Raw genomic sequence first — 56,552 nt, forward strand, 5'->3', positions numbered from 1 at the left:
GTGCCTGGACGCCTCGGGTGGCGTCTGGAACGACGGCACGGCCGTCCACCTGTGGACCTGCCACACCGGCCCCAACCAGAAGTGGACCCTTCCGTAGCCCTTCCGCAGGCCCTACACAGACAAGGAGGCGACCGTCCATGCGCACCCCTCTGAAAGCCGCCCTCGGCCTGTTCGTCGGCGCCGCACTCTTCCTGACCCCCCAGGCGGTGGCCGTGCCCGCGACAGCGGGCCAGCCCGTCACCATGTCCGCCGACGCCCGCGCGGCGGCGGACCCCGCGTACAAGGTTCTCGTCTTCTCCAAGACCGCCGGCTTCCGGCACTCCTCGATCGACGACGGCATCGCGGCCCTGCGCGGCCTGGGCACGGCCAACAACTTCACCGTCGACGCGACCGAGGACGGCCAGGCCTTCACGACCGGCAACCTCGCCCAGTACAAGGCGGTCGTCTTCCTGTCGACGACCGGCGACGTGCTGAACACCGCCCAGCAGACCGCGTTCGAACAGTACGTCCAGGGCGGCGGCGGATACGTCGGCATCCACGCCGCCGCCGACACCGAGTACGACTGGCCCTTCTACGAAGGCCTCGCCGGAGCGCTCTTCCACTCGCACCCGGCCATCCAGTCCGCCACCGTCAAGGTCGAGGACCGGGCGCACGACGCCACCGCCCACCTCGCCGGCACCTGGCAGCGCACCGACGAGTGGTACAACTACCGCACCAACCCGCGCACCACCGCCCGCGTCCTGGCCTCGCTCGACGAGTCCAGCTACTCGGGCGGGAACATGTCGGGCGACCACCCGATCGCCTGGTGCAAGGACTACCGGGGCGGCCGGGCCTTCTACACCGGCGGCGGCCACACCGACGAGTCGTACACCGAGCCGGCCTTCCGCCGGCACCTCCTCGGCGGAATCCGCTGGGCCGCCGGGATGACCGACGCCGACTGCCGTCCCGAGACCGGCTACACGTCCCTGTTCGACGGTTCGTCCACCACCGGATGGAAGCAGGCCGGTCCCGGCGGGTTCGCCCTCGCGGACGGCACGCTCACCTCCCAGGGCGGGCTCGGCATGCTCTGGTACAACGCGAAGGAGTTCACCGGCGACTACTCCCTCAAGCTCGACTGGAAGGCCGCAGGGGACGACAACTCCGGGATCTTCATCGGCTTCCCCGCCTCCGACGACCCGTGGTCCGCGGTCAACAACGGATACGAGATCCAGATCGACGCCACCGACGCCGCCGACCGCACCACCGGCGCCGTCTACGGCTTCAGGTCCGCCGACATCGCCGCGCGCGACGCGGCCCTGAACCCGCCGGGCGAGTGGAACACCTACGAGCTCCGGGTCACCGGCGAACGCCTGGAGGTCTTCCTCAACGGCCGCAAGATCAACGACTTCACCAACACCGACCCGGCGCGGAGCCTGCGCCAGGGCCACATCGGCCTCCAGAACCACGGCGACGGCGACGACGTCGCCTTCCGCAACATCCGCATCAAGGGAAGCGGAGGACAGCAGCCCGGCCCTCGCGAGGGTGAGGTGAAGGGCGTCAACGGCAAGTGCCTGGACGTCGACAACGCGCAGACGGCCGACGGTACGAAGATCCAGGTCTGGACGTGCAACGGTTCGGCCGCCCAGCGGTGGTCGGTGCCCGGTGACGGCACTCTGAAGGCTCTGGGGAAGTGTCTGGACGTCTCGGGCGGTGGCAGCGCGGACGGCACGAGGGTCCAGCTGTGGACGTGCAACGGCTCGGGCGCGCAGAAGTGGGCGCCGCAGGCCGACGGAACGGTCCGCAATCCGCAGTCCGGCAAGTGCCTGGACGCCTCGGGTGGCGTCTGGAACGACGGCACGGCCGTCCACCTGTGGACCTGCCACACCGGCCCCAACCAGAAGTGGACCCTTCCGTAACCCGCGCCACCCCGCGGCCGCAGGCCGGTGCGTCACGAGCGCACCGGCCTCCGGCCGCTACGCGGCAGAGGCGGCCGTCACTTCGGCATCAGGACGGTGTCGACGATGTGGACGGTGGCGTTGGAGGTCGGCACGCCACCGCAGACGATCTTCGCGGTGTCGTTGACGACGAAGGCGTCGCCGGAACCGTCGGTCGTGACCGTGCCGCCCTGCAGCGTCTTGAACGATCCGTCGGCGAGCGCGCCCTTGTCGACCTTCTCCTCCACGACGTGGTAGGTGAGGATCTTGGTGAGGGCGGCCTTGTCGGCGAGGACCTTGTCCAGGTCCGCCTTCGGGATCTTCGCGAAGGCGTCGTTCGTCGGTGCGAACACGGTGATGTCCTTGGCGTTGTTCAGCGTGTCGACCAGGCCGGCCTTCTGGACGGCCGTGACGAGGGTGGAGAGCTCCGGGTTGTTGGACGCGGCCGTCGCCACCGGGTCGTCGGCCATGCCGTCGAAGCTGCCGTCCCCCTCGGTCGGCACCGCGGCACAGCCCGGCCCGAACGGGTCGTGCATGTCCGCGGCGAACGTCTGCGGCGCGAGCACGCCCAGTGATATCGGGAGTGCGACAGCGGCGCCGACGGCCGCGACACGGCGCATCAGGTGCGAGGTGTTCATGATGTTCCTCCTTGGGTCCGGCCCCGGGGCGGGACCGGCCATGGACGGGAATGACGTCCTCAGCAGGTATTCGGTGCGGCGCCCCTTCCGGATGAGTCACGACCGGGAAAAAGACGGCCGTGCCCGGCCCGGCACCCCACGTCACCGCCTCACGTCACCCGTTGGTCCGCAGGCGGGCGTGGCGATAGGACTTTCGCGGGCTGCTGGAGGGGATGTGTGCCGCGGTACCGATCTCCGGCGGGGTGTGGTGTCGAAGGATCTGCGGACTCGCCTCACAGGAGACGCGGGCCGTTGATCGATCGGAGTTCTCTCGTGCGTGTTCGACCCGGTTCCCTCACCAACCCCACCATGCCGCCGATGACCGCTCTCGGTGTCACCGGCGCCGCGTACACGAACAACGACCTCGCCGCGGCCACCGTGACCACGCTGTTCGACATCGACACCACCTGCGACCGGGTCTCGCTGCAGTCGCCGGCCAACGCCGGCATCCTCGCGCCGACCGGCGGCCTGGGGATGGACGCCGGCCCGTCGGCCGGCTTCGACATCTCCTATCGGGCGTCGGACGGGGCGAACCGCGGGTACGCGGCCCTGTTCACCGGTGGTGAGCAGCGCTTCTGCAAGGTCGACGTCCTCACCGGAAAGGCCGTGCTCGTCGGCTCCTTCCCTGCGGCCCGCCAGGTCGTCGACGTCGCGCTCCCGCTGGACCAGCACTGACGGCAACCCCACGGTCGGCAGGTCGCCCGAGCCTGCCGACCGTCCTACCGGGGGATCGGTAGGACCGGATGCACTATCCCGAATCGCGCGGGCACGGGCGGCGGCTGACCGTGGAGCTGTGCTGCGGAAGACCAGCGGACGAGGTGTCAGCTGACGCAGCCTCCGGAAGGAAGCCCCACCATGCGCTCTGCCCGCATCCTCTTCGCCGCGGCGGCCGCCGCGGCCACCCTGACCATCACGGCGCCCGGCGCCTACGCCGCCACCCAGGGCGACTGGGACAAGGACGAAACCTCGCACAGTGCGAAGCACGAGAAGCCCCGTGGCGGCATGCACACCGGCGCCGGCGCCCTCGCCGCGGTGGACGGGGACGACTGGACCAGGCCCGAGCCCAAGCCTGAGCCCAAGCCCGAGCCCGAGAAGGACCACGGCAAGGAGTGGGGCAAGGAGCACGAGAAGGACCAGGGCAAGGAGTGGGACAAGAAGGACCACGGCAAGGAGTGGGACAAGAAGGAGCACGAGAAGCCCCGCGGGGGCATGCACACCGGCGGGGGCGGCCTCGCCGCCGGCACGAACGTGACCGGCGGAGTCCTGCTGGCCGGAGCACTGGCCGCCGTCGTTCTCCACCGTCGCCGCAAGGCCGCCGACGCCGCTTCGTGACGTGCCGAAGCGCTGTGGCCGTCCGGGAAGGGCGGCCACAGCGCTCGGTCGGAAACCCCCTCCACGGATGTCGAAGTACGTCGAAAGCGACAGGTGCTCGGGTGACGAACAGGTCCGGTCCCCCCATCGGGACGAAACCGTCACGGCGTGTCCGGCGATGGATCGTCCCCATCATCTTCTGGACTTCGGTCCTCGCCGTGCTGCTGTTCCTCTTCCCACCCGGTGTGTTCTCGGAGCAGGCCTCGGCACCGGCAGGGCCGACGGCTCCCCGGGCGGGCGGCAGCCCCGCTCCCACGCCGTCGGACTCCAGGCGCACGGCCGGCCCGGCGATGCCACGATCGGCGCCCCTTCGCCTGACGATTCCCGGGATCGGCGTGGACGCGCCTTTCACCGGACTGGAGATCGGGCCCTCCGGCGCCTTGGACCCGCCACCGGCCGACGACACCAATCTGGTCGGATGGCACGCGTCGGGGACCTCCCCCGGCGAACGGGGCACGGCCGTCATCGCGGGCCATGTCGACACGGCCGTCGCCCCGGCGGTCTTCGCCAGGCTCGGTGAGCTCTCCCCGGGCGACCGCTTCCACGTCCGGCGCGAGGACGGCACCACCGCCACCTTCGTCGTGGACGACACGGAGAGCTTCAGCAAGGACGACTTCCCCGACGAACGCGTCTACGCCGACACTCCGCGCGCCGAGGCCCGCCTCATCACCTGCTCCGGTGCCTACGACCGCAAGGCCAAGGACTACACCGAGAACCTCGTCGTCTTCGCCCACCTCGACACCACCGCATGACATCGGCGTGATGCGGTCAGGGCCTCGACGGGTCACCCGGGACGCGACACCACCGAGATCACCCCGCTCCGGGCCGGGCACGAGACGGAGTCGGTGCTGTCGGCGTCCGTCAGAGGTCGTCGGGAGTTCCGTCGACGGCCGGCCCGCAGTCATCGGGCAGATGGGCCACGATGGGTTCGACGGCTTCCTCCACGGTGTCCGGTTCGCCGAGCACCGTCTTGTCGGAGTGCCGGAACACATGGAACATCGTGTTCCAGCGTCACTTGTCCTTCTTGACGGCGACATGCGGGTCGATCTCGGGGATGCCGGGCTTCGGGACCTTGGTCTCCTTGTACCCCTCCTCCGTATCCCCGTCGCGGGTGTACCAGTGGATATCGTCCCACGACCGCCCGTCCGGGTTCGGTTCGTCGTAGATGTTGAGTTCTCCCTCGTACACGACCACGCTCCGCGCGGGCACCAGACCCAAGGGGTCCGGGGAGACGTATCGGCCGGAGCGCGCTCGACCTGGGTGACCGGTTTGGTGCCCTCGTGGTCCCAGGTGAGCGCGACACTCTCCGGCGTGCCCGGTGTGCGGGTCGTCTGCTCGCAGAGGGTGTCGCCGTCCCAGGTGAACAGCGTCTCCTCGACGACCGTGACCCCGTCGTCCGCGAGGCGCCGCTTGGCGACGCGGCGGCCCAGCGCGTCGCACAGGTGCCGCACGGTAGGTGTACGTGCGCTGTTGGACGGTCTGGGTGCCGGCGGCCCGGACGTGCCGGCCGGTGAGACGGCCCCGGGCGTCGTAGGCGGGCCGGGTCGTCGTCCCGTTGGGGCGCGTTCCTGTCATGGGCGTGCCCACCGGCCCGAGGCGTGAGTCGACGACTCCGGCAGTACGCGGACGGGCGAAGCTGCCGAGGTCCGACGGGGAGCGGGGACGAACGACTCCGGCGTGCCTGCCACCACGACCGCCGCAGCCCGCGAGGAACGTCCTCGCCACCGCCGGCCGTGGCGCTCAGCGCATCGAGAGGGGGGAGAGCAGGGCGCCGACGCGTTCGGTCGCGCCGTTGACCACGGTCAGGGGGATGGAGGCGTTGTCGCACGCCTTCTTCGCCCGGGCGACCGCGCTCACGGTGGCCGCCGTGGGAGGGCCGCCGGGCAGCTCCAGTACGACGTCGTCAGCCCGGTGCGCATCGATCAGATCCTGGATCCGAAGGGCGGCCGCGGCCCTGTTCGCGACGTCGAGTTGACGGTGCAGGGTCAAGATCAGCGTGCCGCCATCGAGGTGGTGGCTGAGGAACATCGCGGCCTCCAGAGACAACTTCGGGCGCGCCCCGATGGGCGCCATGCTCCCGGACAAAACGCTCTTTCCCGCCCTATGAGCCGGGAAAACTCCTGGTCAGAGGTCTCCTCTCACCAGTTTCCCCCACCCGCTCCTCACCCCGGCGGGAGGCTTTTCAGTGTCCGAACAGCGACCACAGGCCGAACAGATCGGCGAGCGAGAGCAGCCCGAAGCCCGCGCCGGTGGCCAGCAGGGGAAGGGCGAGGACGAGGAGGACCGCCGAGCCGGCCAGGAACTGGGCCGTGGTGCGGCGCCGGAGCTGGCAGACGGCCGGGTTCCGCGGGTCGTACGTGATCTCCTCCTCGTCGCGGCCGCCGTTCGACCCCCGGTAGCCGCGCGGCACCCCGTCGGCGTCGGTGAACAGGTACACGTACAGGGCGTCCGGATCGCCCGTGTCGACGGAGCCGGAGTTCTTCCGCCGGCCGTCGACCGTGATCCCCCGGGTGACCAGGACCCAGCCCTGCCGGGCGGACGTCCACCCGAGGCCGGCGAGCGAGACACCGGCACCCGCGAGGAGGGGGACGAACACCCAGTACAGCGCCCCTTCCCACGCCCCGGCGAACAACAGCACCGCCATCACCAGGCAGAACCCGACGGCCGCCACGGTCCCGGCCCGGGCCTCGCGCACGCGCGACCACCCGGTTCCCTCCCGCCGCGCCCGCCGCTCCACCGTGACCTGCCGCGAGCCGGGTGTACGGGGCTCGTCCGCGTCCCGTACGGGAAGCGCCTCGTCCAGCAGGGCGACGAAGCGCGCGACGGCGGCAGGACTGCGGGAACCCAGCAGATACGTCTCCGCTTCCCCCGACCCCGACCCCGGCCCGGTCAGGACGACGGCCAGCGTGCGCCCGCCGCGGCCCCGCGCCTCCACGCGCTCGATCGCCGCCACCGGTATGCGCCGCAGTTCCCGCCGCGACTCCAGCAGCAGCTCACCGCTCCGCAGCCGCGCACGCCGACCGAAGCGACCGTGAAGTACGAGGGGCGAAGAGGCCGTTGAGGTCATCCGCCGATCCTAAAGGGGTGTCTCGACGGTCGGGCCCGCACGGAGCGGTCCGCGCCGGGCCGTAGGACTTCCGCCGGGGTGCCGGGTCGCGTGGGATGGTCACGGAAGCGGAAGTACGCGAAGAAGGCGGGGCGTGTCGTGAGGAAGAAGTGGTGGGCCGTGACGGCGGTGCCGACCGTGGCCGTCGTGGCGGCCGGGCTCGTGTGGTTCAGGCCCTGGGCGCTGTGGGTGGACGAGACCGTGAACGAGGCGCTGCCCTCCGTGACCGCGACCGCGATCCCGTCCTCCCGGACGCCGAGCGTGACACCGTCCGCCGTGCCGACGACCGCCCCGGCAGGCCCCACGACCGTGGCGCGGGGCACCTTCACCAGCCACGAGCACACCACCACCGGCACGGTGAAGCTCATCCGGCTGCCCGACGGCTCGCACGTGGTGCGCCTGGAGGACCTGGACACCAGCAGCGGACCCGACCTGCGGGTCTGGCTGACCGACGCCCCGGTCAAGGAGGGGAAGGCGGGCTGGCACGTCTTCGACGACGGGTCGTACGTCAGCCTGGGCAAGCTGAAGGGCAACAAGGGCGACCAGAACTACGCCGTACCGGCGGACGCCGACCTCGCCGGCCTCACCAGCGTCACCGTCTGGTGCGACCGCTTCGACGTCTCCTTCGGCGCCGCCGAGCTCGCCTGACCACGACCGGCCGAACGTGAGGCCGAGGGGCGGGAGGCCGGTGGGCCGTCGTGTCGGTGGGCGGGGTGATCGCCGCGATCCTCGTCGTCGGCGCCACCGGCTTCTCCCTCACCGGCTACGGCGGCTTCAAGGAGCTGGGCATCGCCGACGCGGTCCTCCTGTCGCCTCCTGTCGTCCGTCCTGCTCCGGCTGTACCGCCGCAAGGTGCAGGACAGGAACCCGTGACCGCACAGCAGCCGCCCACCGCGTTCGGCGGGGCCCCGGTCCGGGCGTCGAGCGACGCCGTGGCGACGCTCATAGACGCCCGATAGGGTGGGAAGAACGCGTCAATGCGACGCGCTGGTGTGCCGGGAAGTCTGGTCGGCGTCGAGGGGCCGTGTGCCCATTTCGCAGACCCGCCCCGGAGGCCTTCCCCATGACGCCGTCACGCCCGCGCAAGGTGATCCTCGGCCTGCTGCCCTGGCCCGAACGCCAGGCCGTCGCCGCGGCCCTGCGCACCGAGACCGTCGGCGGACTGGTCCTGCTCGCCGCCGCCGTCACAGCCCTGATCTGGGCGAACAGCCCGTGGAGCGGGGCGTACGAGTCGATACGCGACTTCCACTTCGGCATCCCCGCCCTCGGCCTCGATCTCTCCGTGGCCCACTGGACGGCCGACGGCCTGCTCGCGGTCTTCTTCCTGGTCGCCGGCATCGAGCTGAAACGCGAGTTCGTCGTCGGCGAGCTGCGCACCCCCGCCACCGCCGCCCTGCCCGTCGTCGCCGCCCTCTGCGGCATGGCCGTCCCCGCCGCCCTGTACGCCCTCACCGTCACCCTCGGCGACGGGAGCCTGGAGGGCTGGGCCGTGCCGATGGCCACCGACATCGCCTTCGCGCTCGCGGTCCTCGCCGTCATCAGCACCCATCTGCCCGCGGCCCTGCGCGCGTTCCTGCTGACCCTCGCGGTCGTCGACGACCTCGGCGCCATCCTCATCATCGCCGTCTTCTTCACCTCCGACCTCGACTTCCGGGCCCTGGGCGCAGCCGTCGCCGGCCTCGTCGTCTTCTACGCCCTCCAGCGATTCCGCGTGCGCGGCTGGTGGTGGTACGCGCCCCTGGGGATCGCGGTCTGGGCGCTGATGTACAACTCCGGCGTCCACGCCACCGTCGCCGGTGTCGCCATCGGCCTGATCCTGCGCACCACCCGCGACCAGGGCGAGGAACGGTCCCCGGCCGCCCGCGTCTCCCACCTCGTGCACCCCTTCTCCGCCGGCGTCGCGGTCCCGCTGTTCGCCCTCTTCGCCGCCGGCGTCGGCGTCTCGGGCAGCGCGCTCGGCCACGTCTTCACCGACCCCGAACCCCTCGGCGTCGTCATCGGCCTCGTCGTCGGCAAGGTCCTCGGCATCTTCCTCGGCACCTACCTCGCCGCCCGCTTCACCCGCGCCGAACTCAACCCCGACCTCGCCTGGGCCGACGTCCTCGGCCTCGCCACCCTGGCCGGCATCGGCTTCACCGTCGCCCTCCTGATCGGCGAACTCGCCTTCCCCGCCCCGGCCACCGGCGAACACATCAAGGCCGCCGTCCTGGTCGGCTCCCTCATCGCCGCCGTCCTCGCCGCGCTGCTCCTGCGCCGCCGCAACCGCGTCTACAAGGAGCTGTGGGAAGAGGAGGAGCGCGACGAGGACGCCGACGGCATCCCCGACATCTACCAGACCGGCGGTACCCGGCGCTCCGGTTGAACGAGCAGGGCACGCCCCCCCCGGGAGGGGACGGTCGCCGTGCCGGTCGCTCGCCGCCCTCGCACCGCGCGGCGCGAGGGCCGAAGGGACGCCGCCCCCGTTCGGCTCGGGTCACCGGAAACCGGGGACGCCGGTCACCACGCGTCGATGAACGGCGCCTCGGGTTCGTGCCGCCGCCAGGCATCGTCGAGACGCGCGAGCCGGCCCGCGGCGGCGATGCCGCGCAGGGACGCGACCTTGCCGTCGCTGACCTCGAACGCCACCATGCCCACGACCCGGCCGTCGACCACGGCGAGGACGGCCGGGGAGCCGTTGACCCGCGTGATGTGGATCTCGGGGGAGCCGCCGGCCAGCCGTCGCTTCGCCGGAGTGGGCTTGAAACCGGCCCGTACGTAAGAGGCGACCCGCTCGCGCGTCTCGTACCGAAGCAGCCGCTTGGCCAGTCCGCCGAAGCCGTCCGAGACCATGGTCACGTCGGCGGTGAGCATCTCCACCAGCCGTTCGGTGCGCCCCGACGTGGCGGCGGCGAGGAACTCCTCGACGATCCGGCGCGCGGACGCGGGGTTCACCTCGTCGCCGCCACGGCGTTCGGCGGCGACCCGGCGCCGGGCCCGGTGGACATGCTGCTGGCTCGCGGACTCGGTGATGTCGAGGATCCTGGCGATCTCGGCGTGCGGGTACGAGAAGGCCTCGCGCAGGACATAGGCGGCCCGTTCGACCGGCGAGAGGCGCTCCATGAGGACCAGGACGGCCAAGGACACCGATTCACGCTGCTCGAAGGTGTCGGCAGGACCGAGCATCGGATCGCCGTCGAGGAGCGGCTCGGGCAGCCAGTCCCCGACAGCGCGCTCATGGCGCGCCTGCGCGGACCGGAGCCGGTCGACGCAGAGGTTGGTGACGACCTTGGTCAGCCACGCCTCCGGCACCTCGACCCGCTCGCGGTCCGCGGCGTGCCAGCGCAGGAACGCGTCCTGCACGACGTCCTCGGCGTCGGCGGCCGAGCCGAGCAGACGGTACGCGAGCGAGGCCAGCCGGCTCCGGCCGGCCTCGAAGCGATCGATGGCTGTGTCGTCCATGCGCAGCAGCCTAGGCGGCGACCCCGACGCCGGTCCGGTCGGGCGCGACGGCCAGCCGGCGCCTGCGCTTCGGCATGCCGAAGGTCGGGTGGTCGATGCCCCATCCGGCTCCCTTGAGCACGCCCGCCTTGAGCCGCGCGGCGGTCCGGCCGCCCAGGTGCCAGGGCTTCGACCGGGCGTCCTCGTCCACCATCTGGAAGATGGCGTCGTGCCGTCCGAGGCTGATGTGGTTGCCGTGGTACTTCAGCCCGGTGATCGGGACCTCACCGCCCGTCAGGCGGGCGATGATCGCGGCGGTCGCCTGCATGTTGGTGAAGCCGGCGGAGGCGCAGGACATCGGCAGCGGCCGGCCGTTGTCGCCGATCGCGTAGGCGCAGTCGCCGGCGGCGTAGACGTCCGGGTGGGAGACCGAGCGCATGGTGCGGTCGACGACGATCTGACCGGTCTCGGCGACCTCCAGGCCGGCGGCGGCCGCGAGGGGGTGCACGGCGAACCCGGCCGACCACACGGTCACGTCGGCCGGGATCGACGTACCGTCGGCGGCGACCGCCCGCGCCGGCTCGACGGCCTCGATGCCGGTGTGCTCGTGGACGGTGACGCCAAGCCGGTCGAAGGCGTGGCGCAGGTGTCGGCGGGCCTTGGGTGAGAGCCAGGCGCCCAGCTCGCCGCGGGCGGCGAGGGCGACCGAGAGGTCGGGCCGGGACTCGGCGAACTCGGTGGCGGTCTCGATGCCGGTCAGCCCCTCGCCGACGACCAGTACGGTGCCGCCCTCGCCCAGGCCGGCCAGGCGTTCGCGCAGACGCAGCGCCGAGGACCGGCCGGTCACGTCGAAGGCGTACTCGGCCACGCCGGGGACGCCGTGGTGGGCCGCGGAGCTGCCGAGCGTGTAGAGGAGCGTGTCGTAGGCGAGCTCGTCCTCGCCGTCCTCGCCGGTCACCGCGACGGTCCGGCGTTCGGGGTCGATGCCGGTGACGCGCGCCAGGCGCAGCCGCACCCCGGTGCCCGCGAACACGTCGGCGAGCCCGCGGAACGCGATGTCCTGGCCGGCCGCGAGCTGGTGGAGCCGCATCCGCTCGACGAAGTCGGGTTCGGCGTTGACGACGGTGATCTCGGTGTCGGCGGGGGAGAGCCTGCGCGCCAGGTTCCCGGCGGCGAAGGCCCCGGCGTATCCGGCGCCGAGTACGACGATGCGGTGCTTCATGGCGTTGCTCCTGTCTCGTTCGCGTGCCCTCTGAACGAGACGGCGCCCGGATTGCTGACAGAAGCGCGGTGTGACGCGCGTCACGGGGCGAGCGGGCGGGAGGACCTCCGGGAAGAGGCCCTCGACGTGGTCCACGTGCGGAGAGGACCGCCCGCCGGGAAGGCCGGCGGGGCGGTCGTGCGGGGCGCCGGGGCGGGGTCAGCCCGGGGTCGTGGCCTGCCGGGCTCCCAGGGGGCGGCCGCCCGGGACGGCAGGCGCAGGCGGGCGCAGCGCGCGCCCAGGGCCATGAGGAAGGCCGTGGGCAGGAACACCGCGTCGCACACGATCATCGCCGCCGAGAGGAAGGGAACGCCGAGGACCACCGCGATGCCCAGGTGCTCCGGGATCATCACGGTGAGCAGGACGTTCTTCACCTTGCGGTTGGCCAGAGTGAACGGGAACGCGATCAGCCGACAACGGCCCGTGACCTGCGGGGTCTTCCCGGGTGGCGGAGCGGCCGGGCGCGCGCGGCCCCCGGGGCGCGTCGACCGTTCGGCCCGCCCTCCGGCGGGGGACCCCGGTGCGGAACGGGACTGTCCGGCGCACGCGACGTCGTGACCGTCGGACCGGCTTCCGGGTCGAGCGGCGGCGTCCGGGTGTCGACGCACGGCGACGACACCTACGTGGTGCCCGAGGAGGCGGCCGGGCTGCCGGCCGCCGGCAGACTGGACAAGCGGCTGTTCGACGTGACGCGGCTGGTGGCCCTGGGCTCCCCGACGGGTCGGACGGCGAGGACCCGATGTCGCAGGCCGTGAACGCCCTGCCGGCCGACAGCGGCCCCGCACCGGTGCGGGAGCCTCGAGCCGGCGTCCGCGGGACACCGGAACGCGGCAGTCCGCTCGAATCGCGACAACGCCCCCCGCCCCCGATACTTCACCAGAGGGCCCGGTCGGCCCGTCGGCGGAGGCGGGGCCGTACCAGGGGCAGGGAGACGGCATGGAAGGGAAGAAGCGGCTGGAGCACCTGCGCACCGGTGCCGAGCGGCGCTTCCCCTTCCTCTCCGAACTGACCGGCCGGCTGCTGACCGCGAACCTCCTCGACGCGGGGACCAGGCTCGCGGCACAGGCGTTCCTGGCCTCCGTCCCCCTCCTCTTCGCCGTCGCGGCCTTCGCCCCGCTCGGCGTGCGGGACCAGCTCCGTGAATCCCTGCGCACCATGTTCGGCCTCAGCGGGGAGTCCGACCAGGAACTGCGGAAGGTCCTGTACGGCTCGGCCGACGACGCCCTGCGGGAGACGACCGGCGCCGTCGGGGCGGTGGTGGCGCTGGTGTCGGCCACGAGCTTCAGCCGGGCCATGGCCCGGGTCTGCGAGCGGGCGTGGGGGCTGCCCAGGGCCAAGTCGCGGGTCGCGGCCTGGCGCTGGGTCGTGTGGCTCCTCGCGATGCTGCTGGTGATCGTGTTGCAGGGCCCGATCCGCAACGGCTTCGGCGCCGGTCTCCTCGTCGGGACGCCGCTGTTCTTCCTGCTGGCCACGGGGGTGTGGCTCTGGACCCAGCACCTGTTCCTGCGGACAAGGGCGGGTTCGTCGATCGCGACGACGACGGCCGGCCTGCCCCGGTGGACGACCGGGACGCGCGCGGTCTCCGGCGGACGGCCGCCGCCGAGCGGCGAGGAGGTCCCGGTCCCCGGCGGATACGTCTGGTCGATGACCGTCCGGAGCCGGTCGCCGACCGCGCGGGCGAGACCGCCGCCCGTGACGGCGTGCCGCAGCGAGGCGAGCAGGTGCGGGACGATCACGGAGTCGACCAGGACGAGACCCACCGCGAAGGTCACGCTCGCCCGGGGCACGTCGTCGTCCTGTACGTGGCTCAGGGCCACGAGCGCGTAGAACGCGGTGCGAGCCCCTGTTGCCCCGGGGGGAACGCGCGCGGGAGGGCGCCGCGGGGGAGGACGGTGTCGCGGGGGGAGGACCGCGTCATCGCGGCGGTCGCGGCCGCCGCGCGCCGGGTCCGTGCGGCGACGGCCGGGGTGCGGGCCGGGGTGCGGGGCGGACGTTCATCGGCCGCCTGAACTCGAGGACTCGACCGGACCGGCGCGTACTCTCCGGACGTCCGTCCTGCGACCGGAACGTCCGTCCTGCGACCGAACGGCGGGCACGGCGGGCCGCACCGGGGCCCGACGACCGGTACGGCGGGTCGTACCGGTCGTCGGGTCCCGACCGCGGAGGCGGCTCACGGACCGGCGCCGGCCGTCTCGGACGGAGGCGGGCATCCCCCGGACGGAGTACGCCCGCTCGTACCGGGACCACCTTCGGTGAAGGGTGAACGATGACGTGCCGGCTCACCGGCGGGCGCGGGGAAGCGTGTGCGAGGGAGAGCGAGACATGCCGCAGAACTCTGAGCTCAGGCCCGCGGAACGGAGCATCGCCGAAGGCAACGCCGCGATGCTCCGGCGGTTCCCCTTCGACGACACGCGGGACTTCGACGACGCCCGCCACGGCTTCATGGGCACCGCCGGCGAACCGGTGATCCGCGACGCCGAGGGGCGAACGGTCTGGGACCTCGAGGCGTACGGCTTCCTCGCCCAGGACTGCCCGGAGACGGTCAACCCGAGCCTGTGGCGGCAGAGCCGCCTCGTCGCCGACCACGGCCTGTTCGAAGTGGTCGAGGGCATCTACCAGGTGCGGGGCTTCGACCTGTCCAACATGACGGTCGTCGAGGGCGAGCGGGGCGTCCTGGTGATCGACCCGCTGATCTCGGCGGAGACGGCCGCCGCGGCGCTCGCGCTCTACCGGAGCCACCGAGGGAACCGGCCGGTCACCGGCGTCCTCTACACCCACAGCCACGTCGACCACTTCGGTGGCGTACGCGGGGTGCTGAGCGCCGACGACGTCGCGGCCGGCGTACCGGTCATCGCGCCGAGCGGCTTCATGGCGCACGCGGTGAGCGAGAACGTCTACGCCGGCACCGCGATGGCGCGCCGGGCCGCCTACATGTACGGAGCCGCCCTACCCAAGGGGGAGCGCGGGCAGGTCGGCGCGGGGCTCGGCCAGACCACCTCGACGGGCTCGGTGGGGCTGATCCCGCCGACCCTGGACATCACCCGCACCGGCCAGACGGAGATCGTCGACGGCATCCGCATGGTCTTCCAGATGACCCCCGGCACCGAGGCCCCCGCCGAGCTGAACATCCACTTCCCCGACCACGCCGCGCTGTGCCTGGCGGAGAACGCCACCCACAACCTCCACAACCTGCTCACCCTGCGCGGAGCGGAGGTCCGCGACCCGAGGGAGTGGGCCCGCTACCTCACCGAGGCCGTCGACCTCTTCGGCGACGGCACGGACGTCGCCTTCGCCTCCCACCACTGGCCCGTCCGGGGCCGGACACGCGCCCTGGAGTTCCTCTCCGAGCAGCGCGACGTCTACGCGTACCTGCACGACCAGACCCTGCGCATGCTCAACCAGGGCCTCACCCCGCTGGAGATCGCCGAGACGATCGAGATGCCGCCCGCCCTGGAGAAGGCCTGGCACACCCACGGCTACTACGGCTCGGTGAGCCACAACACCAAGGCGGTCTACCAGCGTTACCTGGGCTGGTTCGACGGCAACCCGGCCCACCTGTGGGAGCACCCGCCCGTAGAGGCGGCCAAGCGGTACGTGGAGTTCATGGGCGGCGCCGACGAGGTGCTGCGCCGGGCCCGGCAGTCCTTCTCCGAGGGAGACTTCCGCTGGGTGGCCCAGGTCGTCAACCACGTCGTGTTCGCCGAACCGGACAACGCCGAGGCCCGCGCGCTGCAGGCCGACGCCCTGGAACAGCTCGGATACGGCAGCGAGAACGGAACCTGGCGCAACTTCTACCTCACCGGAGCACTGGAACTGCGGCAGGGCACCGTGGGAACGCCCACCACCGCCGCCTCCGCCGACTTCATGGCCGCGCTGACCCTCGACCAGATCTTCGACTCCCTCGCCATCCGCGTCGACGGCCCGCGCTGCTGGGACGCCGACATCACCGTGCGCTGGAACCTCAAGAACGCGGACGCCGTCACGCTCCGGCTGCGCAACGGCGTGTTGACGCACGTCACGGGCAGCGGCCCGGCGGCCGCCCTGCCCGACGTCGAGGTGACGATCACCGAGGCCGACCTGCGCGCCCTGCTGCTCGGCCAGGCGGATCCCTCGGAGCTGACGGCGCGGGGCGAGGTGTCCGGCGACCTCGGCAAGGTGACCGAGCTGCTGGGCCACCTCGCCGCCCCGGACCCCGACTTCGCCATCGTCACCCCGTGACCCCCGCGGGCGGGGCGGCCTCCCCGGCCGCTCCACCCGCGGTCGTTCCGGTGCCTGCGGAACAGCCTCACGGGCAGTCTTCCCGTACGGTGCTAAACACCGACACATGTCCCATTTCCGGCGGTACGAAACCGGTCGAGCGCACCTCGGTGGACACCGAGTCGTGGTGACCGCCCGCCGGACGGCCCGTCATGCGACCGGCGTGCCACGTCCCTCGAAAGGGTCACCCTGCTCGCGCACCCGGGCGAAGGAAGGTCGGCTGGGGACGCAGAGCGATCATCGCGAACGAGGAGGCGCCGGTGTCGGACGCAGGATCGACCGCGCGGGACGGTGGGCGATCGGAGCTCCAGGAGCTCCGTGACCGGGTGGCGACGCTCGAAGCCGAACGGACGCGGCCACCGAAGCACCGTATGAAGTCCCTCCTGGCCGCCGTACTGATCATCCTCGGCTGTGTACTCGCCCCCCTCGCCATCGTCTCCGCCTGGGCGGCGGACGAGGTGGGTGACACCGACCGCTACGTGGCGACCGTGGCCCCGCTGGCCTCGGACCCCGACATCCAGGACGCCGTCGCCAACAGGGTCACCGACGCGCTCATGACGCGCATCGACCTGTCGACCCTCCTGTCCGACGCCGCTCCGGAGGAACGACCACGCCTGGAGAAGGCGTTGGGGAAGCTGGGCGACTCCCTGGAAGGGGCGGTCCGCAGCTTCGTCCACGACAAGGCACGGGCCATCGCCGGCTCCGAAGCCTTCGAGACCATCTGGACGGAGGCCAACCGCAAGGTCCACGCCTCCGTGGACAAGGCCCTCACCGGCAGCGGTGGCGGCGCGGTACGGCTGGAGAACGACACGGTCACCCTCGATCTCGGTCCCGTCGTCGAACTCGTGAAGCAGCGTCTGGTGGACGAGGGCATGCAGGTCGCCGGACGGATCCCGGAGATCCACACCGACTTCACGCTCGTACGGTCCGACGACATCGGCAAGGTCAAGACCTACGTACGGCTCCTGCAGATCCTCGGCAACTGGCTGCCGGTCCTCGCCGTCCTCCTGGTGGCCGGCGGCGTCCTCCTCTCGCAGCGGCGACGCAGGGCCCTGGTGACGGGTGCCCTGGCGGTGGCCGTCACGACGGGGCTCCTCGGCATCGGGCTGCGGGTCTTCCGGGCGGTCTACCTCGACGCGCTGCCCGCCGGAGTCTCCCAGCCGGCCGCCGGAGCCGTCTACGACACCATGACCCATCTGCTCCACACCATGATCAGAATGGCCGTCGTCCTGGGAGTCGTCGTCGCCCTCGCGGCCTGGCTCACCGGTCCTGGCCGGCGCGCCGGTCTCGTCAGGGGTCTGTGGACCTCGGGCATCGGTGCGGCCCGCACCACGGCCGACCGCGCGGGCCTGCGCACCGGACCGGTGGGCCCGTTCGTCCGCCGCCACCGCACCTGGATCGTCTGGGCGCTGGTCGTGGCGGCGCTCCTCGGCTACCTCTTCTGGTCCCATCCCACCGGCTGGGTCGTCGTCGGCCTGGCGCTCGCGCTGCTCTTCGCGCTCGCGGTGGTGGAGTTCCTGGGCGCGGGAGCGCCGTCCGACGAGAGGACACGGCCGAAGGACGCGGCGCCGTCGGTCTGAGAGGAGCACCCCTCCCGTCACGGACGCGGCACGGTCCGCCTCACCGGAGAGGCCGAGGGCGAGCGCGAGGACCGTGGTCGCCTCCACCACGAGCAGCTCCTGCCCCGCCTCCTCGGCGCTCGACGCCTCCCGCTCCATGAGCGCGACGACCTCCTCGTGACGGCCCGTCCGCAGCAGCGCCCATCCCCTCGGACAGGCCGCCCGCGGGGTGACGGGTGCGTGGTCGAGGAGTTCAGAGCCTTGTCCGGACGACCGCCGCGCAGTGCGAGCTCCGCCGACGCCAGCCGCACCTCGCCGAGCGCCTGCTGGTCCCCCGTCCGGCCCGCCCACTCCTCGCCGCCCGCGAGGAAGGCCCGCGCCTCCTCCGGGTTCCCGGCCATGCGGCTCCTGGCCAGGGCGGTCAGGGCGTACGGGAGGGTGCGCGGCGCGTGCTCGCGGGCCGTCCGCTCCGCGGTCAGGGGGCGCCGGGCCCTTCGGCGGGCCGGACCGTCACGGGCGGGTGGCCGCGATCTCCCGCTTGAGGATCTTGCCCGTGGCGCCCTTGGGCAGTGCGTCGAGCAGCCAGACCACCCGGGGGTACTTGTACGCGGCGACCTGGCCGCGCACGAACTCCCGCAGCTCCTCGGGGGTCGCCTCGGCGCCCGGGCGCAGCGCGACCACGGCGGCGACCTCCTCGCCGAGCACGTCGTCGGGCAGTCCGATCACGGCGGCCTCGGCGACGGCCGGGTGCTCGTACAGGACCTCCTCGATCTCCCGGGGGTAGACGTTGTAGCCACCGCGGATCACGAGGTCCTTCTTGCGGTCGACGATGGAGTAGTAGCCCTCCTCGTCGACGCGGGCCAGGTCGCCCGTGTGCAGCCAGCCGTCCTTCACCGTCTCGGCGGTGGCCTCCGGGCGGCCCCAGTACCCCTTCATGACGTTGTGTCCGCGCACGCACAGCTCGCCGACACCGTCGACGACGTCCGCGAGGCGCAGCTCGACGCCCTCGATCGGCGTGCCGACCGTCCCGGCCTTGCGCGGGCGGTCCGGGTGGTTGAAGGAGGCGACGGGAGAGGTCTCGGACATGCCGAAGCCCTCCAGGAGCAGGCAGTCGAAGGCCTTCTCGAAGCCGTGCAGGACCTCGACGGGCAGCGAGGCGCCGCCGGAGACGCACATCCGCAGGGTGGAGACGTCGTAGGCGCCGGGCTCCTGGGCGTGCGTGCCGAGCAGGGCCGCGTACATCGTCGGCACACCCGCCAGCATGGTGACCCCGCGCTCCTGGATGGTCCGCAGCGCGAGCACGGGCTCGAAGCGGGGGAGCAGGGTGAGGCGGGAGCCGACGGTGACGGTGGTGTTCATCGCCACGACCAGGCCGAAGGTGTGGAACAGCGGCAGACAGCCCAGCATGTTGTCCGCCGGTGTGAGGCCGAACAGCGACCGGGCGGCTATCTCGGAGTTCCGGCCGAGGTTGGTGTGGGTGAGCTCGGCCCCCTTGGGCAGGCCTGTGGTGCCGGAGGTGTAGAGGATGACGGCGGTGTCCTCGCCCGCGCCGACCGAGGTGGTGACGGGCTCGGTGTGGTCGGCGAGCAGACCGGACAGCGAGCCGGCCCCGATCGGCACCACCGCGGCCCGCGATCCCGCGGCGCCGCGGCCCGCGACCACCTCCTCGGCGAGGGACTCGTGGGCGAACACCAGCACCGCGCCCGAGTCCTTGAGGTAGTGGGCGATCTCGCGGGACTTCAGCAGCGGGTTCATCGGGACGACGACGGCGCCCGCGCGCAGCGCGCCGTAGAAGAGGGCGGGGAACTCCAGCAGGTTGGGCAGCATGAGCCCGATCCGGTCGCCGGGCACGACGCCGCGCGCGGCGAGCAGCGCGGCCGTCCTTCCCGCGAGCTCGTCGAGCGCCGAGTAGGTCAGCGACTCGTCGCCGAGCTCGACCGCGATGTCCGGGCCGTGCTGGGCCGCGCTGCGGCTGAGGAGGTCGGAGAGGTTCACGGGGACGTCCTTCATGAGGGGGGAACGGAGGGCAAGAGTACGGGCGTTGGGCGCGCGTCAACCGCGCAGCGCGGAGGCGAGGATGCCGGGGAGCTTCCCCGGGGACGGTGCCGCGGTGAAGCGGGTGACCCGTTCCAGGGTGGTGACACCGGTGCGGTTGGTGACGAAGTAGGGCGGTCGCGGCGAGAGCGACGGCGAGCCGCTGAACAGGCCGCGCGGGGCGGGCGCGAAGGGCGCGCGCAGCACGGTCTTCTCGATGTCGTCGTCGGCCAGCATGAAGGCGTTGTGGACGAAGCCGACGCCGCTGCCGATGTCCTGGCGGGTGTGGCCGGGGTACGCGCCCCAGGGGGCGTAGCCGAGCAGGAACCCGATCGCGGACCAGCAGTTGACGCCGACGGTGCCGTAGCGCAGTCCGGCGACGGCCGCGTCGACCGAGGCGCGGTGGGCCTTCTCGGTCCTGGGATGCACGAGGAGCGTCGCACCGAGGGTGCCGGGGAGGCGGTCGTTCGCGAACGCGACCGCCTCGCTCAGGAAGGCGTCCGGGGTGGCGCCGGGGAGCCGTACGACGCCCAGCGCGCTGCCGAACACCTCGTCGGTCAGCAACATGTCCTGGTCGTCCGCGTCGGAGACGACAGGGACGTCGGGGACCAGGAGCCGGCAGTCGCCGTCCCCGTGGGCCTCGGCCTCCGGATGCGCCGCTCGTACGGCGGCCAGGCGCCGGTCCGCGCCCGGGTAGTAGTCGGTGCGGGCGGGCAGTTCGCGCAGGACCCGCCGGATCTCCGCGAGCAGCCGCTCGGTGCCGTCCCAGTCGCGGGGGAGCACGAGGATCTGGCTGGCGACGCAGTTGTGGCCGGAGTTGTTCATCTTGCTGGTGACGATGTGCTCGGCCTGGAAGCGGAGGTCCGCCGCGCTCCACGGCCCGGGAGTGACGACGCAGGGGCTGACGCCGCCCAGTTCGCTGCTGAACGGCTTGGTGTTCAGCGGGGTGTCCGCGCGCCGGCGCTCCTCGGCCCGCTCGTCCGTACCCCAGACGATGGCGTCGTGCGTGCGCTCGCTGCCGGTGACGTGGATGCTGTCCACACCCTCGTGCGTGGCGAGATGGGCGCCCTCCGCCGCACCGCCGTCGACGAACCGGACCCAGCCCCGCAGGACGAACTCGCCGAAGACCCGCTCGAAATGGGGGCGGAGGTAGGCGTTGACCGGGTTCATCTTCGCGAGGACGACCTGGCCGTCGACGTACAGCTTGTGGAGGATGTCGAGGGCGGTGATGGCCGCGACGTTGCCGGCGCCCAGGACCAGGGCCACGCCGGTCCCGGCCGACCGGCCGCGGTACGCGCCCGCCGCCCGCCGCCGTATCCCGTCCGGGGTGGTTCCGGGCCGGGTCCACACCTGGGCGGTGAACCCGTTGAGCAGCAGGGAGTCCCAGCCCGTGGCGGGGAAGACGTCGACGACCGTCCGGCCGTCCCGCTCCCGTACGGCCCCGGCCTCGACCGGCTCCTCGCCGGCCGCGATCCGGCGCAGCACCCGCAGATAGGCGCTCGCGGTCTGGGCCAGTGCCCACGGCGCGCCCGCCCAGTCCTCCGCCGCCCAGGGGGAGTCGGGGCCGTAACCCTTGGCGTCGGCGCAGGCCGCGACCATGTCCCCGGCGCCGTCGGCGATCCGCGGCAGCAGCCGTTCGAGGAGCGCGACGCGCTCGGTGAGCTCCGTGGCCGCCCAGGTGCCGGCGCCCTCTCGCAGTTCGGCGACGGCGCTGTCCAGCGCCTCGGTGTCGAGGACGGGTGAGGTCATGGCGGGGCTCCTTGGACGGCGCGGGACTGGGAGATACAGGGCGGGTACGGGGCCGGTGCCGGGCGTCGACCGGACGCGTCAGGCGCCGGTGCGGGCCGCGTCGCGCGCCGGGTCGATCAGGGCGAAGGCGGCGACGGCGCCAAGGAGGAGCAGGACGGCGGACACCACGACGGCGTTCTGGTAGCCGGCGGTTCCCTGGCTGTCGACCATGCGGCCCACGACGGTCGGCGCGATCAGGCCCCCGGTGGTCACCACGGCGTTCATCGTGCCGAGGGCGCCGCCGCGTCGGGCGGCCGGGGCGAGCTCGGCGACGGTGGTGATCGCGACGGTCGCGAAGGAGCCGCCGAGCCCGCAGCCGGCGACGAGCAGCGCCGTCTTCGCTCCGGTGCCGTCGGCCAGGGGAACGGCGAGGAAGCACAGCGCGCCGAGGAACAGCAGACCCGCGCCGACGCGGCCCCGCGCCCAGCGGCTGCCCACGCCACGGCGCATCAGCCGGCCCGTGAGCGCGGCTTGACCGAGCAGCACCACGGCACCGAGGGCCCAGGGCGCCGCCACCAGCGTGCCGGCGGTCGCGGGGGAGTGGCCGAGGCCGTTCTTCAGGTAGGACGGCAGCCACACCAGCATCAGGGCCACGCACCAGTAGCTGGTGAAGTACGCGACGGTGGTGCCGATCCAGGTACGGCTGCCGAAGACGCGCCGGTACGCGGGCCAGGCCCGGGAACCGGCGGACGGGGCGGGTGCGGTGGACGCGGTGGCGGCACTCGCGGGCGCCGCGTCCGGGACGCCGTCGCTCTCGCGGAACCGGCCGTCCGCGCCGAACACGAACCAGACCACGGACCATACGAGACCCACGCCCGCGACCACCCAGAGGGCGGAGCGCCAGCCGTGGTTCTGGATGACCCAGGTCAGCCCGGGGGCGGCGGTGATCACGCCCAGCGTGACGCCGAGGGTGACCAGGGCGCCGGGCAGATTGCGCCGGTCGTCGGGGAACCAGGACAGCGCGGCCTGCTGGGCGACGGGGAACGCCGGTCCCTCGGCGGCGCCGAGCACGATCCGGGTGCCGATCAGGACGGCGAGCCCGCCGCCTAGGGCGGCGGGCACCTGGGCCACCGACCAGAGCAGGGCCATGATCAGCAGGAGCCACTTCAGGGACACCCGGTCGGCCAGCAGGCCCACCACGACGGCGGCCACGGAGAACAGCAGGAAGAACGCGCTGTTCGCCAGCCCGAAATCGGTCGCGGACAGACCCAGATCGGCCCGGATCTCGTCGGCCGCGAGACCGAACACGGCCTTGTCGGCGAAGTTGATCATCATGAAGACCACGAGCATGCCGGTGACGATCCAGGCACGGACGCCGGGGTCGTGAGCTGCCTGCGTGGCCCGTGCGAGCGGTGGTGCGGCCGAGGTGTCGGCGGCGGTCACGGGAACCTCCGGAGAAGAGGGACGGCGAAGTGAGCGGGGGGGGGCGGTCGGTTCCGCGCGCACCCGGCCGCGTGCCCGGGGACCCCGGGGACGCGGCCGGCGCCGGCCGGTCAGGACAGGGGGCCGCCGGCGACGGCGATGCGCTCCATGACACGGCGCTGCGGGTAGTAGTCGCTGATCGCGTAGTGCTGGACGGCGATGTTGTCCCAGACCGCGATGGAGTCCGGCTGCCAGCGGAAGCGCACCTGGTACTCGGGGATGCGGGCCTGGAGCACGAGCGCGTCGAGCAGTTCGCGGTTCTCCTCGTCCGACAGGCCGACGATGTGCGTGGTGAAGGGCTCGTTGACGTAGAGGAGCCTGCGGCCGGTCTGCGGGTGGCGGACGACGACCGGGTGCTCGACGGGCGGCAGGGACTGCCGGAAGTGGGCTATCTGTTCCTCGGTCATGACGGAGCCCCAGCTGGGCACCCAGTCGTGGACGGCGGTGAGGCCCTCGATACGGGCCTTCGTCTCCTCGGAGAGGTTGTCGTACGCGGCGCCCATGTCCGCCCACATCGTGTCGCCGCCCGCGGGGGGCACCTCGACGGCGCGCAGGACGGAGCCCAGGGCGGGGGCGGCCATGAAGGAGTGGTCGCTGTGCCAGATGTTCTCCTGGCCGACGGCCGTCGCGTCCTTGGCCAGCCGGGAGACGCCGACGGTCTCGCCCTTGGGGAAGAAGGGGTTCGCCTCGGGCACGCCCCAGACGCCGGAGAGGGCCAGGTGGTGCTCGGGGGTGAAGTCGCGCTGGTCGCGGAAGAAGATCACCTTCCACTCCAGCAGTGCCTGGCGGAGTTCGGCGGCGAGGGCCTCGTCGATCGGCCGGGTGAGGTCCACCCCGCCGATCTCGGCGCCGATGTGCGGGGTGAGTGGCGAGATCTCGATCTGCCGGTACTCGGACCGGGGCGTGCCCGGGGCCGTGCGTTCCAGGACCCTCCTCCCGTAGTGCAGCAGGGGCTTGTCGAGGACGGGCTGGGGGGTGGTGGCGGGCATGGCCATGGAGTACCTCCGCGGTGACGACGGGGACGACCGGGAATTCGTTACCGGGAGTATCGATATTTGGGCGCAAGGAGGCAAGGGGTTCGCCCGTATCGATTTCGCGGGGCGGCGGGGAGGCGCCTTTCGGTCAGTCCCGTACGGCCACGGCGCGCGAGACGAGGTCGACCACCGTGTCGACCAGCCTTCCGTCGGGCGGCTCCATCTCCCCGACCAGGCGGAACACCAGCGGTGCGGCCACCATCGTGGCCACCGCGCGGACGTCGGTGTCCGGCCGTACGTCGCCGCGGGCGATGCCCCGCTCCAGGATGTTCCGGGTCTCGCCCATGACGCGGGCGGAGTAGTCGCCGTACGCGCTGCGCCCGGCCCCCGCCTCGGCCGCCGCCCCGATGACGCCGGCCATCAGGCGGTCGATCCCCGGCGCCGTGTACGCCTCCAGACGGGCTTCGAGCACGACCCTCAGTTCGGCCCTGAAGTCTCCGAGGTCGGGGACGGACAGCGGGCCGACGCGGGACTCGGCGGCGGCGATCAGCAGGTCCTGCTTGGTGGGCCAGCGCCGGTAGATGGCCGGCTTGCTGACCCCCGCCCGCAGGGCCACCGCGTCCATGGTGACGGCGCCCAGGCCCTTTTCCGCCACCAGGGCGACCACCGCGTCCAGCACCGCGCGGTCGACCCGCTCCTCGCGCGGCCGTCCCGGCCCCCGGCCCTCGTCCCGCACCCTCTTCCCGACCATGCGTCGAGCGTACGGGCTCGCCTCCCGTCCTGGCCGCACGGGGCGGAGGCGCTGTCGCGAACGGGACGGGAGGGCCTGGCGGCAAGTTGTGAATCGTAGTTCACTTCTTCCCGTGGCCCACCGCGCCGTGACCCGCGAGCGGTGGGAGCCCAGGCGCCGCCGCCGCCCCGAGCCGTTCGCCGGGGTGCCGGTCGCGGCCCGCCGCCCGCCCCCGGCGAGGACGCCCCCGCCCTCGCGGGCCTCGACGCCCACCGTTCCCGTCGGCCGGCGGGCCTGTACGTACACCCCGCCCAGTGACGCCCCCGCTCGTACCCGCCCGTGTCGAGCGCCGAGCCCGGAGGACCCGATGACCGCACCCACCGACACCGCCGCCGCGCCGCCGTGCGGCAACCCCACCGCGCGGACCCACGAGGTGACCAACCAGGCGCCGCCCCCCGTCGGCCACGACGTCGCCGCCGACCCCGTACTCCTGGAGGGCGTGGAGCGGGAGGGCGCCGCGTGGCACCTGGACGACCTGCACCGCCTCGGCCGGCTCGCCGGAAGCGAAGAGGCCCAGCGTTGGGGCGAGGAGGCCAACCGCCACGAGCCGGTGCTCCGCACCCACGATTGGTACGGCAACCGGATCGACGAGGTCGACTTCCACCCCTCGTACCACGCGCTCCTCGACATGTCGGTCGGCGCGGGCATCGTTGGCGCGGCCTGGGCCGACGGCCGCCCGGGCGCCCATGTCGCGCGTGCGGCGGACTTCATGATCGCCACCACCGTCGAGCAGGGGCACACCTGCGCGGTCAGCATGACGTACGCCGTCGTCCCGGCCCTGCGCAACACCCCCCGCCTGGCCGCCCGTTACGAGCCGCTGCTGACCAGCCGCGTCTACGACCCGGGCCTGCGCGCACCGGACGGCAAGCGCGGCCTGCTCGCGGGCATGGGCACGACGGAGAAGCAGGGCGGCGCCGACGTGCGCGCCAACACCACCACCGCCACCGAACAGCCCGACGGCAGCTGGCGGCTGCGCGGCCACAAGTGGTTCACCAGCGCCCCCATGAACGACCTCTTCCTCGTCCTGGCGCAGACACCCGGCGGGCTGTCCTGCTTCCTCCTCCCCCGCGTGCTCCCCGACGGCAGCCGCAACACCTTCCGCATCCAGCGGCTCAAGGACAAGCTCGGCAACCGCTCCAACGCCAGCAGCGAACCCGAGTTCGACGACACCGTCGCCTGGCTCGTCGGAGAGGAGGGGCGCGGAGTACGGACCATCATCGACATGGTCACCATGACCCGCCTCGACGCCGCCTGGCACGCTCTGCGCGGGGAACTGGCCGACACCGGGGAAGCCGAACTGCGCGCCCGCGGGCTCGTGGAGCGGATGGCCCTGGTCCTCCAGGGCTCGTTCCTCGTCCGCCACGCCCCGGCCGCCGTCGCCGACGCCTTCTGCGCCTCCCGCCTCGGCGGCGGCCACGGCCTGGCCTTCGGCACCCTCCCGACCGGCCTCGACCTCGCGGGCGTCATCGCCCGCCCCCCCCGGCGCCACCGACTGAGACCGGACGCGGCCCGGCCGACTGCGGCGCTTGGCCCGCCACGTCGCCCGGCCGGGCACCCGGCCGGGACGGCGGGGCCGGATCCGGCGAGCCCGGCCGGGACGGCGGGCCGGGCAGGGCGAGCGGCCGGACGACGGGGTGCCCCATGCCTTGGACACCGCGTTCCGGCCGTTGCTATGTTCGGAGGCATGTCGAGCCCCGAGTCGGAGAGAAGCCGGCCACCGGTGATCCGGTGGCCGATCGCGTAACCCTCTGACGACCCCGCTCTCCTCGGCCCGGTCGCCGAGCAGCACGTCGCGGATCCGCCACGGACCCACCGCATCGCGGGACCACGCCCGGAGCCCCCTCCGGCGCGTCTCCCACGCGACCGCACGACCTTCCGTCCATGCGGCGCGTCTCCCCTCTTCTGCGATGTAGTCGGAGCTTCTTCATGCCATTCGCCGTCTACGTTCTCGGGCTGGCCGTCTTCGCCCAGGGAACGTCGGAGTTCATGCTGTCCGGACTGGTCGAGGACATGGCCGCGGACCTCGGTGTGTCCGTCCCGGCCGTCGGATCGCTCACCTCGGCCTTCGCCGTGGGAATGATCGTCGGCGCGCCGCCGGCCGCCATGCTGAGTCTGCGGTGGCCGCGCCGCCGGGCGCTGCTCGTCCTCCTTGTCACCTTCCTCCTCGCCCATGTCGTGGGTGCCCTCACGCACAGCTTCGAGGTCCTCCTCGTCACACGGGTGGTCGCCGCCCTCGCCGACGCGGGCTTCCTCGCCGTCGGCCTCGCGACCGCGGCCGCCCTGGCCGGCCCCCGCGCCAAGGGCCGGGCCACGTCGGTGCTCCTGAGCGGTGTCACCCTCGCCTGCGTCGCGGGCGTCCCCCTCGGTGCCGTACTCGGCGAGGTCCGGGGCTGGCGCTCGGCGTTCTGGGGCGTCGCCGTCCTCTCCGTTCCCGCGGTCCTCGCGGTCCTGCGGTCCGTTCCCGCGACGCCCGTCGACCCCGCGGCACCCGGCGCCGGCCACGAACTGAGGGCTCTCCGCTCGCCCCGGCCGATCGTGACGCTCGTGCTCGGCGCGCTGGTCAACGGAGCGACGTTCTGCTCGTTCACGTATCTCACGCCCGTCATCACGAACGTCACGGAGCTGAGCACCCCGTGGGTGCCCGCCGTGCTGGCGCTGTTCGGCATCGGGTCCTTCGTCGGGGTCAACCTGGGTGGCCGGCTGGCCGACAGCCGTCCCGGCCAGGTCCTCGCGGTCGGTGGTGCGGCGCTGTCGGCCGGCTGGCTGCTGTTCGCCCTCACGGCCGCGCACCCGGTGGCGGCACCGGTCCTCGTCCTCGTCCAGGGCGTGCTCTCGTTCGGGGTGGGCTCCACGCTGATCGCGCAGGCCCTCTCCGCGGCCTCGGGCGCCCCCACGCTCGCCGGCGGCTTCGCCACCGCCGCGCTGAACGTCGGCGCGGCGGCCGGTCCCGCCCTGGGCGGCCTGGCACTCGGAGCCGGTTTCGGCTTCCGCTCGCCGCTGGTGGTGAGCGCGGTGCTCGTCGCCACCGCGCTGGTGCTCGTCGGCGCGGCCCGGGCGACCGGCCTCGCCGTCGGTGACGCCGACGGCGACGCGATCCGCCGGCCGAAGCGCCCGGTGGAGGAGCGTTCCTGACCCCGTCCGGGCACCGGTTCGCGTTCGGGCCCGCTCACGGCACCGTCGTGACGCCCGAACGCGACGGGGACCTTCGCCGTATCCGCCGTCCGTGGCATCGTCGCACCGGACGGCACCGGAGCTCAGTGCCGGAAGTCGGCAGCCTTCACACTTCCTCGGTGCCGCGGCCGTACCGGCGAGAGGATTTCCTCCGGGCCCGCGCGGACCGTCAGGCGGACGCCCACGCGACGAGACCGGCCAGCGCGCCCGCCAGCGTCCGGAGGCCGGGGCCGGCGGGGCCGCCCGGCTCGTCCATGTAGAGGTCGCGCCGGATCTCTACCATCAGGGCGGTGACCTCCGGCGCCTTCCCGTAGTACCGCAGGGGCACGTAGGTCCCCGCGAACGGGGTGTCGAGCTCCGTGCCGCCGAAGCCGTCGAACGCCCGCCGCGCCGCGTCGAGCAGCGGCGCGGGCGTGTGGAACGGGTCCGTGCCCAGGCAGACCGGCGGGCGGGGCCCGTCGCCGTGGAGCTCGTACGGCAGCGCCTTCGTCGGATACGAGTGGACGTCGATGATCACCGCCCGTCCGACCGTCGCCAGCCGCTCGGCGACGGCGTCCGTCAGGGCCCGCGCGTAGGGCTGGAAGTAGCGCTCGATCAGCGGCTGTCCGTCGAAGTCGTCCGGGCGCAGTTCATCGCGGTGCGTGGTCCGGGTGTAGACCGCGCCCATGCCCGCCGCGAGCATCTCCTCGCGCTCGTCGGGGAACCGCTCGGGGTCGACGACCAGGCGTGAGAGCCCGTTGACGAAACGCCAGGGAGTGAGGGGCGCGGCCTCGGCCGCCCCGGCGGCCAGCTCCGCCGTCCAGGAGTCGGTGATGTGGTCCAACTCCCTTTCCAGAGCGGCGTCGTCGAGCGTGATTCCGGCACGCGCGTCCGGGGGTACGACCCGCGAGGAGTGGGGGACGTGGAGGATCACCGGGGAGTCGGGTGCCCCCGGGTGGAGCAGGAAGCCGCCGGAGGAAACGGCGGAAGGGGAGGAAGGGGAGGCGGACGAAGGAGTGGGGAGAGCGGAGGGGGAGGAGGGGGAGCCGTCGTTCATCTGGTCCTCGCTGCGCGTCGCATACCGGTGGAATGTCACGGACATTGTCGCGGCGCCACGGGGTAGGCGGACGGCACACGGCACACGGCACACACCGAGGAGGAACCATGTCCGGACTGATCGCCCGTGTCAAACAGTTCACCCGCAGTCCGCAGGGACGGCGGACGATCGCTTCGGCCCGACGCGCCGCCGCCGACCCGCGCAAGCGCGACCAGGCGCGCAGGCTGCTCGGGCGGCTGCGCGGCCGGCGGTGACCGGGCGGCCGGGGGGCGGGCGCCCGGCCGGGAAAGGGCTCTCGCGGTGGGAGCGGGCCCTGGAACGCCGGCAGAAGAGTCTGCTCTCCAGGCTTCGCCATCGTGAGGACCGTGAGGACGTCGAGCTGGTCGACGCCCTGTACCACGAGTGCGACGAGCACGCCGTGGTGTGCGGCGGCGGCAGAGTGGTCGTGCCGAACGCCTTCGAGGTCGAACTGGACGCCCGGGTGCACGAGGAACTGGTACGCCACGGCCGGGGCGACGTGGGTGAGGCGCTGACGGACGCCCTGGTCCGCCACGGGGAGCGGAAGGGCTACGAGTGGGCCGGACCGCTGACCGTCCGCGTCACTCCGGTCGCACGGCCGCCCGGTGACCCGTACCGGGTCGGCAGCAGCCCCATGCCCCACGTACGGGCCGACGCCTTCCCGAAGGGCGGCTGAACGGGCTGCCCCGTCCGGTGGCCCCGCCGACACCGGTGGGAACCCTCCAACCCCGGCCGGACATCGTTGTGCCGGTCAAGATCACCATGTCCCTCCGCGTGGGCGCAGACTTGCCGGACGGGGCGGTCGATGCGGCCGCCCCGTCCTTGTCCGTGACGACACCTGAGGGCACCACACCGTGAGCGAACGCGTCATCGCACCCAAGAGCCGGGGCTTCCTGTTTCTCGACTCCCACCCCGGCGGCTGCGACCGGCTGGTGGACGAGATGTGGCAGGCCGTCCCCGCCCCGGCCGCTCCGGCGGGCGAGGGGCCGGTGGCCCTGGTCATCGGCTCGTCCGCCGGGTACGGTCTGGCCGCCACGATCGCGGGCCTGGCCCGTGTCGGTATCCGCGGCATCGGCGTGTGCTTCGAGAAGGCGCCCGCGCGGCGCACCGGCACGGCCGGCTGGTACCGCACCGCCGCCACCGCCCGGCTGGCCCGGCGGCACGGCCGGGACATGGTCTTCCTCAACGGCGACGCGTTCAGCGACACGGTGAAGGAGCAGGTCGCCGACCTCCTCGCCGAACGGTTCGGAGGACGACTCGACTTCCTGGTCTACTCGGTGGCCGCGCCTCGCCGCACCGACCCGGACACCGGCGACGTGTACGCCTCGGTCCTCAGGCCGATCGGCTCGCCGTGCACCACCAGGACCCTCGTCTTCGACGAGAACGGCGCCCCGGAGGTGAAGGAGCTCACCACCGAGCCCGCCGAGGGCGACGACATCGAGCAGACCGTGGCGGTGATGGGCGGCACCGACTGGGAACGGTGGATCACGTTCCTCGCCGACCGCTCCCTGCTCGCCGACGGCTTCACCACCGCCGCCCTGTCCTACATCGGCTCCCCGCTCACCGAGGCGATCTACCGGCAGGGCACCATCGGCGCCGCGAAGTCCCATCTGGAGGCCACCGCACGCACGTTGGACGAGCGGCTCGGCAAGACGCTGGGCGGCCGGGCCGTGACCTCGGTCAACGCCGCCGCCGTCACCCAGTCCTCCACCGCCGTCCCCGGCATCGCGCTGTACGTCGGGCTGCTGCGCGGGGTCCTCGGTGATGACATGGTGGCCCCGATCGGTCAACTGGTGGAGCTGTGGGACCGGTTGACCGGCGTCCGTCCCCTCGACCTCGACGACGAGGGCCGGGTCCGCCTCGACGCCTGGGAGCTCGACCCCGCCGTGCAGGGCGCCGTCGCCGAACGCTGGGCCACCGCCACCAGCGACTCCATCGGCGAACTCGCCGACCTCGACTGGTTCGGCGACGAGGTACGCCGCCTCTACGGTTTCTCCGTCCCCGGCGTCGACTACACCGCCGCCGTCGAGACCGACGTCCCCTGGCCCACCCCCACCGACTGAACGGAACCGATGTGCCGGGACGCGTTCCCGAACGCGTCCCGGCACATCGGCGTCAGGGCGCACCAGTCACCGGATCCGGGCGGCCCCGGATCCGGCGACATCGCCCAGCGGTTCGCGAAGCCGAACTCGCCTGTCCCCGCCCTCCCATGACGTGCCGGTCCCCGGTACGGAACCGCGCGGCCCTTCGGGCGACTCTTCGTCCGTACGCGGGGAATGACGCGAGCTTCCGGTGCGGAGGCGGCGTCAAAACCTCTCGTGGTATGACTATTTGGGTTTGCGAACAGTTTTCACGGGGGAGTGCTTCATGGCGGTCACGGTGCCGGACTGGGCGGACACGCTGCTCGATCTGATCGGAGTGGCCTGGCCCAACGTGGACGAGGACGCGTACCGCGAGATGGCGGACGCGCTCAGGGAGTTCGCGGAGGACCTGGAGGACGACGGCCAGCTCGCGAACAACCACTTCGAGCGGCTGCTGTCCTCGGGGCAGGGCGAGTCGATGGACGCGCTCAACGAGCACTGGGCGAAGGTCAAGACCAAGCACATCAAGGACATCGCCGGCGCCGCCCGCACGATCGCCGGCGCGCTGGACACGGCCGCCGGGGCGATCGAGGGCATGAAGCTCGCGGCGCTCGTACAGCTCGGATACCTGGCCGCGGAGGCCGGGATCGCGATCTCCCTGATCCCGGTGACGGGCGGCCTGTCCGCGCTGATCGGCGCGGCGTCGATGCGGGCCACGCAGGAGGTCATCAAGCGGCTGATCAAGGAGTGCGTGGAGGAGGCCGTCGGTTACGTCGTCGCGGCGATGACCGAGCCCGCGGTGGCGGCCCTCGAGGGGATGGCGGCCGATCTGGTCGTGCAGCTCGGCGCGGTGGCGATCGGGCTGCAGGACGGTGTGGACCTCGACCAGACCAAGGACGCCGGGCAGGACGGTTTCAAGGAGGGGGTGCAGTCCGGCAAGGAGGCCATGAACCTGGCCTCCACCGGAGCCGGCGGAGGCGGTGGCAAGGGGTCCGGCAGCGGGCTGAAGAACCTGCACATCGAGCACCAGGAGCACGACCACGCCTCCACCCAGCTCAACACCGTCAGCGCCGGCATCCACGGCAAAACGGCCGGCAAGCTCACCAAGGCGAAGACCGCGCACGGCCGGACCCGGGGCCGGGACTCGATCGCCGACGCGATCGACCCGGTCGCCGACAAGGCGCTCGAGGCGCTCACCAAGGCCGCCAAAAACATCGGCGACCACGTCGGCCAGACACTGCCCAAGGCCGTCAAGCAGATCTCGGTCGACCACAAGAACACCGACGACACCCTGCGCGACCGCTTCGCCCGCCAGCGCAAGGGCGACCACGACGACACCGGCGGCAAGGGGAACGGCCCGCAACACAAGGACCGCGGCGACGACGTCCGGACGCGGCCCAACTCCGTGAGCGACGCCAAGGACGACCCGCGCACCCACGGCGTCTCCCTCGACAAGACGGTCTGCAAGAACGACCCCGTCGACGTCGCCACCGGCAAGATGCTGCTGCCCCAGACCGACATCACGCTCCCCGGCGTCCTGCCGCTCGTCCTGCGCCGGACCCACGTGTCGACCTACCGCTACGGCCACTGGTTCGGCCGCAGTTGGGCCTCCACCCTCGACGAGAGGATCGAGGTCGACCCGTCGGGCGGCGGCGCCGTCTGGACGCGCGAGGACGGCGCGGTGCTCGTCTTCCCCCGCCTGCCCCGCCCGGACGGCGACCGGGTCCTGCCCCTCGAGGGCGACCGTCTGCCGCTCCTGCACGGCGGCGTGGCCGGCGACGAGACCTCGTACGAGATCCACGACCCGCACAGCGGCGAGGTCCGCGTCTACACCGGCAGCCCCTACCGCAGCTCCACCGCCTACTGGCTGTCCGCGATCGAGGACCGCAACGGCAACCGCGTCGGCTTCGCCCGCCGCTCCGACGGCGCGCCGACCGCCGTCTCGCACTCGGGCGGCTACGTCCTCCAGATCACGGCCGACGCCTCGCGCGTCACCGGCCTCGCCGTCCGGGGGCCCGAGGAGCCGGCGACGGTCGTGGGCTACGCCTACTCCCCGTCGGGCGATCTCGTCCGGCTGACGGGCCCCGAGGGCCCCGAGGGCCCGGCCATGTCCTTCACGTACGACGGCGACAGCCGGATCACGTCGTGGACCGACCGCAACGGGACCGTCTTCCGCTACGTCTACGACGGCGAGGGCCGGGTCGCCGGCACCGTGGGCCCCGACGGCATCCTCTCCTCGCGCTTCGCCTACGAGGTCCACCCCGAGACCGGCCACCGCATCACGCGGTACACCGACTCCACGGGCGCCACCACCACCCTGGTCCTCAACGACCGGCTCCAGGTCGTCGCGGAGACCGACCCCCTCGGCCACACCACCCACCTCACGTGGGACCCGTACGACCGGCCCCTCAGCCGTACCGACCCGCTCGGCCACACCACCGAGCTCACCTGGGACGAGGCGGGGAACCTCGTCGAGGTCCGGCTGCCCGACGGAAGCACGGCGACGGCCCGCTACGACGAGCGCAACCTGCCCCTCGAAGTGATCGCCGCCGACGGCACGCCGTGGCGGCAGACCTTCGACGACCACGGCAACTGCACCTCCACCGAAGGCCCCGACGGAGCCGTCACCCGTTTCACCCACGGCCCCACGGGCGCCGTCGCCTCCGTCAGCGACCCCCTGGGCGCCACCCTCCGCATCCGCTCCGACCGCGCCGGACTCCCGGTGGAGATCACCGGATCCGACGGCGGGGTGGCCACGGTGGAGCGCGACCACCGGGGCCGGCCCCTCGTGATCACCGACCCGTCCGGCGGGCGCGAGGAGTTCGACTGGGACCACGACGACCGGCTGAGGTCCCGGACCGGCTCCGACGGCTCGCGGGAGTCCTGGACCTGGGACCCGGAGGGCAACTGCCTGGCGTACACCGACGCCGCCGGCGGCGTCTGGACCACCGAGTACGGCCCCTTCGACAAGCCCCTCGCCCGCCTCGCACCGGACGGCGCCCGCCACGAACTGCGGTACGACACCGAGTTGCGGTTGCTCCGGGTGACCAACCCCCTCGGACAGGACTGGCACTACCGGTACGACGCGGCCGGACGCCTCGAGGCGGAGACCGACTTCGACGGCCGGTCCCTCACGTACGGCTACGACGCCGCGAACCGGCTGACCGCCCGCACCACGCCCCTCGGCCTGACCGTCACCTACACCTACGACGCCATGGACCGGCTGGTGGCGCGGGACGCCGACGGCGCCGTGACCCGGTACGCCTACGACCGCTCCGGCGCGCTCGTCGAAGCCCGTACCGCCACCTCCCTGCTCACCGTCGAACGGGACGCGCTCGGCCGTCCCCTCGCCGAGACCGTGGACGGACGCACCCTCCGCCACGCCTACGACACGGCGGGACGCCGCGTCACGCGCGTCACCCCGACCGGCGCGATCAGCCAACTCCTGTACGACGCGGCGGGAGACCGGGTCGCCCTGATCACCGGGGGGCACGCGCTCACCTTCACCCACGACCCCCTCGGCCGCGAACTCACCCGCAGCTGGGGCGCCCCGGGGACGGCCACCACGCTCACCACCGACTGGGACCGGATCGGCCGGCCGGTCCGCCAGACCCTGTCCGCGCCCGGATCACCGGAGCCGGTGCGCGCCCGCGACTACGCCTACCGGGCCGACGGGTACCCCGTGACCCTGGGGGAGAGCGCGGGCGGCCGGGCACGCCGGGACAAGCGGATCACCCTCGACCCGGTGGGCCGGCCGCTGACCGTCGAGGCACCCGACTGGGTGGAGCGGTACGCGTACGACGCCGCCGGCAACCAGACCTCCGCCGAGTGGCCCGAGGCCGCCGGACACACCGAGGCCCGCGGCGCGCGCCGGTACGAGGGAGCGCACCTCGTCTCGGCCGGCGGCGTCCACTACGAGCACGACGCCGCCGGCCGGGTCGTCCTGCGCCGCCGCACCCGCCTGTCGCGCAAGCCCGACGTATGGCGGTACGGCTACGACGCCGAGGACCGCCTCGTCTCGTGCACCACGCCCGACGGCACCCTGTGGACCTACGCCTACGACCCGCTGGGCCGCCGCAGCGCCAAACACCGGATGGCCGCAGACGGCACCACGGTCGTCGAGACGACCCGCTTCACCTGGGACGGGCCGCTCCTCGTCGAGCAGTACGACGAGACCGCCGGCACCATCCTCACCTGGGAGTACGAGGGACACCGGCCGCTGGTCCAGTACGAACGCAGGCCGCTGGGCGACGACGAGGTCGACGCGCGCTTCTTCGCCGTCGTCACCGACCTGGTCGGCACGCCCACCGAGCTGGTCTCCTCCGAGGGGGAGACGGCCTGGCGCAGCCGGTCCACGGCCTGGGGCACCACCGGATGGCCCACCACGGCCACGGCGTACACGCCCCTGCGCTTCCCCGGCCAGTACGCCGACCCCGAGACCGGACTCCACTCCAGCTACTTCCGCCACTACGACCCCGACGTCGCCCGCTTCACGAGTCCCGACCCGCTGGGCCTCGCCCCCGCACCCAACCCCTCCACCTACGTGGTCAATCCGTGGGTGTGGACAGACCCGTTGGGGCTGGCGCCCAAGCGGTGCCAGATGGACGCCTACGACTGGGACGGCTCGATCCGCTACGGACGGCTCGACTCCCTCGGCAGGCCCACCGGCGTCTACGCCTGCCTGCGGCCCGAGATCATCGACGCGAAGAAGGGCACGGAGGCGGGCAAGCTCAAGCCGCCGGGCTGGCGCGGCGACGGCACCGCCTTCAACGAGGCCCGGGGCCACCTCCTCGCCGACCGGCTCGGCGGTGCGGGCAAGGGGCGCCTGGCCTGGCACAACCTCGTCACCCAGACCCAGACCCCGACCAACTCGCCCGACCAGCGCGACCAGGTGGAGCAGGTCATCTTCGACCAGGTCACGAAGAACAAGGAAGTCGTGCAGTACCACATCAAGCCGATCTACGAGGGGACCAACCCGATCCCGATCCGGCTGGAGTTCACGGCGTTCGGCAACAAGGGCTTCTCCTTCACCCACAGTCTGGAGAACCCGGCGGCGGGCGTCCGGACCGCCGTGCCCGGCCTATAGCATCGAATCCGAACCGCCCTGGAGGATCCGCGCATGACCCGCACCACGCCCCCGCGCCCCGTCGACATCGAAGCGGTGTTCCCCGCACTCGCCGCCCACCGGCGGACGGCGACCCGGCTCCATCCCCGGCAGGGCACCGCGAAGCCGGAGGAGAGCTCGGTGGCGGGCCCGCTGCTGTGGCCGGCCGACGAGCCCTGGCCGGTGTGCACCGCCGTACACCCCAAGGGCAGGGGGCACCTCCTGTCCGACGTACGGCTCCGCCGGCGCATCCAGGACGAGGCGCGGGGGCGTGACTTCACCGACGAGGAGCGGCGGATCCTCGACGGGATGACCTCCGGGACGCACGTCCCGGAGCTCCGGGACGAGGACCCGCTGCCGATGCTGGCCGTCGCCCAGCTCTACACCCGGGACGTGCCGGACCTCGTCGGCCCCGAGGGACACGACCTGCTGCAGGTGTTCTGGTGCCCCTTCGAGGTCCACGGTCCCGACCGGACGGTCGACGTGGTGCTCAGGTGGCGGCGGTCGGCCGAGGTCGGCGCGGTCCTCGCCCCGCAGCCCGAACCACCGGTCGCGGGCCGCGAGGAGTGCGTCCCCACGTCCTGCGTCGTCGACCCGGAGCAGGTCGTCGAGCACGAGTACCTCGGCCTCCTCGGGGAGGAGCTCCAGGAGGAGATCGACGCCTGGGAGGAGGGCCTCCTCGACGAGGAGGACGAGGCGGACGAGGACGACGCGTACGACTCCTCCGCTCCCGCGAGCTACGCGACGTACGAGGAGTACGAAGCGGCCATGGCCGCCGCCCGCGCGCAGGAGCCCGAGGAGATCGACTACATGAGCGACCTCTCGATCGCCCCGGGCTGGAAGGTCGGCGGCTTCGCCTCCTGGCACCTGACCGACCCGCGCCCGGTGGACTGCCCCGCCTGCGGGACGCCGATGCCGCCCCTGCTCACCGTCGCCACGGTCGAGTGCGACGGCGCCTCGCGGAGCTGGCTTCCGCTGGAGGACCGCGAGGCGGCGGACGACCCGCGGGTGATCAGCCCGGTCGGCGTCTACCTGGGCCGCGGTCTCATGCGCGTCCACACCTGCCCGACCGATCCGGCCCATCCGCACCGGCTCAGCTTCCAGTGAGCCGATGCCCCTTCGTCCGTTCCGACAACCGAATACGCCCGGGTGGAAAGCGAGTTGACCGAACATCCTCCCCTTGATCGAAATTCGATCAATCGACAGGGATGTGTTGACTCGATCATCGGCCGGACCTAACTTCTGGCGGCATCAGACCTTCAGAAGGGGGTTGCCTCATGGCCATTCGGGCATTCTCGGGACGGCGTGCGACGGGTGGTGGGCTCGTCGCCCTCGCCCTCGCTGTCGCCGGCGGCGTCACCCTCACCGGGGTCCCCGCCGAGGCCGCGACGACCATCACCCACGTCGACTGTTCGCGTCCGGCCGCCGGTGACGGCAGCCAGGCCTCGCCGTTCAACAGCGTCGCCCAGGCCAACGCGCGGACGTACGCCCCCGGTGACACGCTCGCCTTCGCGTCGGGCACCACCTGCACCGGTTCCCTCGCCCCCAAGGGCAGCGGAACCGCCGCCGCCCCCATCACCCTCACCCGCTACGGCACCGGCGCACTCCCCGTGATCGACGGGAACGGTGCCCCCGACGTCGTCTCCCTGACCAACCAGGACCACTGGCGCGTCGGCGACCTCCGGCTGACCAACCCCGCCGCCTCCCTCGCCCGTCGCACCGGTCTGCGGATCTCCGCCACCGACGGAACGGCGCACCGGGGGTTCGACGTCGGCAACCTCGTCGTCGACCGCGTGGCCGGCCAGACGAACAAGAACAGCCCGACCACCGAGGACTTCGTCCAGTCGGCCGGCATCGTCACCGGCGCGAGCGGCACGAACTCCACCCTCAACGACGTCCACGTGCACCACAACCAGATCAGCAACACGGGCGGCGGCGGCCTCAAGATCCGCGTCGGCGCCATGGCGGTCAAGGGCACCGGAGTGCTGATCGAGCACAACGTCATCAAGGACGTCGGCGGCGACGGCATCATCGCCAGCTACGCCGACACGCCGATGATCCAGTACAACAACGCCTCCGGCGTCGGCAACGGCGTGTACCCGTTCTCCGGCGGCAACTTCGCCGGCATATGGGTGCTCGGCGACCGCGACCCGACCATCCAGAAGAACGCCGTGTACGGGATCACCCGGATGTCCGTCGCCGACAGCCAGGCGTTCGACTGCGACTGGGGAAACACCGGCACCTGCACGATCCAGTACAACTTCAGCCGCGACAACATCGGCGGCTTCTTCCTCGACTGCGACGGCTGCGGCACCATCGGCGGCGCCAAGCAGGTCATCCGCTACAACATCTCCGAGAACGACTGCCGGATGAGCAGCGTCACCGCCGGCCGTTCCGCGCTGCACATGTACAACAACGTCTTCTACTGCACGGACAGGAAGTTCAGCGTCACGCTGCCCGAGGAAAGCGTCGTCGAGAACAACATCTGGGTGGGGACCGGCGACTCCCGACTGCCCACGGGGCCCGGGATCACCTGGCTGTGGAACGTCTTCCAGGGCGTACCCAGGCCCACCGCCAACGGCATCGTCGGCGACCCGCACTTCGTGAGCCCGGGCACCGGAGGCGACACGATCCACTCCGTCGACGGCTACAAGCTGCGGTCCACGTCACCCGCTCTGCACAACGGCTCCGTGATCAGCGGCAACGGAGGCCGCGACTACTGGGCGAACCCGCTGTCCGCGACCACCAAGCCCCACCGGGGCGCCTACAACGGCCCGGGGCTGTAGGCGACGGTTCGGGGACCGCGGGCGACGAGGAGGGCGGGCCGCGGCGGAGCCTAGTCGGTGTCCGTCGCGGCCAGGACCGCGAGCCGGCGGCGGTCGGGGGAGAGGGCGGCGATCCCGTAGTCGTGGATCTCGTTGTGGAACCACTCCGTGTCGCACTCGAAGTGGAACCACGTGCTCTCCAGCGCGTGGCGCTCCACCTCCTCCGCGGTCGCGCCGGGAGGGGCGCCCGCGAGTCCCGCGAGGGACCACCAGGTGGACCGCCGCCCGTACGCGCCCTGGACGCCCCGGCCGTACACGCCGCCCATCGACGCCGTGCCGAAGAGGATCCGCCAGATGTCCGCCACCGGGCGGCGGACGATCTCGAAGCGGGCGGTGGGGCCGAGGTCCGCCACGCACGGCATCGGCAGGGTGGGGACGAGGGTGGGCACGAGCGCCGGGTCCAGGGGCGCGTCCAGGGCGAAGACCCAGGCGTCGTAGTGGCCGAACTCGCCCGCGGAGGTGGCCGCGACGATGCTCTCGTGCACGTCGACGGTGGCGACGTTCCGGAGCGGCGAGCGCGCGGTCGTACGGGGGGTCGGCGGGTCCAGGCGTTCCACGGTGCTGAGTCCCGTCCACCCTTCTCCCGACCCGCCGTCGATCGAGCGGTGGGGGAAGGTCGCGCCGGTCTCGAACGGACGGAGGGTCGGCGGGAGCCACGACAGAGGGTGCCGGCTCGGCCCTACGACGGGCCAGGCGCGCAGCGGCCGGAAGGCCTCCGTGTCCACGCCCCGCAGGAGCAGTTCCTGGAACAGGCACGCCCGCAGCTCGTCGAGCTCGTCCCGCTCCGGCCGGTCGTACAGGAGCTCGGCCAGGTCGGCGGGCTCCTGCGCCTCGGCGAGGAGGGACGCGACGAAGCGCGCGTCCGTCCCGAAGCGGCCGAACGGGCCGTGCTCGTCGAGGAGACGGATCAGCTGGACGAGGCTGTCCCGGCCGGGGGTGAGGGCGAGCGTCCGCACCACGCGCGCGAGGGCGTCCGCGTACGTCCGTACCTGCTCGGCGGCGGCCTCGAGCCCCTCGGCGAGCCGCCCGCCCAACTCCCGTACGTACGCCGTGTCGCCCTGCCGCGCCCGCGGTCCGGCCTGTTCCCATGCGAGCCGTGCGAGCTCGCGCGCGTCATCCTTCACAGGGAGTCACCCTATGGCTTCGACCCCGGGCGCGGTCACGTGATCAGCCGGCCGCCTCCTGGAGGTGGCCGTCCTCGGCGGCGCGCCGACGTACCCCGGCGGCGGCGAGCACGGCTCCGACGACGCAGAGGACGCCCGCGACGAGCACCGAGGTGTGCACGCCGTTCATGAAGGCCTGGTGACTTCCCTCGGTGACGGCCTCCTTGAGCCCCGCGGCCATGTCGGCGGTCACGGGGGCGACCCCCATGGCGACGGCGTCCTTGGCCTCGTGCAGGCCCTCGGCCATGGGCGCGGGGACCCCGGCGGAGGTGAGTTCGCCGGTCAGCGTCGTACCGACGCGGCTGCTGATCAGGGAGACGAGGACGGAGGTGCCGAGCGCCCCGCCGATCTGGAGGGCGGTGGCCTGGAGGCCGCCGGCGACGCCGCCGTCCCTGACGGGCGCGTTGCCCACGATGGCGTCGGAGGAGGACGCCATCACCATGCCGACGCCGAGACCGAGCGCGACGAACGGCGGCCACATCACCGCGGGGGAGGAGTCCGGACCCCAGCCGAGCATCGCGAAGCACGCGACGCCCTGCAGCACCATGCCGAGCGGCATGGTGAGCCGGGGGCCGAAGCGTTCGGTGAGCACGGCACCCAGCGGGGAGGCGACGACGGAGGCCAGGCTCAGCGGCAGCGTCCGCACGCCCGCCTCGACCGGGGAGAGGCCGCGCACGTTCTGCAGGTAGATCATGACGAAGAAGATCACGCCGAGCAGGACGAAGAAGTTGAGACCCGTGATGACCGTGCCGATCGCGAGCGCGCGGTTGCGGAACAGCCGCATGGGCAGCAACGGCGAGGCGACCCGCGTCTCGTACCGACCGAAGAGCACCAGGACCGCCGCACCGGCCACGATGGCACCCAGGGTGCCGGGAGAGGTCCAGCCCCAGGTCTCGCCCTTGACGACGCCGAAGACGACGCCGAGCAGGCCCGCGGCGAGGAGGACGACACCGGCCAGGTCGAACTTCTCGCTCGCGGCGGCGGCGTTCCGGCTCTGCGGCAGGACGGCCATGCTGAAGACCAGCGCGATCACACCGATGGGGGCGTTGATGTAGAAGACCGACTCCCAGTTGACGTGCTCGACGAGGAGGCCGCCGACGATCGGCCCGAGAGCGGTGGAGACGGACGAGACCATGGCCCAGATGCCGACCGCCATGCCGAACTTCTTCGGGGGGAAGACGGCGCGGAGCAGAGCCAGGGTGTTCGGCATGAGCAGGGCGCCGAAGAAGCCCTGGAGGGCGCGGAAGGCGATGACGCCCTCGATGGATCCCGCCAGACCGATGGCGACGGAGGCGAGGGTGAACCCGGCGACGCCGACCAGGTAGAAGGTGCGGCGACCGAACCGGTCACCCAGCTTGCCGCCGAGGATCAGCGCGGCGGCGAGCGCCAGGAGGTAGGAGTTGGTGACCCACTGCAGGTTGGCGGTGGAGGCGCCCAGGTCACGGCCGATCTCGGGGTTGGCGATGGCGACGACGGAGCCGTCGAGGCCGACCATGAAGAGGCCGAAGGCGACGGCGACGAGAGTCAGCCACGGGTTGGAGCGAGGTCCGCCGGCTCGGGCCGCGGCGGGGGCCTCGGTCGGCGGCGCGGCGGAGGTTACGGAGGGCATGGCAGTGCCTGTCCTTACGTGTGTCAGGAGGGTGTCGGGGAGCGACGGGGGGGGTGTGGGGATGTGTCGGCCGTACGAGGGGAGAGCGCGCCGCCGCACCCGCTCGCGGCACACGCGACCGGCGTTCCGCCCGGCGCGTGGCAGGGCGGAACGCTGTCGGAGTGGTACTCGTGGGTGGCCGCGGACGCTCGCAGACGTCCGCGGGGATCCGCGGGTGCTCGCCGGCGTCTTCGGTCGGGTCGCCCGCCCGTCACGGGTCGCCCGCCCGTCACGGGCCGGCGCGCCTGATCAGTGCGCGGGGCGGTGAAGCCGCAGGTTGAGTGAGCTGAGGGCACCCAGCGCGGAGCCGAGCGCGTCCAGCTCTCCGTCGCTCAGGGCGCGCAGGGCGCGTGCGACGTGGGTGCCCATGAGGTGCTCCACCTCGGCGATCTCCCGCCGGGCGGTGGCGGTGAGGTGCAGGTGCGCGACCCGCTTGTCGGCCGGGTCCTGCCGACGTTCGAGCAGTCCCTGCTCGGTGAGCTGCCCGACCAGCGCGCTGACGTTGTTCGGCTTCATCAGCAGGGCTTCGGCGGCATCGCGCACGGTGATCCCGTCGCACGCCGCGACGTGGCGCAGCAGTGCGAGCTGGGCCTCGGACGGCTTGGCGGGCTTGGGGTGCGTGTCGTCCAGGTCCACCCGTCGCTCGACGGCCCGGGCCAGCGCGGGAAGGCATGCCACGAGCCCGGAGGCCACGCGGTGGATGTCTTCGTCGGACGCTCGGTTCACAGGCACGCCGCCACTGTAGGTATGCCGGGATAGCTATGTCAACATAGCTATCCCGGCATGCCGCTGTCCGGCTGGTCCGGCTGCCCCGCTGTCCCGTCTCAGCTCCGAGCGGTCCCGGCGGCCGGTGCGTCGGGGCCGCAGGACAGGCCGGCCGCCATCGGAGCCGGGTCCCCCGGGTCGGCGTCGACGAGGTTCTCGGAGCACTCCAGGACGCCCGAGCCGTCGGTCGTCCAACTGATCGCCCGGCCCACCGTCCGCTCACCGTTCCCGCAGGCGTACTGGAAGTCGGCGGTGACCTGTCGTACCCACGCGTAGCCCACGAAGGTCCCGCCGCCGTCGACGCTGGTGCTGTTCTTCTCGAGATGCTGCGCCGGCCGGTGCACGTCGGCGAACGCGTAATCCTCGGTCTCGATCGCGTCCGTGTCCCCGATGCGGACGCCCAGCGAGCGAAGCGCGGCCTCCGCGTCGACTCGCGGTCCCTTCTCGGAGGTGACGGCGGTACGGGGCGTGTGGAGCCGCTTCAGCTCGTGCGTCAGCAGGCCGCCTCCCGCGGCGAGCCGCTGCTTCGGGGAGACGGCCGTCAGGACGTCGCGCTCGTCGACGTCGGACCACGTGTACGTGCCGTTCTCGCACGCCGTGACGACCGTCGCGTTCTTCGCCCCGTCGGTCGGCGGGCCCCCGTCGGACGTACAGGCGACCGTCCCCACGGCCAGCGCGACGACGGCACACGCCGCGAGGCAGGTCAGCTTCGTCTTCTTCTTCGTCTTCACGTTCGTGTTCCCCCGGCCCATCGGTCAATGGTGGGACCGACGTTGCCCGCCCGGGACCCGCCCGGGCAAGGGACTTGAGCGACTTCTGAGCTCGGCGCCAGGAACTCCTCATGGATCCCGCGTGCCGGACCGCGCGCCGGATGGAGACTCACCGAGGGGCGGAGCGATGAGGGTTCGGACGGGCTCCACGACGCGGCTCCGGCGGGCCACCCCGTACGCCGGGTGGGGCTCCGCCTCTTCGCTCCCCCCGCCCGGCACGAGCCCGGAGTGGGATCCGTACCACCGGGGCAGGCGCAGCCCCGTAGGCCCCGTACGGAGGGCAGTGGGCGGAGCACGGTGTGCCGGAGCCCGTCGGCGGGGGATGGGGTGGCACGCTCGGGTCGAGCGGGACACCGTGAGCGAAGCGAGGTAGCACGTGACGCAGCGCAGCGGGCGGAGCGCCCGATACGCCGAGTTGATGAAGCGGCTGCGGCGTGATCCGTTCGTCGTGCAGACGGTACGGTCCACGGCGGCGGCCACCATCTCGTACGTCGTCGCGCTCTGGCTCAGCAGCGAGGCCGCGCCGCTCACCGCGCCGCTGACCGCGCTCCTCGTCGTCCAGGTCACGCTCTACTCGACCCTCACCACGAGTCTGCGCCGGGTGAACTCCGTCGTCGTCGGCGTGCTCATCGCCATCGCGTTCAGCGTCCTCGTCGGGCTCTCCTGGTGGAGCCTCGCCCTGGTCATCCTCGCCTCCCTCCTCGTGGGGCGGCTCGTGAAGGTCGAGGAGTTCATCCCGGAGGTCGCCATCAGCGCGATGCTGGTGCTCGGCGTCACCCAGGTCGCGTACACCGCGTGGGACCGCGTCCTCGAGACCCTGATCGGCGCCGCCGTCGGGATGCTCTTCAACCTGGTGCTCGCCGCTCCCGTCTGGGTGGACACGGCGGGGGAGTCGATCGAGGACCTCGCCCGGCGGATGCGCAGGCTGCTGCTCGACGTGGCGGAGGAGTTCGCCGAGGCGCCCCACGTCGAGCGGGCGGCGGCCCGCCTGCACGAGGCGCGACGGCTCGACAACGACGTGGCCGACGTGGACGGCGCGCTGCGGACGGCCGAGGACAGCCTGCGTTTCAACCCGCGCGTGAAGGAGGGCCTGCTGCACCGCATCGTGCTGCGCACGGGCCTCGACACGCTGGAGATCTGCGCCGTCGTGCTGCGCGTCCTCACCCGCACCCTCACCGACCTGGCGAAGCAGCGGGACGGCGAGGACCTGCTGCCCCACCCGACCGCGCTCGCCCTCCAGGAGACGGCCCAGCACACCGCCGACGCCTTCGTCAGTTTCGCCGTGCTCGTCACGGCTCCCGGCAGCGAGGCGGCCGAGGCGGCGGAGGAGCGGCTCGCGGGCGAGCTGCGGGCGGCACGCGCCTGCCGGGGCGGCGCCGCCGACCTGCTGCTCGCCCTCGCGCTGCGGGACCCGGACCGCTGGCAGCTCTACGGAGCGCTGCTCGCCGAGGTCGATCGCATCCTCGACGAACTGGACCCCGAGCACCGGGGCCGGCGTCTCATGGAGGAGCTCGACCGGCACACCCGCGAACGGCGCCGCCGCCTGAAGCCCCGGTCCCGGCGCGCCCGCGCGGAGGCGTGAGCGGTCCGCCGGTACAGGCGCGGGCGGCGGACCGTCCCCCCGTGGCCGGCCCCGTTCCCCGGTTCGGAAGGGGACGGCTGGGCAGACGGATGTCCACAGGCGCTACAGGTCTGCGGGAAGTACGGAAGTACGGAAGTACGGAAGTACGGGAAGGGAACGTGCGCCATGGGCATTATCGGCTGGATTCTGATGGGTCTGATCGTCGGAATCATCGCGAAGTTCCTGATGCCGGGCCGGGACCCCGGCGGCTGTATCGTCACGCCGCTCATCGGCATCGCCGGCGGTCTCCTCGGAGGATGGCTCGGCAAGGTCATCTTCGGAGTCGACTCCATCGACGGGTTCTTCGAGATATCCACCTGGGTCGCCGCCATCATCGGCTCCCTCATCCTTCTGGGGCTCTACCGCCTGGTGGTCCGAGGCAGGGACTGAAGCCGGCGGGCGGGGCCGTAGTCGCTCCCTCAGTCGCGGGGCAGCAGGGGGCCGAGCGGGCCCAGGTCCAGGTTGAGGTCCTCCAGCGCGTAGCCGTGCTGCGCGCACAGGTCGGCGAGGCTGTCGTGGAGGGCGAGGAGCGTCGCTCCGAGCTCCTCCTCCTGGTCGTCGCTGAGGTCTCCGGCGTCCACGCGGCGCAGGGCCTGGCGCTCGATGAGCTGGCGCAGCAGCTCGACGACGGTGAGGACGAGTTTCAGCAGGTCCTCCTCGACGGTCTCGTGGTCGGTGCGAACGCGGTGGGCGGGCCGGTGCGGTCCGCCCCCGCGAGGGCTCGGGGGCGCCTGGACAAGCCGGAAGGCCTGTGCCATGCCCGCGCCGACGTCATGGAGGGGGCCGGGGGTGCCGGAAGGGTCCCGGGGGTGTTCACCGGTCACGTGGGCCGCCCTCCTGCCCCGTGGCGGGGGTCGTCTCGGAGCTGACGGACACGATGAGCGCCCGCAGCGATATGCGGACGAGGTCGATGTCCGCGATGGACAGCACGATGTCGCCGGTGACGACCACTCCGCCGCTGAGCAGCCGGTCGAGGAGGTCGACCAGGGCGACCTGACGGCCGGGCAGTGGTTCGCCGTGCTCCGCGAGGGTCATGGCATCCGCTCTCCTCCGTCGCCGGGGGAGGGGTCCTGGGCCGGTGGCACGGCGAAGGAGTACGGGGCCCAGGGACCGGTGACCTCGATGGGGACGCCGGGGAACTCCCGGGCCGCCTGCTCGATGGCGGTGCGGAACTCCCGGGCGTACCGGTCGGGCACGAGGTAGGCGTCGTTGAGGACGTTCTCCAGGGGCCCGGCCAGCTCACCGCTCTGCGGGGCGTGGCGCACCCGTTCGGAGGCGTAGTGGACGCCGATCGCCTCGACGGTCCGCGCGGCCCGCTGCGCCTCCTGGTAGACCTGTTCGCGGGCGTGGTGCTGGGCCTTGCGGCGCCGCAGGTACGCCTTGCCGGGCGTGGTGGGGGCGGCCGCACCGGCGGGCGGCGCGTCGGCGCCGGGGGACGTGGGCGCCGGGAGGTGGATCTTGACCCCGTACTCGGTGTGGCCGTCGAGCTCGGCGAGTCGCCGGGCGAAGGCGTCGTGCCGCCGGACGAGGGCCTGGCGGGCGCGGGCGTCGTCCTGGTAGACGGTGGCCATGCGCAGGGGCAGGACGGCGGTGTGGACGGCGACGGCCTGAACGACCTCGTGGTGGGCGCGGGCCACGTCCTCCAGCCACCGCAGGTCCTCGAAGTGCTCCTTGAGGCCGGCCTCGTCGAAGTCGCTGTGCGGAACCGGACTGACGACGAAGGCGAGGGCGGCGGGAGGGGGGTCCGAGGGAGCGGGAGAGGCATCGGAGCCAGAGACGCCGGCATCGGAGCCGGAGGTGGCGGCATCGGAGCCGGAGGTGGCGGCGGGGGCCCGGAGGAGCGTCACGGGTGCCCGGTCGACGCCCCGGAGGCCGGTGAGGAGCTCCCCGAGGCGCTCCGTGGGCCGGGCGACGGCGTAGACGTACGTGAGGGACTCCCGGCCGGTGTCGGTGTTCACCGCGGACGCCTCCCTGTCGTCCCGCCGGCCGGCCCGCGGGGTTCTTCGTCGCGCTCCTCGTCGCCCTCCAGGGCTTCTCGTCCGTCCGCCCGGTCGCGGCGCAGGGCCTCCAGCTCGGCGCGCAGGCGGCGGTTCTCCTGTTCCAGGGGGCTGCCGGTGTGCCGGGAGGAGAGGGAGGGGTCGTGCTCCCACCAGTCGATCCCCATCTCCTTGGCCTTGTCCACGGAGGCGATCAGGATGCGGAGCTTGATGGTCAGCAGCTCGATGTCGAGCAGGTTGATGCGGATGTCGCCGGCGATGACGATGCCCTTGTCGAGGACCCGCTCAAGGATGTCCGCGAGACTGGAGGTGGAGCTCGACCCGTACGATGCCGGGGCACGGGAAGGGAAGCCTCCGAGTCGGTCGGGCAGCGGTTCGTTCACGATGGCGGCCTCGCTTCGGCGGTCGGGACGTCGGCACGTCGGGGCGGCAGGGCGTCTGGACCTCACGGCGCCCCGTACCGGAACTCCTCTATCTCCTTCAGCCTGTCGAGCAGTTCGTCCTCCCGGAGGTCGAACTCCTCCTGGTCCAGCTCTCCCTCCAGCAGCCGCCGTTCCAGGTCGGCGAGTTCACGCCATACCGGGGCGGGGTCGTAGTACTCCTCCTCGGCTCTGTCGACGACCTGTCGGGCGACCCAGGTGGCCATCCGGACCGGGGCGACGGGCAGCGTCAGCAGCTGGGTCAGCAACCCCATGGTCGTCCTCCCTTCCGGTGCGACGGCCGGCCGTCGCGCCTACACGAAGCTGTACGGGGGCAGGGGGCCGGCGAACCGGAGGCCGGTGCCGTCGTCCGCCTCGCGCTCCAGGTCCTCCCGCGCGGCGAGGAACGCGTCCTTCTGCTCGTCCGGCACCAGGAGCGAGAGGTTGAGGAAGTCGTTCCCCGTGGCCGGGTGGGTGGCGTGTTCGCGGGCGAAGGGCAGCAGGGCCTCGACCAGACCGGCGGCCAGCGCCTCGTGCCGTACCTGCACCTCGCGTGCCACCAGTTCTCCGAGCGCGAGCGGCAGTTGGGGATCGGGATCACCGGAGCGGATCCGGTGGTTCAGCTCCCTCGCCTCGGGAAGCTCCTGGAGGATCCGGCGCAGCAGCGGTTCCTCGTCCTCCTGGGAGGCCCGCAGGTGGTACTCGGCGCAGCCTTCGAGGCGGTCCAGTGTGGCGAGGTAGCCGTCCGTGTTCTGCTCCAGCACCTTCCTGACCGTGAGGTCGTCGGAGGTGGTGTAGCCGAACTGCAGCGGCAGGACCGGTCCGTCGGCCATCAGCCGCTCCTGGACCTCCTGGTGGGCCAGGAGGTCCCGGCGCTTGGGCCGGATCTCCTCGGTGACGTCGCTGACGACCGCGCACAGGGGCCCCGCGGTGACCGTCCGCAAGGGGGCGGGGTCGGAACCGACCCCGGTCAGACCCTCCAGACGGCGCGGATGGGCCTCGGCGGTGATCGAGTACACGTAGAGCGCCATCGGCTACTCCTTCTCTCGCCGCGCCGGGCGCCGGGCCGGACGCCGTCGCCTGGGGGTCTCCACTTCCTCTTCCTCTTCCTCTTCCTCCGGCTCCTCGTCCCGGGAGGACTTTCCGCCGCCCAGGGAGTCGGTCACCGCTTCGACCGCTCCGCTCAGCGCGCCCTTGGACTTGCCGCGCGCGCCGCCTTCCATGACGTTCCCCATGACGTCGGGCAGCTGGGCCGGCGCCTTGCGGCCCGCTTCCAGGTCGAGGCGGTTGCACGCCTCGGCGAAGCGGAGATAGGTGTCGACGCTGGCCACCACGATGCGGGCGTCGATCTTGATGATCTCGATGCCCACCAGGGAGACCCGCACGAAGACGTCGATGACCAGACCCCGGTCGAGAATGAGCTCCAGGACGTCGTAGAGGCTGCTGGTGCCCCCTCCTCCTCCTCCTCGGGTGGCGGGACTGCTGCCGCCTTGCGGCACCATGGTCATGGCGCCTCCTTCCACCGGCGGCCTGCCGTGTCAGGTAGGCCGGTCGATCATTCCTCGGTTGTAGCGGCGGGTGCGTTCGTAGGAGATCAGCTCCCCCTCCTCGTCCAGGGCGACTTTGTAGCTGGCCATCACGCTGGTGGTGTCCGGGATGCGCTCCAGCTCCACCACCTCGACCTGGGCTTCCCAGCCGTCCTCGGTCGGCCTGAGTGACGAGACCGAGTCCGGTGCCCTGCCGAGGAGTTGGGAGAGCTGCTCGGCTGCCGACCGCATCGCGGACGCCGCGTTGCGTACGCCCGGGCGCCCTCGGGAGGCAGAACGCCGCGATGGCCGCCGTTCCCGGTCCTCGTCCCCGTCGGCAGCGTGCTGAGAGGTCCGCCGTGGCCGTGCGGGTTCTGCAGTCATACGACACTCCCCTGGGGAGACTGCGCCATACAACCTAGAATGTCACTAAATGAGCCTATAAGTCCTGTGCTAGGAGCGCGGAGAGTTGAGGAACCCGTCCGAGCAGGACTGATGCGGCGGTCGGAAGCGTGAACGCGACGGCCTGCTGCGCGGGCGTCACCGACAGGTCCGCAAGCACCCTCGTCGAAGGGGATGGACATGCAGGACACGACCAAAATCGCACTCGGAGCAGCTCTGGCCGGTGGTTATGTGCTCGGCCGGGCCAAGAAAGGCCGCATGGCGTTCGCGGCGGCGACCTATCTGGCGGGGCGCCGCTTCGGTCTCGACCCGGGACAGCTCCTGAAGGAAGGCCTCTCCAAGGTCAAGGAGATGCCCCAGTTCGCCGACCTCGGCGACCAGCTGCGCGGGGAAGCCCTCGACGCCGGCAAGAAGGCCCTGAGCGCCGCGGCCGACCGCAAGCTGGCCGGCCTCGCGGACTCCCTGCACGAGCGCACGCGCGACCTCACTCGTGGCGGTGCCCGGCAGGACGAGGACGAGGAAGAGGAAGAGGAAGAGGAAGAGGAAGAGGAGCCTTACGAGGAGGGAGCGGAGCCGTACGAGGACGAGGACGAGGAAGCGGAGGAGGACGAGGAAGCGGAGGAGGGCGAGGGCGAGGCAGAGGCCCAGGGGCGGGAGGAGGACGAGGAGCCGTACGAGGACGAGGATGAGGAAGCGGAGGAGGACGAGGGCGAGGCAGAGGCCCAGGGGCGGGAGGAGGACGAGGAGCCGTACGAGGACGAGGAAGCGGACGAGGACGAGGAAGCGGAGGAGGACGAGGACTACGAGGAGCAGCCGCCTGCCTCCAAGAAGTCCGCGTCGACCCGGAAGTCCGCACCGCGCAAGAGGGCTGCTCCGGAGAAGAAGGCCGCTCCCGCCAAGAAGGCGACGGCGAAGAAGTCAGCCGCCAAGAAGACCGCCCCCGCCAAGAAGACCGCCCCCGCCAGGAAGGCCGCTCCCGCCAAGAAGGCGACGGCGAAGAAGCCGGCCGCGAAGAAGGCCACCGGTGGAAAGCCCGCCGCGAAGACCGCATCCGCGAGGAAGAGCACCTCGGCCAAGAGCACATCGTCGAGGCCCGCCGCCAAGAAGACCGGTTCGGCGGCCCCGAAGAAGCGGACCACGGCCCAGGGTGCCGGACGTCAGACGGCGGCCAAGAAGACCACAGGCCGCAGCCCTGCACGCAAGACGGCTGCCAAGAAGACGGCGACCCGCAAGCAGTCCGCGCGGAGGTAGGTCATGGCAACGTCAGACCGCGACAACAACAAGGAATCCGCATCGGGTCTGGACAAGCTGCTCGGCGAACTGTCCCAGTTCCTGGGCGCCCAGGCGAACCAGTTGGCCGAGAAGGCCACCGACAAACTCGGCGACATCACCGACCAGCTCAACGACGTGGCCGACAACGGCGGCAAGCTCTCCGACGTCGCCGGCATCGGTGGCCGGATCCTGAAGGGCGACTCGCCGTTGAAGGCCTTCGCCGGCCAGAAGTTCGGCAACATCAAGGACAAGGTGAAGGACACCGTGTCCAACGCGTTCGGCAAGGGCCGGGGCCGTAAGGGCGGCGGCGGGAAGTTCGTCAACATCGTCGAGGTGGCGGACGTGGGGCTGCCGCTGCGCACGACGTACGACCACTGGACGCAGTACGAGAACTTCAGCACCTTCGCCAAGGGCGTCCGTGACGTCTCGCGCAACGACGACACCACCAGTGACTGGAAGGTCAAGGTCGGCCCGTCCAACCGTGGCTGGAAAGCGACCGTCCAGGAGCAGGTACCCGACGACCGCATCGTCTGGACCTCCGAAGGCGCCAAGGGAAGCACCAAGGGATGCGTCAGCTTCCACGAGCTGGCCCCGTCACTGACCCGGATCGTCCTCGTCGTCGAATACCACCCGGCGGGATTCTTCGAGAAGACGGGCAACATCTGGCGGGCTCAGGGCCGCCGCCTGCGGCTGGACTTCAAGCACTTCGTGCGTCACGTGACGCTCACCAGCGACGAGCCGGAAGGCTGGCGCGGCGAGATCCGGGACGGCGAAGTGGTCCGGACCCACGAGGAAGCCCTCGAAGCGGAAGAAGAGGACCAGGAGGCGGACGGCGAGGAGGAGGACGGCGAGGAAGAGGACGAGTACGCGGAGGACGGGTACGGCGAGGACGAGGAAGCCGACGAAGAAGAACCGGCCGACGAGGACGAACCGGCCGAGGAGGACGAACCTGTCGGCGAGGACGAATCCGTCGACGAGGACGACTCCGGCTACGCCGACGAGCCCGAGGACGCCGCAGAAGCCGAGGAGGACGAGTACGAGGAGGACGAGGAGCCCGAGGAGGACGAGGAGGACGAGGAGCCCGAGGAGGACGAGGAGGACGAGGAGGAGACCTCTCCTCGCCGCCGGCGCAGGCGGCAGGCGGCCTGAGTCCGCTTCCGGCATCAGGAGGTACGCGTGAGGTCCCCCAGGCCCCCCTTCCGGCGGAGCCGGTCCCTGGCTCGCTGGACACCTCCGGCCGTCGTCCGCCGCCTGCTCCTGGGGCTGACGATGTGGGGCCTGCGGTGGGCCCTCCGGTGGGCGGTGCGCAGAATGGCCCACACTCGGTGAACCCGCCCAGGGCCCCGGCGCACGGGGTGCCCGCCCGGTCGGCGACCGCAACCGGACGGCCGCGGTGCGGAGGCGGGCGGCCGGACCGCGGAGACGCGTGTGCGTCCCGAACGCGGGTAGGCGTCCGTTCGAGATCACGTACACGGCGACACGTCAGGAGGGTCCATGAGCACGCCCCCGAACGATCCCGTTCCGCCGAGCCCGACGCCCGCGCCCGGGCCAGGACCCGGCCCCGTGCCGGGACCGCTGCCGGGGCCGGTTCCGGGGCCCGGAGGGCCGGATCCCGTCCCGCCGGCGCCGCCGCAGCCGGAACCGGATCCGCCGTCCCCCGGCCCGTCACCGGAGCCCTTCCCGCAGCCGGGCCCGCTGCCCCCGCCGGGACCCGCCCCGGAACCGGCGACCTAGAACGACCCGGCCCATCGGGGTCGAGGCCGGTGTGCGGGCGCCCGCGGCGTCCCGCGCACCGGCCTCGGCTCTCGACCGCCTCGCGCCCGGCTCTCAGCCGAGCGGCGGCACCCGCTCGGCCGGGGGCGGCGGGTCCGGCGGCGTACCGTCGCCGAACGGCCGCCCGCCCAGCCGCTCCCGCCCGTGCGGCGAGAGCCAGCCCAGGGGGTCCGGGCCCAGGGGGACGATCCCCTTCGGGTTGATGTCGCGGTGGACGACGTAGTAGTGCGCCTTGATCTGTTCGAAGTCGATGGTGTCGCCGAAGCCGGGCGTCTGGAACAGGTCCCGCGCGTAGCCCCACAAGGCCGGTAGTTCGGTCAGCTTCTGCCGGTTGCACTTGAAGTGGCCGTGGTAGACGGCGTCGAAGCGCGCCAGGGTGGGGAAGAGGCGGACGTCGGCCTCGGTGATGGTGTCGCCGACCAGGTAACGCCGGTCGGTGAGCCGCTCCTCCAGCCGGTCGAGCCGCTCCCAGAGCCTTCGGTACGCCTGGTCGTACGCGTGCTGACTTCCGGCGAAGCCGCACTGGTAGACGCCGTTGTTGACGTCCCGGTACACCGCCTCGGCGATGTCGTCGATCTCGTCGCGCCACCGCTCCGGGTAGAGGTCCGGTGCGCCGTCCCGCTGGTGGGCCGCCCACTGGCCGCCCAGGTCGAGGGTGATCCGGGCGAAGTCGTTGGTCACCACCGCGCCGGTGGGGACGTCGACGATGGCGGGAACGGTGATGCCGCGCGAGTATCCGGGCTCGCGCCGGAAGAACGCCTCCTGGAGTCGTTCGATGCCGAGGACGGGGTCCCGGCCGCCCGGGTCCAGGTGGAACGACCAGCTGCGTTCGTCGTGCACGGGTCCGGCGACGCCCAGGGAGAGCACGTCCTCCAGGCCCATCAGCCGGCGGACGATCGCGGCCCGGTTCGCCCAGGGACAGGCCCGGGCGATGACCAGCCGGTAGCGCCCGGGTTCCACCGGGTAACCGTCCCGGCCGTCGGCCGTGACGCGGGTGGTGAGGTAGTTCCGGTCGCGTTCGTACTCGCCGTCATCAGCCATGGTCCGCAGCCCGGCCCTTCTTCGCGTGCGCCTCCGGCGGGAAACGCCCGCGAAGGCCGGTCGGCCCCGGCGTCACCGCTTCCGTCACCACTTTCCCTCCCGCTTGCGTACCGCGCGTATGTCCTCCTCGTCCCACGAGCGGGTGTCACGCGGTTCGACGTACGGCTCCTCGTCCGGCGGCATGCCACCGGCGACCGCCCGCTGCCGCAGCGCCTCGGCGTCGAACTCCAGGCCGAGGAGCACGGCCAGGTTGCTGATCCACAGCCAGATCAGGAAGACGATGACGCCGGCCATGGTGCCGTAGGTCTTGTTGTACGACGCGAACTCGGCCACATACAGGGCGAATCCCGCGGAGGCGACCATCCAGATGAGCAGCGCGAGGGCGCTGCCCGGGGTGATCCACCGCCACCCCCTGCCCCTGGCGTTCGGACTCGCCCAGTACAGGAGCGCGATCATCGCCGTCACGAGCAGGACGAGCACCGGCCACTTGGCGATCGACCACACCGTCAGCGCGGTGTCGCCGAGGCCCAGCACGTCTCCCGCCCGGCGCGCCACGTCGCCGGTGAAGACGACGATCAGACCGCTCGCCGCGGCCATGAGCATGAGCGCCGCCGTCATTCCCAGCCGGATCGGCAGGACCTTCCAGACCGGCCGGCCCTCGGGCACGTCGTAGACGCGGTTGGCGGCGCGCATGAACGCGCCGACGTAACCGGAGGCCGACCACAGGGCCAGCAGGAGGCCGACCACCGCCATGACGGCCCCGGTGCCCGTGCCGCCCTGGACGTTCTCCACGGCCCGGCCGAGTACGTCCTGGGTCGGCCCCGGCGCCAGCTCGCGCAGGCTGTCCAGCACCTTGTCCGTCGTCGACGGCCCGCTGAGGCCGAGCAGGGAGACGAGCACGAGCAGCCCGGGGAAGAGGGCCAGTACGCCGTAGTAGGTGAGGGCGGCGGCCCGGTCCGTCAGCTCGTCGGAGCCGAACTCCCGCACCGAGCCCTTGAGCACCGCGAGCCAGGAGCGTCGGGGCAGCCGGGTCGGCGAGTCGGGTGCGCGCTCCTCCACCTCGGGGCCGGGGCCGGCGTCCTCCGGCTCCGGCGCCGTCACCGGCCCGTTCTCGGCGGGTGTGGCCTCCGTACGGGGTCCGGCGTCGGTGTACGGGCGGGGGCCGGCCGCGCTCTCTGCACGGGGACCGGCCGTGTTCTCCGTACGGGGACCGGCCGTGTTCTCCGTACGGGGATCGGCCGTGGTCTCCGCGCCGGGTCCGGCGTCGGCTTCCGTGCGGTGACGGTCATGGGGGGCGTTTCGATCGGCCATGCCCGGGCGCGTACCCGCGTCGGCCGGTCCTACGCGCCGCCGACCAGGTCCGCCGCCCTCGCGGGCCCCGACGGCGCGCCGGTGCCGAAGGCGCGGCGGTACGCGGCGGGCGAGACGCCGAACGCGGTCCTCATATGGGCGCGCAGCGAGTTCCCCGAGCCGAGCCCGGCCCGGTGCGCCACCAGGTCGATCGACAGATCGGTGGTCTCCAGGAGCTGCTTGGCGAGTTCCAGCCGCTGCGCCGTGAGCCACTGCACGGGCGTCATGCCGACCTCGTCGCGGAACCGGCGGGTGAAGGACCGCAGGCTCATCCGGGCGTGCTCGGCGAGCCGGGCGAGGGTCAGCGGCTCCGCGAGGTGTTCCAGGGCCCAGGCGCGGGTGGCGGTGGTGCCGGCCAGGGTGGGCTCCGGGACCGGGCGGTCGATGAACTGGGCCTGCCCGCCGTCCCGCCAGGGCGGCACGACACAGATGCGGGCGGCGCGGTTCGCGGTCGCGGCGCCGTGGTCGCGGCGGATCATGTGCAGGCACAGGTCGACACCCGCGGCCACGCCCGCCGAGGTCAGCACGTCGCCGTCGTCGACGAAGAGCACCTCCTCGTCGACCCTGACCTTGGGGTACGCGCGGCGGAACTCCGGGGCGAGGTTCCAGTGCGTGGTGGCCGGCCGGCCGTCGAGCAGTCCGGCGGCGGCCAGCACGTACGACCCGGAGCAGATCGACACGAGCCGGGTGCCCGGCCGGATCCCGTCGATGGCGGCCCGGACGACGGGCGGCAGCGGGCCTCCCCGGCCCAGCTCGGGCATGGCGTGGGTGGGCGGGACGATCACGGTGTCGGCCTCGGCGAGCACCTCGGGACCGGCGGCGGGCTGCACGGTGAAACCGGCGTCGCTGAGGACGGGGGCGCCGTCGGCGGTGCAGACGGCGACCTCGTACAGGAGGCGGCCCTCGGCGTCCATCGCGCTGCCGAAGACCCGCGAGGGGATGCCGAGTTCGAAGGGCGGCACGCCGGGGAGGGCGAGCACGGCGATGCGGTGGGGCCTCACCCGTCGTCCCGCCCGCTCGTTCCGTCCGGCCGGCCCGGAAGAAGTACTCATGGCCAGATCCTGTCACATAGTGGCCAGACGGCCAACGCCGCGGCGGGAGGGATTGCCCGATCGTGGACGGGTCGCCGCCGGAAAGGACCCGGCGGCACGCGGATGAGAGACGGAAAGAGGCGGACGGCATGCGTGCGATGGTCGTGGAGCGGTGGGGCGGGCCCGAGAACCTGGTCGAGCGCGAGGTGGAGCGCCCCGAGCCGGGCCTGAACGAGGTCCTGGTACGGGTCCACGCGGCCGGGGTGAACCCCGTGGACTGGAAGACCCGCGCGAGCGGCGCCCTCATCGGCTGGGGCGCCGTCCCGGCCGTCGGCTGGGACGTGTCCGGCACGGTGGAGGCCGTCGGCCCCGGCGTGGGGAACCTCCGGCCCGGTGACGAGGTCTACGGGATGCCGGTCTTCCCGCGCCAGGCGGGCGCGTACGCCGAGTACGTGGTCGCGCCGGCCCGCCACCTCGCGCCGAAGCCGGCGTCCCTGACGCACGTGGAGGCCGCGGCGCTGCCGCTCGCCGCCCTCACCGCCTGGCAGGCGCTCGTCGACACGGCGGACGTCAGGCCCGGGGAGCGGGTCCTCGTCCACGCGGCGGCCGGAGGGGTGGGGCACTTCGCCGTACAGATCGCCAAGGCCCTCGGGGCGCACGTCATCGGCACGGCGAGCGCGGCCAAGCACGACCTCGTGCGGGAACTCGGCGCGGACGAGGTGGTCGACTACCGCACGACCCGCTTCGAGGACGTCGTCTCCGGCGTCGACGTCGTCCTCGACGGCCTCGGAGGGGAGACGGCCGAACGCTCCCTGAAGGTGCTCCGCGACGGGGGCAGGCTGATCACCCTGCCGGGCCCGGGCGACGTCCCCGCCGCCCCGGCCGGCGTGCGGGCGGTCTGGGTCCTGGTCGAGCCCGACCACCTCGGCCTGCGCGAGATCACGGCCCTGGTGGAGCGCGGGGCGCTGAG

General features: G+C 72.5%; 52 protein-coding genes and 4 pseudogenes (1 of these 56 running past the window's edge). 25 read left to right on the forward strand and 31 right to left on the reverse strand.

Annotated elements, in window-relative coordinates; all coding sequences use genetic code 11:
- Positions 1 to 97 (forward strand): RICIN domain-containing protein (locus ACFWUY_RS09885; RefSeq protein WP_384105030.1); only part of this gene is annotated, 97 nt, incomplete at its 5' end.
- 40 nt (positions 98 to 137) lie between these two features.
- Positions 138 to 1,895, forward strand: coding sequence for a lectin (locus ACFWUY_RS09890; RefSeq protein WP_384104591.1), 1,758 nt, complete (start codon positions 138 to 140; stop codon positions 1,893 to 1,895).
- 77 nt (positions 1,896 to 1,972) lie between these two features.
- Here ACFWUY_RS09890 and ACFWUY_RS09895 read toward each other — a convergent pair whose 3' ends face one another.
- Complete coding sequence (locus ACFWUY_RS09895) at positions 1,973 to 2,551, reverse strand: fasciclin domain-containing protein (RefSeq protein ID WP_384104595.1); 579 nt, start codon at positions 2,549 to 2,551, stop codon at positions 1,973 to 1,975.
- 327 nt (positions 2,552 to 2,878) lie between these two features.
- Here ACFWUY_RS09895 and ACFWUY_RS09900 point away from each other — a divergent pair.
- The 3 genes and pseudogenes from ACFWUY_RS09900 to ACFWUY_RS09910 all read left to right on the forward strand — a co-directional run.
- Positions 2,879 to 3,265: pseudogene (locus ACFWUY_RS09900) on the forward strand (DUF4394 domain-containing protein); the annotation flags it as partial.
- A gap of 180 nt (positions 3,266 to 3,445) precedes the next feature.
- Positions 3,446 to 3,922: a hypothetical protein gene (locus tag ACFWUY_RS09905; RefSeq protein ID WP_384104599.1), complete on the forward strand. Its 477-nt coding sequence runs from the start codon at positions 3,446 to 3,448 to the stop codon at positions 3,920 to 3,922.
- A 197-nt stretch (positions 3,923 to 4,119) separates the two neighbouring features.
- Entirely contained in the window at positions 4,120 to 4,713 is a 594-nt protein-coding gene (locus ACFWUY_RS09910; protein ID WP_384104606.1) for a class F sortase, read from the forward strand.
- A 109-nt stretch (positions 4,714 to 4,822) separates the two neighbouring features.
- Here ACFWUY_RS09910 and ACFWUY_RS09915 read toward each other — a convergent pair whose 3' ends face one another.
- From ACFWUY_RS09915 to ACFWUY_RS09940, 6 genes and pseudogenes are all read right to left on the reverse strand, one after another.
- A complete protein-coding gene (locus ACFWUY_RS09915) occupies positions 4,823 to 4,960 on the reverse strand; it encodes a DUF6193 family natural product biosynthesis protein (protein ID WP_384104609.1) in 138 nt (45 codons plus the stop codon).
- Positions 4,961 to 4,972: 12 nt separating this feature from the next.
- Entirely contained in the window at positions 4,973 to 5,149 is a 177-nt protein-coding gene (locus ACFWUY_RS09920; protein ID WP_384105052.1) for a hypothetical protein, read from the reverse strand.
- Between the two features lie 35 nt (positions 5,150 to 5,184).
- Positions 5,185 to 5,409: pseudogene (locus tag ACFWUY_RS09925) on the reverse strand (hypothetical protein); the annotation flags it as partial.
- A gap of 40 nt (positions 5,410 to 5,449) precedes the next feature.
- Positions 5,450 to 5,536, reverse strand: a pseudogene (locus ACFWUY_RS09930) (hypothetical protein); the annotation flags it as partial.
- A 165-nt stretch (positions 5,537 to 5,701) separates the two neighbouring features.
- The gene (locus ACFWUY_RS09935) at positions 5,702 to 5,989 is read right to left on the reverse strand and encodes a hypothetical protein (RefSeq protein WP_384104612.1); all 288 of its coding nucleotides are present in this window, start codon (positions 5,987 to 5,989) and stop codon (positions 5,702 to 5,704) included.
- A 154-nt stretch (positions 5,990 to 6,143) separates the two neighbouring features.
- Entirely contained in the window at positions 6,144 to 7,028 is an 885-nt protein-coding gene (locus ACFWUY_RS09940) for a hypothetical protein (protein WP_384104615.1), read from the reverse strand.
- Between the two features lie 138 nt (positions 7,029 to 7,166).
- Between ACFWUY_RS09940 and ACFWUY_RS09945 the strand changes: the two genes are divergently transcribed.
- From ACFWUY_RS09945 to nhaA, 3 genes are all read left to right on the forward strand, one after another.
- The gene (locus tag ACFWUY_RS09945; protein ID WP_384105034.1) at positions 7,167 to 7,715 is read left to right on the forward strand and encodes a DM13 domain-containing protein; all 549 of its coding nucleotides are present in this window, start codon (positions 7,167 to 7,169) and stop codon (positions 7,713 to 7,715) included.
- A 65-nt stretch (positions 7,716 to 7,780) separates the two neighbouring features.
- Positions 7,781 to 8,026, forward strand: coding sequence for a hypothetical protein (locus tag ACFWUY_RS09950; RefSeq protein WP_384104621.1), 246 nt, complete (start codon positions 7,781 to 7,783; stop codon positions 8,024 to 8,026).
- A 104-nt stretch (positions 8,027 to 8,130) separates the two neighbouring features.
- Entirely contained in the window at positions 8,131 to 9,429 is a 1,299-nt protein-coding gene (gene nhaA, locus ACFWUY_RS09955) for a Na+/H+ antiporter NhaA (protein WP_384104625.1), read from the forward strand.
- A gap of 134 nt (positions 9,430 to 9,563) precedes the next feature.
- On the opposite strand, the gene ACFWUY_RS09960 is transcribed toward nhaA, so the two are convergent.
- From ACFWUY_RS09960 to ACFWUY_RS09970, 3 genes are all read right to left on the reverse strand, one after another.
- Entirely contained in the window at positions 9,564 to 10,505 is a 942-nt protein-coding gene (locus ACFWUY_RS09960) for a sigma-70 family RNA polymerase sigma factor (protein WP_384104629.1), read from the reverse strand.
- Positions 10,506 to 10,515: 10 nt separating this feature from the next.
- Positions 10,516 to 11,706, reverse strand: a complete 1,191-nt coding sequence (locus ACFWUY_RS09965) for an NAD(P)/FAD-dependent oxidoreductase (protein ID WP_384104632.1) — start codon at positions 11,704 to 11,706, stop codon at positions 10,516 to 10,518.
- Between the two features lie 80 nt (positions 11,707 to 11,786).
- Positions 11,787 to 12,119, reverse strand: a complete 333-nt coding sequence (locus tag ACFWUY_RS09970; RefSeq protein ID WP_384104635.1) for a hypothetical protein — start codon at positions 12,117 to 12,119, stop codon at positions 11,787 to 11,789.
- Between the two features lie 180 nt (positions 12,120 to 12,299).
- Here ACFWUY_RS09970 and ACFWUY_RS09975 point away from each other — a divergent pair, with 180 nt between their 5' ends.
- The 4 genes from ACFWUY_RS09975 (at position 12,300) to ACFWUY_RS09990 (ending at position 17,582) form a co-directional block, all read left to right on the forward strand.
- On the forward strand, positions 12,300 to 12,500 hold the full coding sequence (locus tag ACFWUY_RS09975; protein WP_384104638.1) for a hypothetical protein: 201 nt from the start codon (positions 12,300 to 12,302) through the stop codon (positions 12,498 to 12,500).
- 181 nt (positions 12,501 to 12,681) lie between these two features.
- Complete coding sequence (locus tag ACFWUY_RS09980) at positions 12,682 to 13,572, forward strand: hypothetical protein (protein WP_384104640.1); 891 nt, start codon at positions 12,682 to 12,684, stop codon at positions 13,570 to 13,572.
- A 495-nt stretch (positions 13,573 to 14,067) separates the two neighbouring features.
- Positions 14,068 to 15,963 (forward strand): alkyl/aryl-sulfatase, encoded by a 1,896-nt coding sequence (locus ACFWUY_RS09985; RefSeq protein ID WP_384104643.1) that lies wholly within the window; start codon positions 14,068 to 14,070, stop codon positions 15,961 to 15,963.
- 299 nt (positions 15,964 to 16,262) lie between these two features.
- Entirely contained in the window at positions 16,263 to 17,582 is a 1,320-nt protein-coding gene (locus ACFWUY_RS09990; protein WP_384104650.1) for a hypothetical protein, read from the forward strand.
- A 489-nt stretch (positions 17,583 to 18,071) separates the two neighbouring features.
- On the opposite strand, the gene ACFWUY_RS09995 is transcribed toward ACFWUY_RS09990, so the two are convergent.
- The 5 genes from ACFWUY_RS09995 to ACFWUY_RS10015 all read right to left on the reverse strand — a co-directional run bounded on the left by ACFWUY_RS09995 (position 18,072) and on the right by ACFWUY_RS10015 (position 24,530).
- Positions 18,072 to 19,571, reverse strand: coding sequence for a long-chain fatty acid--CoA ligase (locus ACFWUY_RS09995; protein ID WP_384104653.1), 1,500 nt, complete (start codon positions 19,569 to 19,571; stop codon positions 18,072 to 18,074).
- A gap of 42 nt (positions 19,572 to 19,613) precedes the next feature.
- On the reverse strand, positions 19,614 to 21,344 hold the full coding sequence (locus ACFWUY_RS10000; protein WP_384104656.1) for an aldehyde dehydrogenase family protein: 1,731 nt from the start codon (positions 21,342 to 21,344) through the stop codon (positions 19,614 to 19,616).
- Positions 21,345 to 21,422: 78 nt separating this feature from the next.
- Positions 21,423 to 22,766 (reverse strand): MFS transporter, encoded by a 1,344-nt coding sequence (locus tag ACFWUY_RS10005; protein ID WP_384104659.1) that lies wholly within the window; start codon positions 22,764 to 22,766, stop codon positions 21,423 to 21,425.
- Between the two features lie 110 nt (positions 22,767 to 22,876).
- Complete coding sequence (locus ACFWUY_RS10010; protein WP_384104662.1) at positions 22,877 to 23,800, reverse strand: TauD/TfdA dioxygenase family protein; 924 nt, start codon at positions 23,798 to 23,800, stop codon at positions 22,877 to 22,879.
- Positions 23,801 to 23,927: 127 nt separating this feature from the next.
- Positions 23,928 to 24,530: a TetR/AcrR family transcriptional regulator gene (locus ACFWUY_RS10015; protein ID WP_384104664.1), complete on the reverse strand. Its 603-nt coding sequence runs from the start codon at positions 24,528 to 24,530 to the stop codon at positions 23,928 to 23,930.
- A gap of 346 nt (positions 24,531 to 24,876) precedes the next feature.
- Between ACFWUY_RS10015 and ACFWUY_RS10020 the strand changes: the two are divergent.
- Positions 24,877 to 26,049, forward strand: a pseudogene (locus tag ACFWUY_RS10020) (acyl-CoA dehydrogenase family protein); the annotation flags it as partial.
- A gap of 446 nt (positions 26,050 to 26,495) precedes the next feature.
- Positions 26,496 to 27,701 (forward strand): Cmx/CmrA family chloramphenicol efflux MFS transporter, encoded by a 1,206-nt coding sequence (locus ACFWUY_RS10025; protein ID WP_384104666.1) that lies wholly within the window; start codon positions 26,496 to 26,498, stop codon positions 27,699 to 27,701.
- Between the two features lie 208 nt (positions 27,702 to 27,909).
- Here ACFWUY_RS10025 and ACFWUY_RS10030 read toward each other — a convergent pair whose 3' ends face one another.
- Positions 27,910 to 28,821, reverse strand: a complete 912-nt coding sequence (locus tag ACFWUY_RS10030; protein ID WP_384104668.1) for an N-formylglutamate amidohydrolase — start codon at positions 28,819 to 28,821, stop codon at positions 27,910 to 27,912.
- Between the two features lie 62 nt (positions 28,822 to 28,883).
- Between ACFWUY_RS10030 and ACFWUY_RS10035 the strand changes: the two genes are divergently transcribed.
- The 6 genes from ACFWUY_RS10035 (at position 28,884) to ACFWUY_RS10060 (ending at position 38,765) form a co-directional block, all read left to right on the forward strand.
- Positions 28,884 to 29,030 carry a hypothetical protein gene (locus tag ACFWUY_RS10035; RefSeq protein WP_384104671.1) on the forward strand — a complete coding sequence of 49 codons (147 nt, stop codon included), beginning with the start codon at positions 28,884 to 28,886 and terminating at the stop codon, positions 29,028 to 29,030.
- A complete protein-coding gene (locus tag ACFWUY_RS10040) occupies positions 29,027 to 29,470 on the forward strand; it encodes an FhaA domain-containing protein (RefSeq protein ID WP_384104676.1) in 444 nt (147 codons plus the stop codon). Before ACFWUY_RS10035 ends, ACFWUY_RS10040 begins: the two co-directional genes overlap by 4 nt.
- A 178-nt stretch (positions 29,471 to 29,648) precedes the next feature.
- The gene (fabV, locus tag ACFWUY_RS10045; protein WP_384104679.1) at positions 29,649 to 30,857 is read left to right on the forward strand and encodes an enoyl-[acyl-carrier-protein] reductase FabV; all 1,209 of its coding nucleotides are present in this window, start codon (positions 29,649 to 29,651) and stop codon (positions 30,855 to 30,857) included.
- 304 nt (positions 30,858 to 31,161) lie between these two features.
- Entirely contained in the window at positions 31,162 to 35,961 is a 4,800-nt protein-coding gene (locus ACFWUY_RS10050; RefSeq protein ID WP_384104684.1) for a DUF6531 domain-containing protein, read from the forward strand.
- Positions 35,962 to 35,994: 33 nt separating this feature from the next.
- Entirely contained in the window at positions 35,995 to 37,086 is a 1,092-nt protein-coding gene (locus ACFWUY_RS10055) for a hypothetical protein (RefSeq protein ID WP_384104687.1), read from the forward strand.
- Positions 37,087 to 37,256: 170 nt separating this feature from the next.
- The gene (locus tag ACFWUY_RS10060) at positions 37,257 to 38,765 is read left to right on the forward strand and encodes a right-handed parallel beta-helix repeat-containing protein (protein WP_384104693.1); all 1,509 of its coding nucleotides are present in this window, start codon (positions 37,257 to 37,259) and stop codon (positions 38,763 to 38,765) included.
- A 50-nt stretch (positions 38,766 to 38,815) separates the two neighbouring features.
- Here ACFWUY_RS10060 and ACFWUY_RS10065 read toward each other — a convergent pair whose 3' ends face one another.
- From ACFWUY_RS10065 to ACFWUY_RS10080, 4 genes are all read right to left on the reverse strand, one after another.
- Positions 38,816 to 39,928 carry a DUF6183 family protein gene (locus ACFWUY_RS10065; RefSeq protein ID WP_384104701.1) on the reverse strand — a complete coding sequence of 371 codons (1,113 nt, stop codon included), beginning with the start codon at positions 39,926 to 39,928 and terminating at the stop codon, positions 38,816 to 38,818.
- 43 nt (positions 39,929 to 39,971) lie between these two features.
- Complete coding sequence (locus ACFWUY_RS10070; RefSeq protein WP_384104706.1) at positions 39,972 to 41,576, reverse strand: DHA2 family efflux MFS transporter permease subunit; 1,605 nt, start codon at positions 41,574 to 41,576, stop codon at positions 39,972 to 39,974.
- 288 nt (positions 41,577 to 41,864) lie between these two features.
- Positions 41,865 to 42,347: a MarR family winged helix-turn-helix transcriptional regulator gene (locus tag ACFWUY_RS10075; RefSeq protein ID WP_384104709.1), complete on the reverse strand. Its 483-nt coding sequence runs from the start codon at positions 42,345 to 42,347 to the stop codon at positions 41,865 to 41,867.
- Between the two features lie 92 nt (positions 42,348 to 42,439).
- Positions 42,440 to 43,111, reverse strand: a complete 672-nt coding sequence (locus ACFWUY_RS10080) for a hypothetical protein (RefSeq protein ID WP_384104712.1) — start codon at positions 43,109 to 43,111, stop codon at positions 42,440 to 42,442.
- Positions 43,112 to 43,568: 457 nt separating this feature from the next.
- Here ACFWUY_RS10080 and ACFWUY_RS10085 point away from each other — a divergent pair, with 457 nt between their 5' ends.
- On the forward strand, positions 43,569 to 44,732 hold the full coding sequence (locus ACFWUY_RS10085) for an aromatic acid exporter family protein (RefSeq protein ID WP_384105037.1): 1,164 nt from the start codon (positions 43,569 to 43,571) through the stop codon (positions 44,730 to 44,732).
- Positions 44,733 to 44,897: 165 nt separating this feature from the next.
- Positions 44,898 to 45,161: a GlsB/YeaQ/YmgE family stress response membrane protein gene (locus tag ACFWUY_RS10090; RefSeq protein ID WP_384104715.1), complete on the forward strand. Its 264-nt coding sequence runs from the start codon at positions 44,898 to 44,900 to the stop codon at positions 45,159 to 45,161.
- Positions 45,162 to 45,190: 29 nt separating this feature from the next.
- Here ACFWUY_RS10090 and ACFWUY_RS10095 read toward each other — a convergent pair whose 3' ends face one another.
- The 8 genes from ACFWUY_RS10095 to ACFWUY_RS10130 all read right to left on the reverse strand — a co-directional run bounded on the left by ACFWUY_RS10095 (position 45,191) and on the right by ACFWUY_RS10130 (position 49,097).
- On the reverse strand, positions 45,191 to 45,595 hold the full coding sequence (locus ACFWUY_RS10095; protein ID WP_384104718.1) for a gas vesicle protein K: 405 nt from the start codon (positions 45,593 to 45,595) through the stop codon (positions 45,191 to 45,193).
- Positions 45,585 to 45,806, reverse strand: coding sequence for a gas vesicle protein (locus ACFWUY_RS10100; protein ID WP_384104721.1), 222 nt, complete (start codon positions 45,804 to 45,806; stop codon positions 45,585 to 45,587). Before ACFWUY_RS10100 ends, ACFWUY_RS10095 begins: the two co-directional genes overlap by 11 nt.
- On the reverse strand, positions 45,803 to 46,729 hold the full coding sequence (locus ACFWUY_RS10105) for a GvpL/GvpF family gas vesicle protein (protein ID WP_384104723.1): 927 nt from the start codon (positions 46,727 to 46,729) through the stop codon (positions 45,803 to 45,805). Before ACFWUY_RS10105 ends, ACFWUY_RS10100 begins: the two co-directional genes overlap by 4 nt.
- Positions 46,726 to 47,151 carry a gas vesicle protein gene (locus ACFWUY_RS10110; RefSeq protein ID WP_384104727.1) on the reverse strand — a complete coding sequence of 142 codons (426 nt, stop codon included), beginning with the start codon at positions 47,149 to 47,151 and terminating at the stop codon, positions 46,726 to 46,728. Before ACFWUY_RS10110 ends, ACFWUY_RS10105 begins: the two co-directional genes overlap by 4 nt.
- A 62-nt stretch (positions 47,152 to 47,213) precedes the next feature.
- Positions 47,214 to 47,462: a gas vesicle protein GvpG gene (locus tag ACFWUY_RS10115; protein ID WP_384104733.1), complete on the reverse strand. Its 249-nt coding sequence runs from the start codon at positions 47,460 to 47,462 to the stop codon at positions 47,214 to 47,216.
- Between the two features lie 39 nt (positions 47,463 to 47,501).
- Positions 47,502 to 48,218 (reverse strand): GvpL/GvpF family gas vesicle protein, encoded by a 717-nt coding sequence (locus ACFWUY_RS10120; protein WP_384104738.1) that lies wholly within the window; start codon positions 48,216 to 48,218, stop codon positions 47,502 to 47,504.
- A 3-nt stretch (positions 48,219 to 48,221) separates the two neighbouring features.
- Positions 48,222 to 48,695, reverse strand: coding sequence for a gas vesicle structural protein GvpA (locus tag ACFWUY_RS10125; protein ID WP_384104741.1), 474 nt, complete (start codon positions 48,693 to 48,695; stop codon positions 48,222 to 48,224).
- 30 nt (positions 48,696 to 48,725) lie between these two features.
- The gene (locus tag ACFWUY_RS10130; RefSeq protein ID WP_384104746.1) at positions 48,726 to 49,097 is read right to left on the reverse strand and encodes a gas vesicle protein; all 372 of its coding nucleotides are present in this window, start codon (positions 49,095 to 49,097) and stop codon (positions 48,726 to 48,728) included.
- Positions 49,098 to 49,295: 198 nt separating this feature from the next.
- Between ACFWUY_RS10130 and ACFWUY_RS10135 the strand changes: the two genes are divergently transcribed.
- Positions 49,296 to 50,366, forward strand: a complete 1,071-nt coding sequence (locus ACFWUY_RS10135; protein WP_384104749.1) for a histone protein — start codon at positions 49,296 to 49,298, stop codon at positions 50,364 to 50,366.
- Between the two features lie 3 nt (positions 50,367 to 50,369).
- Positions 50,370 to 51,536, forward strand: a complete 1,167-nt coding sequence (locus ACFWUY_RS10140; RefSeq protein ID WP_384104754.1) for an SRPBCC family protein — start codon at positions 50,370 to 50,372, stop codon at positions 51,534 to 51,536.
- A gap of 678 nt (positions 51,537 to 52,214) precedes the next feature.
- On the opposite strand, the gene ACFWUY_RS10145 is transcribed toward ACFWUY_RS10140, so the two are convergent.
- The 3 genes from ACFWUY_RS10145 to ACFWUY_RS10155 form a co-directional block, all read right to left on the reverse strand.
- Positions 52,215 to 53,201 (reverse strand): glutathione S-transferase family protein, encoded by a 987-nt coding sequence (locus ACFWUY_RS10145; protein WP_384104758.1) that lies wholly within the window; start codon positions 53,199 to 53,201, stop codon positions 52,215 to 52,217.
- Positions 53,202 to 53,285: 84 nt separating this feature from the next.
- A complete protein-coding gene (locus tag ACFWUY_RS10150; RefSeq protein WP_384104761.1) occupies positions 53,286 to 54,512 on the reverse strand; it encodes a YhjD/YihY/BrkB family envelope integrity protein in 1,227 nt (408 codons plus the stop codon).
- A gap of 29 nt (positions 54,513 to 54,541) precedes the next feature.
- A complete protein-coding gene (locus tag ACFWUY_RS10155; protein ID WP_384104767.1) occupies positions 54,542 to 55,603 on the reverse strand; it encodes a GlxA family transcriptional regulator in 1,062 nt (353 codons plus the stop codon).
- A gap of 128 nt (positions 55,604 to 55,731) precedes the next feature.
- Between ACFWUY_RS10155 and ACFWUY_RS10160 the strand changes: the two genes are divergently transcribed.
- Positions 55,732 to 56,552: the 5' portion of an NADP-dependent oxidoreductase gene (locus tag ACFWUY_RS10160; RefSeq protein ID WP_384104774.1), read on the forward strand. Its footprint extends 103 nt past the window's final position; 821 of the gene's 924 nt are visible here — the first part of the coding sequence; the start codon lies at positions 55,732 to 55,734; the stop codon falls past the right edge of the window.

It is taken from the genome of Streptomyces sp. NPDC058664 (assembly GCF_042716635.1).
Taxonomy (GTDB): domain Bacteria; phylum Actinomycetota; class Actinomycetes; order Streptomycetales; family Streptomycetaceae; genus Streptomyces.

Coding starts and splice junctions, on each gene's coding strand:
- ACFWUY_RS09890 (WP_384104591.1), top strand. CDS start 138: ATGCGCACCCCTCTGAAAGCCGCCCTCGGCCTGTTCGTCGGCGCCGCA.
- ACFWUY_RS09895 (WP_384104595.1), bottom strand. CDS start 2,551: ATGAACACCTCGCACCTGATGCGCCGTGTCGCGGCCGTCGGCGCCGCT.
- ACFWUY_RS09905 (WP_384104599.1), top strand. CDS start 3,446: ATGCGCTCTGCCCGCATCCTCTTCGCCGCGGCGGCCGCCGCGGCCACC.
- ACFWUY_RS09915 (WP_384104609.1), bottom strand. CDS start 4,960: ATGTTCCATGTGTTCCGGCACTCCGACAAGACGGTGCTCGGCGAACCG.
- ACFWUY_RS09935 (WP_384104612.1), bottom strand. CDS start 5,989: ATGTTCCTCAGCCACCACCTCGATGGCGGCACGCTGATCTTGACCCTG.
- ACFWUY_RS09940 (WP_384104615.1), bottom strand. CDS start 7,028: ATGACCTCAACGGCCTCTTCGCCCCTCGTACTTCACGGTCGCTTCGGT.
- nhaA (WP_384104625.1), top strand. CDS start 8,131: ATGACGCCGTCACGCCCGCGCAAGGTGATCCTCGGCCTGCTGCCCTGG.
- ACFWUY_RS09960 (WP_384104629.1), bottom strand. CDS start 10,505: ATGGACGACACAGCCATCGATCGCTTCGAGGCCGGCCGGAGCCGGCTG.
- ACFWUY_RS09965 (WP_384104632.1), bottom strand. CDS start 11,706: ATGAAGCACCGCATCGTCGTACTCGGCGCCGGATACGCCGGGGCCTTC.
- ACFWUY_RS09980 (WP_384104640.1), top strand. CDS start 12,682: ATGGAAGGGAAGAAGCGGCTGGAGCACCTGCGCACCGGTGCCGAGCGG.
- ACFWUY_RS09985 (WP_384104643.1), top strand. CDS start 14,068: ATGCCGCAGAACTCTGAGCTCAGGCCCGCGGAACGGAGCATCGCCGAA.
- ACFWUY_RS09995 (WP_384104653.1), bottom strand. CDS start 19,571: ATGAAGGACGTCCCCGTGAACCTCTCCGACCTCCTCAGCCGCAGCGCG.
- ACFWUY_RS10000 (WP_384104656.1), bottom strand. CDS start 21,344: ATGACCTCACCCGTCCTCGACACCGAGGCGCTGGACAGCGCCGTCGCC.
- ACFWUY_RS10010 (WP_384104662.1), bottom strand. CDS start 23,800: ATGGCCATGCCCGCCACCACCCCCCAGCCCGTCCTCGACAAGCCCCTG.
- ACFWUY_RS10015 (WP_384104664.1), bottom strand. CDS start 24,530: ATGGTCGGGAAGAGGGTGCGGGACGAGGGCCGGGGGCCGGGACGGCCG.
- ACFWUY_RS10025 (WP_384104666.1), top strand. CDS start 26,496: ATGCCATTCGCCGTCTACGTTCTCGGGCTGGCCGTCTTCGCCCAGGGA.
- ACFWUY_RS10030 (WP_384104668.1), bottom strand. CDS start 28,821: ATGTCCGTGACATTCCACCGGTATGCGACGCGCAGCGAGGACCAGATG.
- ACFWUY_RS10035 (WP_384104671.1), top strand. CDS start 28,884: ATGTCCGGACTGATCGCCCGTGTCAAACAGTTCACCCGCAGTCCGCAG.
- ACFWUY_RS10050 (WP_384104684.1), top strand. CDS start 31,162: ATGGCGGTCACGGTGCCGGACTGGGCGGACACGCTGCTCGATCTGATC.
- ACFWUY_RS10055 (WP_384104687.1), top strand. CDS start 35,995: ATGACCCGCACCACGCCCCCGCGCCCCGTCGACATCGAAGCGGTGTTC.
- ACFWUY_RS10060 (WP_384104693.1), top strand. CDS start 37,257: ATGGCCATTCGGGCATTCTCGGGACGGCGTGCGACGGGTGGTGGGCTC.
- ACFWUY_RS10070 (WP_384104706.1), bottom strand. CDS start 41,576: ATGCCCTCCGTAACCTCCGCCGCGCCGCCGACCGAGGCCCCCGCCGCG.
- ACFWUY_RS10085 (WP_384105037.1), top strand. CDS start 43,569: ATGAAGCGGCTGCGGCGTGATCCGTTCGTCGTGCAGACGGTACGGTCC.
- ACFWUY_RS10090 (WP_384104715.1), top strand. CDS start 44,898: ATGGGCATTATCGGCTGGATTCTGATGGGTCTGATCGTCGGAATCATC.
- ACFWUY_RS10100 (WP_384104721.1), bottom strand. CDS start 45,806: ATGACCCTCGCGGAGCACGGCGAACCACTGCCCGGCCGTCAGGTCGCC.
- ACFWUY_RS10115 (WP_384104733.1), bottom strand. CDS start 47,462: ATGGGGTTGCTGACCCAGCTGCTGACGCTGCCCGTCGCCCCGGTCCGG.
- ACFWUY_RS10120 (WP_384104738.1), bottom strand. CDS start 48,218: ATGGCGCTCTACGTGTACTCGATCACCGCCGAGGCCCATCCGCGCCGT.
- ACFWUY_RS10125 (WP_384104741.1), bottom strand. CDS start 48,695: ATGACCATGGTGCCGCAAGGCGGCAGCAGTCCCGCCACCCGAGGAGGA.
- ACFWUY_RS10130 (WP_384104746.1), bottom strand. CDS start 49,097: ATGACTGCAGAACCCGCACGGCCACGGCGGACCTCTCAGCACGCTGCC.
- ACFWUY_RS10135 (WP_384104749.1), top strand. CDS start 49,296: ATGCAGGACACGACCAAAATCGCACTCGGAGCAGCTCTGGCCGGTGGT.
- ACFWUY_RS10140 (WP_384104754.1), top strand. CDS start 50,370: ATGGCAACGTCAGACCGCGACAACAACAAGGAATCCGCATCGGGTCTG.
- ACFWUY_RS10145 (WP_384104758.1), bottom strand. CDS start 53,201: ATGGCTGATGACGGCGAGTACGAACGCGACCGGAACTACCTCACCACC.
- ACFWUY_RS10150 (WP_384104761.1), bottom strand. CDS start 54,512: ATGGCCGATCGAAACGCCCCCCATGACCGTCACCGCACGGAAGCCGAC.
- ACFWUY_RS10155 (WP_384104767.1), bottom strand. CDS start 55,603: ATGAGTACTTCTTCCGGGCCGGCCGGACGGAACGAGCGGGCGGGACGA.